At 66.9% G+C, this 56,370-nt stretch carries 49 protein-coding genes, 2 rRNA genes and 1 riboswitch (1 of these 52 cut by a window edge); of the genes, 23 read left to right on the top strand and 28 right to left on the bottom strand.

What is annotated here, in order from left to right:
- The 4 genes from FB547_RS04415 to FB547_RS04400 form a co-directional block, all read right to left on the bottom strand.
- Positions 1-363 carry the 5' end (the start) of an enoyl-CoA hydratase/isomerase family protein gene (locus FB547_RS04415; protein WP_145739945.1) on the bottom strand. Its footprint begins 426 nt before the window's first position, so the window shows 363 of its 789 coding nt (coding positions 1-363); its start codon is at positions 361-363; the stop codon falls past the left edge of the window.
- Positions 364-504: 141 nt separating this feature from the next.
- On the bottom strand, positions 505-2,127 hold the full coding sequence (locus tag FB547_RS04410; protein WP_145739944.1) for a carboxyl transferase domain-containing protein: 1,623 nt from the start codon (positions 2,125-2,127) through the stop codon (positions 505-507).
- Positions 2,124-3,806 (bottom strand): AMP-binding protein, encoded by a 1,683-nt coding sequence (locus FB547_RS04405; protein WP_145739942.1) that lies wholly within the window; start codon positions 3,804-3,806, stop codon positions 2,124-2,126. The genes FB547_RS04410 and FB547_RS04405 overlap by 4 nt, the downstream gene beginning before the upstream one ends.
- A gap of 144 nt (positions 3,807-3,950) precedes the next feature.
- Positions 3,951-5,123, bottom strand: coding sequence for an isovaleryl-CoA dehydrogenase (locus FB547_RS04400; RefSeq protein ID WP_145739941.1), 1,173 nt, complete (start codon positions 5,121-5,123; stop codon positions 3,951-3,953).
- 143 nt (positions 5,124-5,266) lie between these two features.
- On the opposite strand from FB547_RS04400, the gene FB547_RS04395 reads away from it, so the two are divergent.
- Entirely contained in the window at positions 5,267-6,295 is a 1,029-nt protein-coding gene (locus tag FB547_RS04395) for an AraC family transcriptional regulator (RefSeq protein WP_145739939.1), read from the top strand.
- A gap of 329 nt (positions 6,296-6,624) precedes the next feature.
- On the opposite strand, the gene FB547_RS04390 is transcribed toward FB547_RS04395, so the two are convergent.
- The 10 genes from FB547_RS04390 to FB547_RS04345 all read right to left on the bottom strand — a co-directional run bounded on the left by FB547_RS04390 (position 6,625) and on the right by FB547_RS04345 (position 17,221).
- Entirely contained in the window at positions 6,625-6,951 is a 327-nt protein-coding gene (locus FB547_RS04390; protein WP_027730156.1) for a thioredoxin family protein, read from the bottom strand.
- 84 nt (positions 6,952-7,035) lie between these two features.
- Positions 7,036-7,728, bottom strand: a complete 693-nt coding sequence (locus tag FB547_RS04385; protein WP_145739937.1) for an HAD family hydrolase — start codon at positions 7,726-7,728, stop codon at positions 7,036-7,038.
- Positions 7,729-7,783: 55 nt separating this feature from the next.
- Positions 7,784-9,670, bottom strand: a complete 1,887-nt coding sequence (thiC, locus tag FB547_RS04380; protein WP_145739935.1) for a phosphomethylpyrimidine synthase ThiC — start codon at positions 9,668-9,670, stop codon at positions 7,784-7,786.
- Positions 9,671-9,761: 91 nt separating this feature from the next.
- Positions 9,762-9,866, bottom strand: a riboswitch (TPP riboswitch).
- Positions 9,867-9,892: 26 nt separating this feature from the next.
- A complete protein-coding gene (locus FB547_RS04375) occupies positions 9,893-10,321 on the bottom strand; it encodes a YchJ family protein (RefSeq protein WP_145739932.1) in 429 nt (142 codons plus the stop codon).
- A gap of 86 nt (positions 10,322-10,407) precedes the next feature.
- Positions 10,408-11,538, bottom strand: coding sequence for an acyl-CoA dehydrogenase family protein (locus FB547_RS04370; protein WP_145739930.1), 1,131 nt, complete (start codon positions 11,536-11,538; stop codon positions 10,408-10,410).
- Positions 11,539-11,573: 35 nt separating this feature from the next.
- Positions 11,574-12,824, bottom strand: coding sequence for a glutamate carboxypeptidase (locus tag FB547_RS04365; RefSeq protein WP_145739928.1), 1,251 nt, complete (start codon positions 12,822-12,824; stop codon positions 11,574-11,576).
- An 86-nt stretch (positions 12,825-12,910) separates the two neighbouring features.
- Positions 12,911-14,095 (bottom strand): acetyl-CoA C-acyltransferase, encoded by a 1,185-nt coding sequence (locus FB547_RS04360; protein ID WP_145739926.1) that lies wholly within the window; start codon positions 14,093-14,095, stop codon positions 12,911-12,913.
- 57 nt (positions 14,096-14,152) lie between these two features.
- Entirely contained in the window at positions 14,153-15,973 is a 1,821-nt protein-coding gene (gene aceK, locus FB547_RS04355; protein ID WP_145739925.1) for a bifunctional isocitrate dehydrogenase kinase/phosphatase, read from the bottom strand.
- A gap of 31 nt (positions 15,974-16,004) precedes the next feature.
- Positions 16,005-16,784, bottom strand: a complete 780-nt coding sequence (can, locus tag FB547_RS04350) for a carbonate dehydratase (RefSeq protein ID WP_145739922.1) — start codon at positions 16,782-16,784, stop codon at positions 16,005-16,007.
- Positions 16,785-16,822: 38 nt separating this feature from the next.
- The gene (locus FB547_RS04345) at positions 16,823-17,221 is read right to left on the bottom strand and encodes a MerR family transcriptional regulator (RefSeq protein WP_145739920.1); all 399 of its coding nucleotides are present in this window, start codon (positions 17,219-17,221) and stop codon (positions 16,823-16,825) included.
- Between the two features lie 120 nt (positions 17,222-17,341).
- Between FB547_RS04345 and FB547_RS04340 the strand changes: the two genes are divergently transcribed.
- From FB547_RS04340 to FB547_RS04325, 4 genes are all read left to right on the top strand, one after another.
- Positions 17,342-18,421, top strand: coding sequence for an MBL fold metallo-hydrolase (locus FB547_RS04340; RefSeq protein ID WP_145739918.1), 1,080 nt, complete (start codon positions 17,342-17,344; stop codon positions 18,419-18,421).
- Between the two features lie 9 nt (positions 18,422-18,430).
- Positions 18,431-19,741 carry a leucine-rich repeat-containing protein kinase family protein gene (locus tag FB547_RS04335; protein WP_145739916.1) on the top strand — a complete coding sequence of 437 codons (1,311 nt, stop codon included), beginning with the start codon at positions 18,431-18,433 and terminating at the stop codon, positions 19,739-19,741.
- Positions 19,738-20,649, top strand: coding sequence for a pseudouridine synthase (locus tag FB547_RS04330; RefSeq protein WP_145739914.1), 912 nt, complete (start codon positions 19,738-19,740; stop codon positions 20,647-20,649). The genes FB547_RS04335 and FB547_RS04330 overlap by 4 nt, the downstream gene beginning before the upstream one ends.
- Positions 20,650-20,716: 67 nt before the next feature.
- Positions 20,717-21,487 (top strand): SDR family oxidoreductase, encoded by a 771-nt coding sequence (locus FB547_RS04325; protein WP_145739913.1) that lies wholly within the window; start codon positions 20,717-20,719, stop codon positions 21,485-21,487.
- Between the two features lie 607 nt (positions 21,488-22,094).
- On the opposite strand, the gene FB547_RS04315 is transcribed toward FB547_RS04325, so the two are convergent.
- From FB547_RS04315 to glyQ, 5 genes are read right to left on the bottom strand one after another with little or no spacing between them, the layout of a single operon-like run.
- Positions 22,095-23,072, bottom strand: coding sequence for a M48 family metallopeptidase (locus FB547_RS04315; RefSeq protein ID WP_370878931.1), 978 nt, complete (start codon positions 23,070-23,072; stop codon positions 22,095-22,097).
- A 20-nt stretch (positions 23,073-23,092) separates the two neighbouring features.
- Positions 23,093-23,869, bottom strand: a complete 777-nt coding sequence (locus FB547_RS04310; protein WP_145739911.1) for a lysophospholipid acyltransferase family protein — start codon at positions 23,867-23,869, stop codon at positions 23,093-23,095.
- Positions 23,869-24,462 (bottom strand): D-glycero-beta-D-manno-heptose 1,7-bisphosphate 7-phosphatase, encoded by a 594-nt coding sequence (gene gmhB, locus FB547_RS04305; protein WP_145739909.1) that lies wholly within the window; start codon positions 24,460-24,462, stop codon positions 23,869-23,871. The genes FB547_RS04310 and gmhB overlap by 1 nt, the downstream gene beginning before the upstream one ends.
- Before the next feature lie 19 nt (positions 24,463-24,481).
- The gene (glyS, locus tag FB547_RS04300; protein ID WP_145739907.1) at positions 24,482-26,620 is read right to left on the bottom strand and encodes a glycine--tRNA ligase subunit beta; all 2,139 of its coding nucleotides are present in this window, start codon (positions 26,618-26,620) and stop codon (positions 24,482-24,484) included.
- Positions 26,621-26,623: 3 nt separating this feature from the next.
- The gene (glyQ, locus tag FB547_RS04295) at positions 26,624-27,529 is read right to left on the bottom strand and encodes a glycine--tRNA ligase subunit alpha (protein ID WP_021012613.1); all 906 of its coding nucleotides are present in this window, start codon (positions 27,527-27,529) and stop codon (positions 26,624-26,626) included.
- Positions 27,530-27,781: 252 nt separating this feature from the next.
- Here glyQ and FB547_RS04290 point away from each other — a divergent pair, with 252 nt between their 5' ends.
- From FB547_RS04290 to FB547_RS04280, 3 genes are read left to right on the top strand one after another with little or no spacing between them, the layout of a single operon-like run.
- Positions 27,782-28,747, top strand: a complete 966-nt coding sequence (locus FB547_RS04290; protein ID WP_145739905.1) for a diacylglycerol/lipid kinase family protein — start codon at positions 27,782-27,784, stop codon at positions 28,745-28,747.
- Positions 28,744-29,568: a metallophosphoesterase family protein gene (locus FB547_RS04285; protein ID WP_145739904.1), complete on the top strand. Its 825-nt coding sequence runs from the start codon at positions 28,744-28,746 to the stop codon at positions 29,566-29,568. Before FB547_RS04290 ends, FB547_RS04285 begins: the two co-directional genes overlap by 4 nt.
- 10 nt (positions 29,569-29,578) lie before the next feature.
- Positions 29,579-30,400 (top strand): phosphatase PAP2 family protein, encoded by an 822-nt coding sequence (locus FB547_RS04280; protein ID WP_145739902.1) that lies wholly within the window; start codon positions 29,579-29,581, stop codon positions 30,398-30,400.
- Positions 30,401-30,611: 211 nt separating this feature from the next.
- On the opposite strand, the gene FB547_RS04275 is transcribed toward FB547_RS04280, so the two are convergent.
- Entirely contained in the window at positions 30,612-31,682 is a 1,071-nt protein-coding gene (locus tag FB547_RS04275) for an asparaginase (RefSeq protein WP_145739900.1), read from the bottom strand.
- 154 nt (positions 31,683-31,836) lie between these two features.
- Between FB547_RS04275 and FB547_RS04270 the strand changes: the two genes are divergently transcribed.
- On the top strand, positions 31,837-32,547 hold the full coding sequence (locus tag FB547_RS04270) for a TetR family transcriptional regulator C-terminal domain-containing protein (RefSeq protein ID WP_186454105.1): 711 nt from the start codon (positions 31,837-31,839) through the stop codon (positions 32,545-32,547).
- On the opposite strand, the gene FB547_RS04265 is transcribed toward FB547_RS04270, so the two are convergent.
- Entirely contained in the window at positions 32,534-33,253 is a 720-nt protein-coding gene (locus FB547_RS04265) for a carbonic anhydrase (RefSeq protein WP_145739898.1), read from the bottom strand. The two genes, FB547_RS04270 and FB547_RS04265, sit on opposite strands and share 14 nt — an antisense overlap.
- A 121-nt stretch (positions 33,254-33,374) precedes the next feature.
- Here FB547_RS04265 and FB547_RS04260 point away from each other — a divergent pair, with 121 nt between their 5' ends.
- The gene (locus tag FB547_RS04260) at positions 33,375-34,232 is read left to right on the top strand and encodes a hypothetical protein (protein WP_145739896.1); all 858 of its coding nucleotides are present in this window, start codon (positions 33,375-33,377) and stop codon (positions 34,230-34,232) included.
- Positions 34,233-34,251: 19 nt separating this feature from the next.
- Here the strand turns inward: FB547_RS04260 and FB547_RS04255 are convergent, their stop codons facing one another.
- Entirely contained in the window at positions 34,252-35,193 is a 942-nt protein-coding gene (locus FB547_RS04255; RefSeq protein WP_145739895.1) for a LysR family transcriptional regulator, read from the bottom strand.
- Positions 35,194-35,303: 110 nt separating this feature from the next.
- On the opposite strand from FB547_RS04255, the gene FB547_RS04250 reads away from it, so the two are divergent.
- The 8 genes from FB547_RS04250 to FB547_RS04215 all read left to right on the top strand — a co-directional run bounded on the left by FB547_RS04250 (position 35,304) and on the right by FB547_RS04215 (position 43,454).
- Positions 35,304-36,527, top strand: coding sequence for an MFS transporter (locus tag FB547_RS04250; protein WP_145739893.1), 1,224 nt, complete (start codon positions 35,304-35,306; stop codon positions 36,525-36,527).
- A 102-nt stretch (positions 36,528-36,629) separates the two neighbouring features.
- The gene (locus FB547_RS04245; protein ID WP_145739891.1) at positions 36,630-37,217 is read left to right on the top strand and encodes an NAD(P)H-dependent oxidoreductase; all 588 of its coding nucleotides are present in this window, start codon (positions 36,630-36,632) and stop codon (positions 37,215-37,217) included.
- Complete coding sequence (locus FB547_RS04240; RefSeq protein WP_145739886.1) at positions 37,214-38,488, top strand: amidohydrolase family protein; 1,275 nt, start codon at positions 37,214-37,216, stop codon at positions 38,486-38,488. Before FB547_RS04245 ends, FB547_RS04240 begins: the two co-directional genes overlap by 4 nt.
- A 15-nt stretch (positions 38,489-38,503) precedes the next feature.
- Complete coding sequence (locus FB547_RS04235) at positions 38,504-39,367, top strand: creatininase family protein (protein ID WP_145739884.1); 864 nt, start codon at positions 38,504-38,506, stop codon at positions 39,365-39,367.
- 73 nt (positions 39,368-39,440) lie between these two features.
- Positions 39,441-40,427, top strand: a complete 987-nt coding sequence (locus FB547_RS04230) for an ABC transporter substrate-binding protein (RefSeq protein ID WP_145739882.1) — start codon at positions 39,441-39,443, stop codon at positions 40,425-40,427.
- Positions 40,428-40,438: 11 nt separating this feature from the next.
- Positions 40,439-41,269 (top strand): ABC transporter ATP-binding protein, encoded by an 831-nt coding sequence (locus tag FB547_RS04225; RefSeq protein ID WP_145739880.1) that lies wholly within the window; start codon positions 40,439-40,441, stop codon positions 41,267-41,269.
- On the top strand, positions 41,266-42,069 hold the full coding sequence (locus FB547_RS04220) for an ABC transporter permease (RefSeq protein WP_145739878.1): 804 nt from the start codon (positions 41,266-41,268) through the stop codon (positions 42,067-42,069). The genes FB547_RS04225 and FB547_RS04220 overlap by 4 nt, the downstream gene beginning before the upstream one ends.
- An 11-nt stretch (positions 42,070-42,080) precedes the next feature.
- Positions 42,081-43,454, top strand: coding sequence for an FAD-binding oxidoreductase (locus tag FB547_RS04215; protein ID WP_145739876.1), 1,374 nt, complete (start codon positions 42,081-42,083; stop codon positions 43,452-43,454).
- Positions 43,455-43,475: 21 nt separating this feature from the next.
- Here FB547_RS04215 and lnt read toward each other — a convergent pair whose 3' ends face one another.
- The 4 genes from lnt to FB547_RS04195 form a co-directional block, all read right to left on the bottom strand.
- Complete coding sequence (gene lnt / locus FB547_RS04210) at positions 43,476-45,065, bottom strand: apolipoprotein N-acyltransferase (protein WP_145739874.1); 1,590 nt, start codon at positions 45,063-45,065, stop codon at positions 43,476-43,478.
- Positions 45,065-45,943 (bottom strand): HlyC/CorC family transporter, encoded by an 879-nt coding sequence (locus tag FB547_RS04205; protein WP_015867524.1) that lies wholly within the window; start codon positions 45,941-45,943, stop codon positions 45,065-45,067. The genes lnt and FB547_RS04205 overlap by 1 nt, the downstream gene beginning before the upstream one ends.
- An 89-nt stretch (positions 45,944-46,032) precedes the next feature.
- On the bottom strand, positions 46,033-46,761 hold the full coding sequence (locus tag FB547_RS04200; protein ID WP_145739872.1) for a GNAT family N-acetyltransferase: 729 nt from the start codon (positions 46,759-46,761) through the stop codon (positions 46,033-46,035).
- Positions 46,762-46,870: 109 nt separating this feature from the next.
- Positions 46,871-47,344, bottom strand: coding sequence for an Lrp/AsnC family transcriptional regulator (locus tag FB547_RS04195; protein WP_028254383.1), 474 nt, complete (start codon positions 47,342-47,344; stop codon positions 46,871-46,873).
- Positions 47,345-47,501: 157 nt separating this feature from the next.
- Here FB547_RS04195 and hppD point away from each other — a divergent pair, with 157 nt between their 5' ends.
- From hppD to FB547_RS04170, 5 genes are all read left to right on the top strand, one after another.
- The gene (gene hppD / locus FB547_RS04190) at positions 47,502-48,629 is read left to right on the top strand and encodes a 4-hydroxyphenylpyruvate dioxygenase (protein WP_145739870.1); all 1,128 of its coding nucleotides are present in this window, start codon (positions 47,502-47,504) and stop codon (positions 48,627-48,629) included.
- 28 nt (positions 48,630-48,657) lie between these two features.
- Positions 48,658-49,458 (top strand): transporter substrate-binding domain-containing protein, encoded by an 801-nt coding sequence (locus FB547_RS04185; RefSeq protein WP_145739868.1) that lies wholly within the window; start codon positions 48,658-48,660, stop codon positions 49,456-49,458.
- A 17-nt stretch (positions 49,459-49,475) separates the two neighbouring features.
- The gene (gene phhA / locus FB547_RS04180; RefSeq protein WP_145739866.1) at positions 49,476-50,354 is read left to right on the top strand and encodes a phenylalanine 4-monooxygenase; all 879 of its coding nucleotides are present in this window, start codon (positions 49,476-49,478) and stop codon (positions 50,352-50,354) included.
- 145 nt (positions 50,355-50,499) lie between these two features.
- A complete protein-coding gene (locus FB547_RS04175; RefSeq protein ID WP_145739864.1) occupies positions 50,500-52,191 on the top strand; it encodes an AMP-binding protein in 1,692 nt (563 codons plus the stop codon).
- On the top strand, positions 52,192-53,121 hold the full coding sequence (locus tag FB547_RS04170) for an MBL fold metallo-hydrolase (RefSeq protein ID WP_145739862.1): 930 nt from the start codon (positions 52,192-52,194) through the stop codon (positions 53,119-53,121).
- Between the two features lie 110 nt (positions 53,122-53,231).
- On the opposite strand, the gene rrf is transcribed toward FB547_RS04170, so the two are convergent.
- A 5S ribosomal RNA gene (gene rrf, locus FB547_RS04165) occupies positions 53,232-53,344 on the bottom strand.
- 128 nt (positions 53,345-53,472) lie between these two features.
- Positions 53,473-56,345: ribosomal RNA gene (locus tag FB547_RS04160) — 23S ribosomal RNA — on the bottom strand.
- Positions 56,346-56,370 lie beyond the last annotated feature (25 nt).

The following is a 56,370-nucleotide window of genomic DNA, read 5'->3' as shown; positions in this document are numbered from 1 at the left end:
GCAGGCCGCGACCAGCCCCATGCCGCCCGCATACACATCGCCCTGCACGCGCGCGATGGTGGGCTTGGGGCATTCGGCAATGGTGCGCAGCATGGCGGCCAGCTTGCCCGCGTCGGCGATGTTCTCGCTGCGCGTGTAGTCGGCCATGCGGCGCATCCAGTTGAGATTCGCGCCCGCGCAGAAGGCCGGGCCGCTGGCGCCGAGCACGATGGCCTTCACCTGCGGCGCGGCGCCGGCATCGGCGAAGGCCTGCGTGAGCTCGGCGATGACCACGTCGTCGAAGGCATTGCGCGCGTCGGGCTGGTCGAGCCAGATGCGCGCCACCGCGCCGTCGATGGCGAGGTTCAGCTTGGTGAAGGTCATGTCAGATCCACTTTGTATGAGGTGCTCTGTTGTCTTTTTCCAGGAACACCGCGGAACCGGCTTTGCCGGGCCGCTGGTGTTGCCCCCGGTAGGGGGTTGGCGAAGCGACACGAAGTGCGCGAAGACTGGGGGCGAGCCATATCACATGCGGAAGATGCCGAACTTCGGCTCTGGAATGGGCGCGTTGCGTGCAGCGGCAAGACCGAGCGCCAGCACCCGCCGCGTGTCCGCCGGATCGATGATCCCGTCATCCCACAGCCGCGCCGTCGCGTAGTACGGGTGGCCCTGGTCTTCGTACTGCTGGCGGATCGGCGCCTTGAAGGCCTCTTCCTCTTCCTTGCTCCAGCTGCCGCCCTTCAATTCGATGCCGTCGCGCTTCACCGTGGCCAGCACGCTCGCGGCCTGCTCGCCGCCCATCACGCTGATGCGCGCGTTGGGCCACATCCAGAGAAAGCGCGGGCTGTACGCGCGGCCGCACATGCCGTAGTTGCCGGCGCCGAAGCTGCCGCCGATGATGATCGTGAACTTGGGCACGTTGGCGGTGGCCACGGCCGTCACCATCTTGGCGCCATGGCGCGCGATGCCTTCGTTCTCGTACTTGCGGCCCACCATGAAGCCCGTGATGTTCTGCAGGAACACCAGCGGCGTCTTGCGATGGCAGCACAGCTCGATGAAGTGCGCACCCTTCTGCGCCGATTCGCTGAACAGGATGCCGTTGTTGGCGATGATGCCGACCGGCATGCCCTCGATCTCGGCAAAGCCGCAGACCAGGGTGGCGCCGAAGCGGGCCTTGAACTCGTGGAACTCGCTTCCGTCGACGATGCGCGCGATGATCTCGCGCACGTCGAAGGGCTTGCGCGTGTCGGTGGGAATCACGCCATAGAGCTCCTCGCGCGGGAACGCGGGCTCGCGCACCTCGGCCTTCGCCGGGGCATCGGCCGCCCTGGCGTTGAGGTTGGCCACCGCCGACCGTGCGAGCGCGAGCGCATGCAGGTCGTTCTGCGCCAGGTGGTCGACCACGCCCGAGAGCCGCGTGTGCACGTCGCCGCCGCCCAGGTCCTCGGCCGTGACGACCTCGCCCGTCGCGGCCTTCACGAGCGGCGGACCACCCAGGAAGATGGTGCCCTGGTTCTTCACGATGATCGACTCGTCGCTCATCGCCGGCACGTAGGCGCCGCCCGCCGTGCACGAGCCCATGACCACCGCGATCTGCGCAATACCCTGGGCGCTCATGTTGGCCTGGTTGTAGAAGATGCGGCCGAAATGGTCGCGGTCGGGGAACACCTCGTCCTGGTTCGGCAGGTTGGCGCCGCCCGAGTCGACCAGGTAGATGCAGGGCAGGCGGTTCTGCTCGGCGATCTCCTGCGCGCGCAGGTGCTTCTTGACCGTCATCGGGTAGTAGGTGCCGCCCTTCACGGTTGCGTCGTTGCACACGATCATGCAGTCGACGCCGTTCACGCGGCCGATGCCCGCGATGAGGCCCGCGCCGGGTGCGGACTCCGCACCCTTGGCATCGAGGTACATCGCATGCGCAGCGAGCGGCGCGATCTCGAGGAAGGGCGTGCCCGGGTCGAGCAGCTCGGCCACGCGGTCGCGCGGCAGCAGCTTGCCGCGCGCCGTGTGCTTGGCGCGCGCGGCCTCGCCGCCGCCCTGCTCCACTTTCGCGAACTGCTTGTGCAGGTCGTCGACCAGCGCGCGCATCGCTGCGGCATTGGCCTGGAAGTCTGCGGAACGCGCGTTGAGTTTGGTTTCGATCTTGCTCATGCTGTCTTTTCTTGTTCGAGGCCGAGCTGCTCGGCCATCGCTTCGCGGATCTTGAATTTCTGGATCTTGCCGGTCACCGTCATCGGGAACTCGGCGACGAAGCGGATGTACTTCGGCACCTTGTAGTGCGCAATCTGGCCCTTGCAGAAGTCGCGGATCTCGTCCTCGGTCGCGGCCTGGCCGGGCTTGACGATGATCCAGGCGCAGAGCTCCTCGCCGTACTTCCTGTCGGGCAGGCCGACCACCTGCACGTCCTGCACCTTGGGGTGGCGGTACAAGAATTCCTCGATCTCGCGCGGGTAGATGTTCTCGCCGCCGCGGATCACGAGGTCCTTGATGCGGCCGACGATGTTGACGTAGCCCTCGGCGTCCATGGTGGCCAGGTCGCCGGTGTGCATCCAGTGCTCGGCATCGATCGCCTCGCGGGTCTTCGGCTCGTCTTCCCAGTAGCCGTGCATCACCGAGTAGCCGCGCGTGCAGAACTCGCCGGAGCTGCCGCGCGGCACGATGGCGCCGGTCTCGGGGTCGATGATCTTGATCTCCAGGTGCGGCTGCACCGTGCCCACGGTGGACACGCGCTTGTCGAGCGGCGTGTCGGTGCTGCTCTGGCAGCTCACGGGGCTCGTCTCGGTCATGCCGTAGGCGATGGTGATTTCGCTGAGATGCATTTCATTCACCACGCGCTTCATCACCTCGGTCGGGCACGGCGAACCGGCCATGATGCCGGTGCGCAGCGTGGACAGGTCGAACTCCTTGAAGCGCGGATGGTCGAGCTCGGCGATGAACATCGTGGGCACGCCGTGCAGGCCCGTGCACTTCTCGGCCTGCACGGTCTCGAGCACCGTGAGCGGATCGAAGCCGTCGTTCGGATACACGATGGCCGAGCCGTGCGTGAGGCAGGCCAGGTTGCCGAGCACCATGCCGAAGCAGTGGTAGAGCGGCACCGGGATGCACAGCCTGTCGGCCGGCGTGAGCTTCATGCATTCGCCGATGAAGAAGCCGTTGTTGAGGATGTTGCGGTGCGTGAGCGTCGCGCCCTTCGGAAAGCCCGTGGTGCCGCTCGTGAACTGGATGTTGATCGGGTCGGTGGCCTTGAGCGTCTTCTGCACCTGTGCCACGCGCGGGTCGGCCGCGTCGCCGCTCGCGAGCAGCTCGCTGAAGCGCTGCATGCCGGGCTCCTGCACATCAGCCGCGGCCTTGCCGTCGATCCAGAAGGTGTGGCGCAGCTGCGGCAGGCGCTTCGGCCCGAGTTCGCGCAGCATGCCCAGGTAGTCGCTGGTCTTGAACTTCGCCATCGTCACCAGCGCCTTGCAGCCGACCTTGTTGAGCGCGTATTCGAGTTCGGAGGTGCGGTAGGCCGGGTTGATGTTGACGAGGATCAGCCCGGCCTTCGCGGTCGCTATCTGCATCAGCACCCAGGGCGCGTTGTTGTGCGACCAGATGCCCACGCGGTCGCCGGGTGCGAGCCCCAGCTTGAGCAATGCGCTGGCCAGCTTGTTGGACTCGGCCTGGAGCTCGCGGTAGGTGAAGCGCTTGCCTTCGTGGCGGCTGACGAGCGCCTCGCGGTCGGGCTGCTTCGCGGCCATGCCGTCGAAGAAATCGCCGATGGTTTGCTCGATGAGGGGGACGTTGGTGGCGCCCTTGCTGTAGCTTTCAGTCAACGAAGCAGTCATGTTCATGTTCCTTGTCTCCTTGTCTGGCTCCTTTCCCTTCCGGGGGAAGGTTGGGATGGGGGCGGACGGCGCTTGTTCGGCGACCTGCTTCATCGAACGCCGCTTGCCCCCACCCCTGCCCTCCCCCGGAAGGGGAGGGAGAAAAACAATCTAGGCCGTTTCCGAAAACAGCTCGCGCCCGATCAGCATGCGTCGGATCTCGCTGGTGCCGGCCCCGATCTCGTACAGCTTGGCATCGCGCCACAGCCGCTCGACCGGAAAGTCTTTCGTGTAGCCCACGCCGCCCAGCGCCTGGATCGCCTCGCCGGCCATCCACGTGGCCTTCTCGGCCGAATAGAGAATGGCGCCGGCCGCGTCCTTGCGGAAGGTGCGCGCATGGTCGTTGCGGTCGCAGGCCTTGCCCACGGCGTACACGTAAGCGCGCGTGGCTTGCCAGGTCGAGTACATGTCCGCGAGCTTGCCCTGCATCAGCTGGAACTCGCCGATGCTCTGGCCGAACTGCTTGCGCTCGTGGATGAAGGGCAGCACCGCGTCCATGCAGGCGGCCATGATGCCCAGCGGCCCGCCCGAGAGCACCGCGCGCTCATAGTCGAGGCCGCTCATCAGCACCTTGGCGCCCATGCCTTCACCGCCGAGCACGTTCTCTTCGGGCACTTCGCAGTTGTCGAAGAACAGCGGATAGGTGTTGGAGCCGCGCATGCCGAGCTTGTCGAGCTTGGTGCCGGCCGAGAAGCCCTTGAAGCCCTTTTCGACGATGAAGGCCGTCATGCCGCGCGCACCCATCTCGGGTTCGGTCTTGGCGTAGATCACGAGCGTGTCGGCGTCGCCGCCGTTGGTGATCCACATCTTGCCGCCGTTGAGCACGTAGTAGCCGTTCTTCTTCTCGGCCTTGAGCTTCATGCTCACGACGTCGGAGCCGGCGTTGGGCTCGCTCATGGCCAGCGCGCCCACATGCTCGCCGCTCACCAGCCTGGGCAGGTATTTCTTCTTCTGCGCGTCGCTGCCGTTGCGGTGGATCTGGTTCACGCACAGGTTGGAGTGCGCGCCGTACGAGAGGCCGACCGAGGCCGAGGCGCGCGACACCTCTTCCATGGCCACGATGTGCGCCAGGTAGCCCAGCTCGGTGCCGCCGAATTCTTCCTTCACCGTCATGCCGTGCAGGCCGAGCTCGCCGAGCTTGCGCCACAGGTCGTGCGGGAACAGGTTGTCGCGGTCGATGTCGGCGGCGCGCGGGGCGATCTCGTTCGCGGCAAAGTCCTGGATCGCGCTGCGCAGCGAGTCGATGGTGTCGCCCAGGTCGAAGTTCAGGCCGGGATCGTGCATGTGTGTTGTCTCCTCTGAAGGGTCGGCGCGCAGGCAGGCTGTCCCACGCGGATGGGCGCTTGGAAGAATGCAGCTTACGCCTCGCCGCGCCGCAATTGGCGCCACAATGGTTGCAAATTGCGCCACGCTGGAACCACCTGACCATGTCGTCCCCGTCCTTCCTCCGACCCGCCCGCGCCGTCACGCCGATGGCCTTCGTGAGAGCCATCGTGCAGGGCTACGAGCGCTATGGCATCGATCCGTCCGCGGCGCTGCAAGCGGCACAGATCACGCCGCGCGAGCTGGCCCGGCCGGGCGCGCGGGTGACGGCTGCGCAGTTCGAGGCGCTGTCGGGCCATGCGATGCAGGAGCTCGACGACGAGGCGCTCGGCTGGTTCTCGCGGCGGCTGCCTTGGGGCAGCTACGGCATGCTGTGCCGCGCCTCGCTGACCTCGCCCGACCTGGGCGTGGCCATCAAGCGCTGGTGCCGCCATCACCGCCTGCTGACCGAGGACATCACGCTGGCGCTGGAGGTGTCGGGCGGCGTGGCCACGCTGCGCATCGCCGAGCACCGCCCGCTGGACGAGGCGTTCCGCGAGTTCTGCCTGGTGACGAGCCTGCGCTTCTTGCACGGGTACGTCTGCTGGGCCATCGATTCGCGCATCTCGCTGCGGGACGCGACCTTTCCCTTTGCCGCGCCGCCGCACCGCGATGCCTATCCGCTGATGTTCACGCCCGAGGTGCGCTTCGATGCGCCCGAGGCGAGCATCAGCTTCGACGAGCGCTATCTCGCGCTGCCGCTGCAGCGCGACGAGCGTGCGCTGCGCACCATGCTCAAGCGGGCGCTGCCGCTCACGGTGCTGCAGTACCGGCGCGACCGCCTGCTGGGCCAGCGCGTGCGCGAGCTGCTGCGTTCGCGCGCCGCCGAGGCCACGACGGCGGAGGCGCTGGCCACGCTGCTCAATGTGTCAGGCCGCACGCTGCACCGGCAGCTGCACGAGGAAGGCACCTCGCTGCAGGCGCTGAAGAACGAAGTGCGCCACGAGATGGCGGTGGAGCAGCTGCGCCGCACCAACCGGCCGATCAAGCAGGTGGCACTGGCGGTGGGCTTTCGCAACGAGAAGAGCTTTTCGCGTGCGTTCCTGCAGTGGACCGGGCATGCGCCGCGGGACTTTCGGCTGCGGGGGTTGTAGCGGTTCGGGGCGCTGTTGTTCAGGGCGCGTGCACAGGCCACCGGGTACTCCCCTCCGCGAATGTCCCCCGGCCTGCGGCCTCCTCCTTGATTTCGCTGCGGGGAGCACCCGATGCCCTGTGCACCGGGCACGCCGCTGGTGAACCGCTGATCAACAGCCGCGCTGAACAACGATCACGCTGATGGGGTGCCTTGCGCAGCGAAATAAAGGGGGAGGCCGCAGGCCGGAGGACATTCGCGGAGCAAGGTACCCCGTCGGCGTGATCGCGCCCCGGACAGCAGCGCCCTGAACTGAACAGCGGCGCCCCGAACAAGGCACCAACGCGAGGCTCAGCCCGGCTGCGCAATCAACGCCAGCGCATCGGCGATCGACTGGCTGTCTTCGGGCCGCACCAGCTTCGCAACCTGCTGGCCGTCGCGCATGAACACCAGCGTGGGCCACAGCCGCACGTTGAACGAGCGGCCCAGCGGCCTCCCGCTGCCGTCCTCGACCTTGATGCGCGGGATGTCCGGGTACTTGGCAAAGGCTTCGGCGATGTTCGGTTGCGCGGCCTTGCAGATGCCGCACCAGTTGGTGCCGAACTCGACCACGGCCGGGCCCTTCAGGGCATCGATCTCGGCGCGGTCGGGCTGCTCGGTCTTGTATTCGGAAGTCATGGGATCCGGCTCCTTGTGGACTGGCTTGCTTGATGCCATTGCAGCAGAAACCCTGCGGGCTTGCTCGCGGCAGGGGCTTGGTCTTCAGGCCGGCTGCAGGCCGTGCGAAGCGAGCAGCGCAGGCAGTTCCTGCATGTCGCTGAACACCTGCAGCGCGCCGACGCTGCGCAGCGCCTCGGGCCCGCTGTGGCCCGATTCGCCGGTGCTGTAGCCGAACACGGTGGCACCCGCGGCCACGCCGGCCATTGCGCCCGTGACGGTGTCCTCGACCACCGCGCAGCGCTTCGGATCGACACCCAGCGCCTCGGCGGCGGCAAGGTATACGTCGGGATAGGGCTTGGAGCGCGGCATCTCGTGGCCGCTGAAGATGCGGCCCTCGAAGCACTCGAGCAGCCCGACCTTCGCCAGTTGCAGTTCGACCTTGTGGCGGTCGGCGCCCGAGGCGCAGGCGATGCGGCCCCGGAGCCGCGCATGGATCTCGCGGATGGCCGCAGGGGCGTGCGCGATGGCCACGAGGTCGCGCTCGAGGGCTTCGTTGCGGCGGGCCCTGAAGGCCTTGAGCCAGTCTTCGGTGATCCTGACGCCGGTCTTCGATTCGATGAGCGCGGCTTCGTCCTTCACGGCCTTGCCGGTGAAGGTGTTCATCGACTCTTCGGTGGTGAGGTGCCAGCCGAGTTCGCCGAGCATCTCGGCGAGCACGCGGTTGGTGATGGGTTCGGAATCGACGAGGACGCCGTCGCAGTCGAAGAGTACGGCGTCGAAGGGGAATGGGGTCATTGCGCTGCAGGGGTTCGGGGAATTCCCCCATGGTAGCAATGACCCCGGGCCGGGCTCAGGACGCGGGCTGGATCGGGATGTAGATCTCGCCGCCGCCCGCCATGAATTCCCTGGACTTCTGCGCCATTCCTTCGGCCATGGCTTCCGCCTCGGCCACGCCCTTCTTCGCCGCGTACTCGCGCACTTCCTGCGTGATCTTCATCGAGCAGAACTTCGGTCCGCACATCGAGCAGAAGTGCGCCACCTTGCTCGAATCCTTGGGCAGCGTCTCGTCATGGAATTCGCGCGCCGTGTCGGGGTCCAGGCCCAGGTTGAACTGGTCCTGCCAGCGGAACTCGAAGCGCGCCTTGCTGAGCGCATCGTCGCGCGAGCGCGCTCCGGGGTGCCCCTTGGCCACGTCGGCCGCGTGCGCGGCGATCTTGTAGGCAATGATCCCCTGCTTCACGTCGTCGCGGTCGGGCAGGCCCAGGTGCTCCTTGGGCGTCACGTAGCAGAGCATCGCGGTGCCGGCCCAGCCGATCATCGCGGCGCCGATGGCGCTGGAGATGTGGTCGTAGCCCGGCGCGATGTCGATGGTCAGCGGGCCGAGCGTGTAGAACGGCGCCTCGTGGCAGTGCTTGAGCTGCTCGTCCATGTTGGCCTGGATCATGTGCATCGGCACGTGGCCCGGCCCTTCGATCATGGTCTGCACGTCGTGCTTCCACGCGATCTGCGTGAGCTCGCCCAGGGTGCGCAGCTCGGCGAACTGGGCTTCGTCATTCGCGTCGGCACCCGAGCCCGGGCGCAGGCCGTCGCCGAGCGAGAAGCTCACGTCGTAGGCCTTCATGATGTCGCAGATGTCCTCGAAGCGCTCGTACAGGAAGCTCTCCTTGTGGTGCGCGATGCACCACTTGGCCATGATCGAGCCGCCGCGCGAGACGATGCCCGTCATGCGGTCGGCCGTCAGGTGGATGAACGGCAGGCGCACGCCGGCATGAATGGTGAAGTAGTCGATGCCCTGCTCGGCCTGCTCGATCAGCGTGTCGCGGAAGATCTCCCACGTGAGGTCCTCGGCCACGCCGCCCACCTTCTCGAGCGCCTGGTAGATCGGCACGGTGCCGATGGGCACCGGCGAGTTGCGCACGATCCAGTCGCGCGTGGTGTGGATGTTCTTGCCGGTGGAAAGATCCATCACGTTGTCGGCGCCCCAGCGGATCGCCCACACGAGCTTTTCCACTTCCTCCTCGATGCTCGAGGTGACGGCCGAGTTGCCGATGTTGGCGTTGATCTTGACCTTGAAGTTGCGGCCGATGGCCATCGGCTCGACTTCGGGGTGGTTGATGTTGGCCGGAATGATGGCGCGGCCGCGCGCCACTTCGTCGCGCACGAACTCGGGCGTGATGATGCGCGGAATGCTGGCGCCCATCGGGTTGCCGGCCACGCGTTTCGCGCGCTCCTCGTTGGCGAGGTATTCGGCCATCCACTCGCGCTTGCCGTTCTCGCGCAGCGCCACGTATTCCATCTCGGGCGTGACGATGCCGCGGCGCGCGTAGTGCATCTGCGTGACGTTGGCGCCGGCCTTCGCGCGGCGCGGCGTGCGCTGCAGCGCCGAGGCGCCGGCGCGCAGTTCGGCCAGGCGCTGGGCATCGTGGTCGTGCGCGTGCTTCAGGCCCTCGTCGAGCGCCTGGTGCGAGCGGCCTTCGTAGCTTTCGGTGTCGTTGCGCTCGGCGATCCAGGCACCGCGCACGCCCGGCAGGCCGCGGCGCACGTCGATCTCGACCTTGGCATCGGTGTAGGGGCCCGAGGTGTCGTAGAGCGACACGGTCTCGCCGTTGGTCAGCAGCACGTCGCGCACCGGCACGTTGAGGTCGGGCCGGCTGCCCGGGATCAGGCACTTGTGCGAGGCGGGAAAGGGCTCGCGCGTGAGCGAGAGCAGGGAGGTGAACTTGTCGGGGGCATTCATGCGGGGCACTCCTTGTTGAGGGAAAGGGTGCTCCGCAATCGCTCTGAGGACTTTGGGCCGCCACCTTGGATGGATGGATGGCGGGACCGGAGTCGGGGAGTGCAGCTCTTCTTACGCCGGTATGACCCGGATCAAGTTCGCGGGTCGGCACTTTGCCATCTCAGCACGCCACATGCGTGCACCCCGGAGCGGGGACTATTGTGCGGGCCGCAGCCCGGTGCGTCAACCGGGGGTCTGCAGATCGCCTTCGAGGTAGAACCAGCGCTCCCCCTCGCGCACGAAGCGGCTGCGCTCGTGCAGGCGCGTGGCGGCGCCGGTGCTGCTGCGCTGGCGGGCGACGAATTCGACCTCGGCATGGTCGGCGTCGAGCACCGAGCGCGAGCGGATGTCGAGCCCGAGCCATTTCACGCCGGGTTCGAACTCGATCGACGCCGGACGCGTCGACGCGTGCCAGGTGGCCAGCAGGTAGGGGCCGCGTTCCAGCACGAAGGCGGTATAGCGCGAGCGCATCAGCGATTCGGCGTCGGGCGCGGGCGTGCCCTCGAAATCCTCGAGGTAGCGGCCGCAGCACAGGGCATAGCCGATGGGCTTGTCTCGGCGGTCCGTGCGGCCGCAGGGGCAAGGTCCGGTGGTGGGATCGGTGGCACTCATGAAGAACGCTATTGGAACATCCTCCGGGGCCCTTCGCCGATGGGGCAAGCCCGGGGCCCGGCCGGCGGCCGTGCGAAACGCCCGGTTCAGGCCAGCGCGCGCTGGATCAGCAGCTTCTGGATGTCCGAGGTGCCTTCGTAGATCTGGCACACCCGCACGTCGCGGTAAATGCGTTCGAGCGGAAAGTCGTTCACATAGCCATAGCCGCCCAGCGTCTGGATAGCCGCACTGCACACGCGCTCGGCCATTTCGCTCGCGAACAGCTTGGCCATGGCGGCTTCCTTGAGGCAGGGCCGGCCGGCATCGCGCAGGCTCGCGGCGTGCCAGATCAGCTGGCGGGCGGCTTCGAGTTGCGTGGCGCATTCGGCCAACCTGAAACCGACGGCCTGCTGCTCGAAGATCGCCCCGCCGAAGGCCTGGCGCTCCTTGGCATAGGCCAGCGCCACGTCGAAGGCGCTGCGCGCCATGCCCACGCTCTGCGCCGCAATGCCGATGCGGCCGCCCTCGAGCGCGCCCAGCGCGATCTTGTAGCCCTCGCCCTCGGCGCCGATGAGGTTTTCAGCCGGAATGCGGCAGCCGTCGAAGTTGATCTGCGCGGTGTCGCTGCTGTGCTGGCCCAGCTTGTCCTCGAGCCGCGCCACGCTGTAGCCGGGCGCGTCGGTGGGCACGATGAAGGCGCTCATGCCGCGCTTGCCGGCGCCCTTGTCGGTCACCGCGATGACGATGGCGACCTGGCCGTTCTTGCCGCTGGTGATGAACTGCTTCACGCCGTCGATCACCCAGCCGTCGCCGTCCTTGCGCGCCGTGGTGCGCAGGCTCGAGGCGTCGCTGCCGGCCTGCGGCTCGGTGAGGCAGAAGGCGCCGAGCATCCGGCCCTGCGCCAGCGGCTCGAGCCACTGCTTCTTCTGCTGCGCGTTGCCGTAGCGCATGAGGATGGCGTTGACCGGGCAGTTGGTCACGCTGATGGCGGTGCTGGTGCCGCCGTCGCCGGCCGCGATCTCCTCGAGCACAAGCGCGAGCGTGAGGTAGTCGAGGCCCGCGCCGCCGTGTTCCTCGGGCACGCAGATGCCGTAGGCGCCGAGCGCCGCGAGGCCCTGGTGCGCCTCCTTCGGGAAGCTGTGCTCGCGGTCCCACTGGGGGGCATTGGGCCAGAGTTCGGCCTGTGAAAAATCGCGCACCGCGTCGCGGATGGCTTCCTGGTCGGCACTGAGCAGCATGGCGTTGTCTCCTGTCTTTTTTCTTGCGGGCCTGCTTACTTGCCGGCGCCCAGGTCCATGATGAGCCGTGCCGCCATGTACAGGCGCCGTGGAATGGCGCTGATGTCGACGTACTCGGCCTTGTCGCTGTGGTAGCCGAAGCCCGGCAGGCCCAGGCTCTCGATCACGGGCTTGCCCGAGAGCGCTGCGTAGGCCGCGTCGGTGCCTCCGCCGGTGCGCTCTTCCACGCCCAGCGTGCCGCCGGCCTCCTTGTAGTAGGCCACGGCCTTGTCGACCAGCTTCCTGCCGCCTTCGCCCGCATTGAAGGCCGGACGGCCGCGCGTGACCACCACCTTGACATCGGATTCGGGCAGCTTCTTCTGCTGCGCCCTTTCTTCGAGCGTCTTCATGGCGGCTTCGAAGTCCTCGTTCTGCGCGTAGCGCACGTCGGCGTTCAGCGTGGCACTGGCCGGAATGATGTTCGACACGTTGCCGGCCTTGGCCATGGTCCAGTTGAAGCGCAGGTGCCTGGCCTTGTCGTCGATGCTCATGGTGCGCAGCACGAGGTCGGACGCCTCGACCAGCGCATTCACGCCCAGGTCGGGCGCGGCGCCCGCATGCGAGGCCTTGCCGGTGATGTTGACCTGCACGTAGGCAATGCCCGAAGTGCCGAGCGAAAGCTTCTCGTCGCCCGCGCTCGTGGGTTCGAACGAGAGCACGTAGTCGGCCTGCCTGGCTTCTTCCTGGATCAGGTCGCGCGAGCCGAAGGAGCCTTTTTCCTCGTCGGTGTTGAACAGCACGGTGATGGTGCCGTAGTCGCGCACGCCGTAGTCCTTGAGCAGCTTCAGCGTGTGCAGGATGACGGCGTTGCCGCCCTTGTCGTCGGCAATGCCGGGGCCGTAGGCCTTGTTGCCTTCGATGCGGAACGGCGCCTTGGCGAGCGTGCCCTTGAGGTACACGGTGTCCATGTGGGACATCAGCAGCAGGTTCTTGCCGCCCCGGCCCTTGAGCTTGCCGACGATGTTGTCGCCCACCACGAGCCCGGCGGACTTGCTGCGCGTGACGGTGAAACCGAGATTCTTGAGTTCGCCCTCGAGGTAGTTGCCGGCGGCTGCAATGCCCTCGGCATCGCCCGTGCCGGTTTCGATGTTGACCAGCTGCTCCAGCGTCTTGAGCACCGCGGGCTGCGCGTCGGTGGCGGCCTGGAACAGCACGTTGTCGCGCTTCTGCGCCCAGCCGGCGGCTGGTGCCAGCAAGGCGGCGGCCAGCAGGGCTGCGAGCAGGGTGCGTTGAGGGAATGGGCGCATGAAGAATCTCCTGGCGTCTGCAGTATTCGTAGAGAGAAAAACCACGAAGCGCCCCGGCAAGGGGCGCTTGTGGCGGTTGTTTTTTGTTAAAGCAACTCGAGTGCCACGGCGGTGCCTTCACCCCCGCCGATGCACAGCGTGGCCACGCCGCGCTTCTTGCCGCGCGCCTTCAGCGCATGGATCAGCGTGACCATGATGCGCGCGCCGCTGGCGCCGATCGGGTGGCCCAGCGCGCAGGCGCCGCCGTTCACATTGACGATCTCGTGCGACACGTCGAGCTCGTGCATCAGCGCCATCGGCACCACGGCGAAGGCTTCGTTCACCTCCCACAGGTCCACGTCCTTGACGGTCCAGCCGGTCTTCTTGAACAGCTTGGCCACGGCGCCCACGGGGGCCGTGGAGAACCACTCGGGCTGCTGCGCATGCGTGGCATGGCCGACGATGCGTGCGATCGGCCTGGCGCCGATCTTCTTCGCGTGCGACTCGGTCATCATCACCAGCGCGGCGGCGCCGTCGTTGATCGACGAGCTCGACGCGGCGGTGATGGTGCCGTTCTCCTTCTTGAACGCGGGCTTGAGCGTGGCGATCTTGTCGAGCTTGACCTTGCCCGGGCCTTCGTCGATGGAGATGACGGTGTCGCCTCCGCGGCCCTTGATGGTGACGGGCGTGATCTCGTCCTTGAACGCGCCGGATTCGGTGGCGGCCTTGGCGCGCTGCACGCTCGCAATGGCGAAGGCGTCCTGCTGCTCGCGCGTGAACTTGTACTTGGCGGCGCAGTCTTCGCCGAAGGTGCCCATGGAGCGGCCCGGCTGGTAGGCGTCTTCGAGGCCGTCGAGCATCATGTGGTCGAAGATGCGGTCGTGGCCCATGCGGTAGCCGCCGCGGCCCTTGAGCATGAGGTAGGGCGCGTTGGTCATGCTTTCCATGCCGCCCGCCACCATCACCTCGTGCGTGCCGGCCAAGAGCAGGTCGTGCGCGAGCATTGCGGCCTTCATGGCCGAGCCGCACATCTTGCTGAGCGTGACCGCGCCCGCGCTGTCGGGCAGGCCGCCCTTGTAGGCCGCCTGGCGCGCCGGCGCCTGGCCCTGGCCGGCCATCAGGCAGTTGCCGAACAGCACCTCGCCCACGCTGTCGGGCGCAATGCCGGCGCGCTCCACGGCGGCCTTGATGGCGGCGCCGCCGAGGTCGTGCGCCGAGAGGGAAGAGAAGTCGCCCTGGAAGCTCCCCATGGGGGTGCGGGCGGCGCCGACGATGACGATGGATTCAGGCATGGTGGTCTCCTTCGGAAAGTTGGAAGAAAAAGCGGTCGCCGCGGACCGCGGGCTCAATCAGAAATGGGTCGCATGGCCTTCGTGCGGAAAGCGCTGCGACTCTTCGTACGGGAACACATCCAGCATCTGGCCGGCCCGGATGCGTTCCTTGTGGTGCTGCCAGAAGGCGGCGTCGAGCAGGTCGGCATGGTGCGCCATGAAGGCTTCGCGCACCGCGTCGTTGCCGAGCAGGAAAGGCCCGAAGGTCTCGGGGAACACGTCCTTCGGGCCCACCGAATACCAGACTTCGCCGCTCATCTCGTCTTCCTCGTTGCGCGGCGCGGGCACCTTGCGGAACTGGCAGTCGGTGATGTATTCGATCTCGTCGTAGTCGTAGAAGACCACCTTGCCGCCGCGCGTGACGCCGAAGTTCTTCCACAGCATGTCGCCCGGAAAGATGTTGGCCGCCACCATGTCCTTGATGGCGTTGCCGTACTCGACCACCGCGTGCTCGAGCTGCTCTTTCGCGCGCCTGGCATGCGCCGGGCTCTCCGGATTGGCCAGCGTGTCGAAGGCCTCCTGCAGGAAGATGTTGAGCGGGATCATGCGGCGCTCGATGTAGACGTGCTTGAGCACGAGCTCCATCTCCCCGTTGCCGTCGCGGTCGCCGATCTCGAGCTGGCTGGGGGCGAACTTGCGGATTTCCTCGATCAGCTCGGGCTCGAACCGGTCGAGCGGAAAACCCACGTCGCTGTACTCCAGCGTGTCGGCCATGCGGCCCACGCGGTCGTGCTGCTTCACGAGCATGTACTTGCCCTTGATCTGCTCGCGCGTGGTGTCCTTCTGCGGCGGATAGAAGTCCTTGATGACCTTGAACACGAACGGGAACGACGGCAGGTCGAACACCAGCATGACCATGCCCTTGATGCCGGGCGCAATGCGGAAGCGGTCGCTCGAGTAGTTCAGGTGCGAGAGGAAGTCGCGGTAGAACAGCGTCTTGCCCTGCTTGGCGAGGCCCAGCGCGTTGTAGATTTCGGCGCGCGGCTTGCGCGGCATGAGCGAGCGCAGGAACTGCACGCAGGCCGAGGGCACCTCCATGTCGACCATGAAGTAGGCGCGCGCAAAGCTGAAGAGCATCTGCAGGTCGTCCTCGCCGAAGAGCGCCGCGTCCACGTAGAACTTGCCCTGGCTGTCGTGCAGGATCGGCAGCGAGAACGGGAGCTCGACGAAGCCGTTCATGATCTTGCCCACCACATAGGCGCCCTTGTTGCGGTAGAACAGCCCCGAGAGCACCTGCAGCTGGAAGTTGGCGCGCAGCTTCACCTGGTGGAAGCGCCCCATGATGGCGTGCGCCACGCGCTCGGCGTCGCGCCGCTTGTTGGCAAAGCTGCCCTGCAGGCCGTAGTCGTCCAGCATCTGCTCGATGGTGTCGGCCAGCGTGGCATGCGAAGGGTAGTAGGGCCGGTACGTGGGCGCACCGCGCGGCTCGATGTATTCGGTGCTGATGGCCGGGCGAACGAAGATGAAGTCGTTCTGGAAATAGGCCCGGTGCAGGATCTTCGTGGTCACCGAATTGAAGAAGCTCTCGGCCAGCTCGGGCTGGTGGTGGTCCACCAGCAGGCCGATGTAGTGCAGCTTGACCTGGTGCCACACCTCCATCGGCTGGTCGCCGGCCTTGAATTCCTTCTCGAGCCGGGCCACGGCCTCGTTCACGCGCAAGTCGTAGAACTCGATGCGCTCGCGCTGCGCGCGCTGCTGGCCGTGCCAGTCGGCCGTTTCGAAGCGGTGCTTGGCGCGCGCCGACTCGGCACGGAACAGGGTGTAGTGGCGATTGAACCCGTCGATCATCGCCTTGGCGATGTCGTAGGCCAGCGGTGAATCGAGACGCTGCGGGAACATGGCAGTGCGAGTGCGGATGCTGAACGGCCGGTCAGGCCGCGGCAGGGTCGGCCGCGCCGTCGGCCTCGGGCTGCGGGGACATGGCCTGCGCCTCCTGCACCGACTGGTTCACCTGCGCGCCCTGCAGCGTCAGCGACTGGATCACCTCGCCCGGCTTGCTCCATTTGTAGCGGATGCGCTGCACCGCGGCCTTGTAGACCGCATCGAGCGGCTTCGCGCCGTCGACGTTCAGGCCCAGGTCCTGCAGCAGGCCGTCGTGCACGCCGAAGGTCCAGCCGTGGATCTGCACCTTCTGGCCGCGGCCCCAGGCATCGACCATCACGGTGCTGACGGCCACGTTGACCACCTGCTCGGCCACGTTGAGCTCGCACAGCGCATCGACGCGCACTTCTTCGGGCAGGCTCTCGAGCATCACGCTGTGGCGGTCGCGCACGTCCTGGATGTGGCGGATCCAGTTGTCGGCCAGGCCGATGCGCGCGCCGCTGAGCGCCGCCTTCACGCCGGCGCAGCCGTAGTGGCCCACCACCATGATGTGCTCGACCTTCAGGTGCTCGACCGCGAACTGGATCGCCGAGAGCGCGTTGAGGTCGGAGTGCACCACGATGTTCGCGACGTTGCGGTGCACGAACACCTCGCCCGGCTCCAGGCCGGTGATCTGGTTGGCGGGCACGCGGCTGTCGGAGCAGCCGATCCACATGTAGCGCGGCGTCTGCTGCTTCACCAGGCTGGTGAAGAAGCCGGGCCGGTCGCGTTCCATCTGTGCGGACCAGGCACGGTTGTGGGCAAACAGGTCATCAAGATTGTCGGACATGGGTGTGATTGTCGATGAGTCGTGGTTCGGTCGGGATCTCAGGCCGTCCTGGCCGCTTTCTGCGCCCTGGCCAGGGCCGCGCGGCCCTTTTTCTCGTGCTCGCGCACTTCCGCCAGGTTGGCCTGCAGCTCGGCCAGCTGCGATTCGAGCTGCGCGCGGTGCGCGCCCAGCACGCCAAGGAACTTCTGCAGCTGCGGCACGGTGTCGCGCGGGCTGTCGTACATGTCGAGAATGTCCTTGGCCTCGGTCAGGCTCAGGCCCAGGCGCTTGGCACGCAGCGTGAGCGTGAGCCGGGCCCGGTCGCGCGCGCTGTAGACGCGCTGCAGGCCGGCGCGCTCGGGCGTCAGCAGCCCCATGTCTTCATAGAAGCGGATGGCGCGCGTCGTGAGGTCGAATTCCTTCGCGAGCTGGCTGATGGTGAAGGTTTGCGCGGACATTGGACGGGGATCTGTCGAAAAGCCGTCTGGAGGGGCGTTGCGGTGGCGACAGCAGGATGGCCCCGCTCTGCCTACAATGATGCCCTCAACCCATGACGTTTACGTAAACGTCAATCTTACATGAACCTCCTCGAACGCGAACTCCACTACCCCCTGGGCGACACCCTGCCCGCTCCCGGCGAAGCACTGGAAGTCGCGCCCGGCGTGCGATGGATCCGCATGCGGCTGCCGTTCGCGCTCGACCACATCAACCTCTGGCTGCTGCGCGACAGCCTCGACGGCGTCGAGGGCTGGACCGTGGTCGACTGCTGCATCGCGCACGACGAAGCCCGCGCGCAGTGGGAGCAGGTGTTCGAAACGCAGCTGCAGGGCCTGCCGATCCTGCGCGTGATCGTCACCCACATGCACCCCGACCACATCGGCCTGGCTGAGTGGCTGTGCACGCGCTGGAACGCGCCGCTGTGGATCAGCTCGACCGACTACCACGTGGCGCGCGTGCTGAGCACCGCCGGCGACACGCTGGCGGGCGGCGACGCGGCGGCGCGCTTCTTTGCCTCGCACGGCCTGACCGACCCCGGGGCGATCGCCAAGATCCGCGCGCGCACCAGCTACTACGCCAACATGGTGCCCTCGGTGCCCGACCGCTTCACGCGCATGATGGATGGCGACACCGTGGCCATCAACGGCCATGCCTGGCGCTGCATCAGCGGCTACGGCCATGCGCCCGAGCACATCGCGCTGTACTGCGACGAACTGAAGCTGCTGCTGGGCGGCGACATGATGCTGCCGCGCATCTCGACCAACGTGAGCGTGCATGCGGGCGAGCCCGAAGCCAATTCGCTGCGGCTCTTCCTGGACAGCATCGACAAGTTCAAGGCGCTGCCGGCCGACACGCTGGGCCTGCCCTCGCACGGCAAGCCGTTCACGGGCATTCACCGCCGCGTCGACCAGCTGCAGGCGCACCACCGCGACCGCCTGGCCGAACTGCTCGAAGCCTGCACCGCGCGCCCGCTGACCGCGGCCGAGGGCCTGCCGATCCTGTTCAAGCGCGAACTCGACCTGCACCAGATGACCTTCGCGATGGGCGAGACCGTGGCCCACCTGCACCTGCTGTGGTTCGAGGGCCAGGTCCGGCGCGAGCTGGGCGAGGACGGCGTCTACCGCTTCGGACCCCGCAGCGCCACGGCCCGGGCACTTTAGACTCGGCGGATGGACACGCTGGCTGAGCTGCGCGCGGGCCGGCTGGCAGGCGCCACCAGGCTCGACCTCTCGTGCGGACTCACCGAGTTCCCGCGCGAAATATTCGACTTGGCCGATTCGCTCGAGACCCTGAACCTCTCCGGCAATGCGCTCGACGCGCTGCCCGCAGACCTCGGCCGGCTGCATCGCCTGCGCGTGCTGTTCTGCTCCGACAACCGCTTCACGCAGCTGCCCGAATCCATCGGCCAGTGCCGGGCGCTGGAGATGGTCGGGTTCAAGGCCAACCGCATCCGCACCGTGCCTGCCGCCGCGTTGCAGCTGCCGGCGCTGCGCTGGCTGATCCTGACCGACAACCAGATCGAGACAATGCCCGAGGCGCTGGGCCAGTGCACCGCCATGCAGAAGCTCATGCTCGCCGGCAATCAACTGCGTGCGCTGCCGGAATCGCTGGCGGCCTGCGGCCGGCTCGAACTGCTGCGCATTTCAGCCAACCGCTTCGGGGCGCTGCCCGCATGGCTGCTCGCGCTGCCGCGCCTGGCGTGGCTCGCGGGCGCCGGCAATCCGTTCGACATGCAGGCCGAGGAAGCGGCCATCGCCGCGCAGTCGGTGCCGCACGTCGACTGGCGCGAACTGGCGCTGGGACAGAAGCTCGGCGAAGGTGCATCGGGAGTCATCCACCAGGCGGTGCTGGGTCCTGCGTCGCAGCCGGTGGCCGTCAAGCTGTTCAAGGGCGCCGTCACCAGCGACGGCTGGCCGCACAGCGAGATGGCCGCCAGCATCGCGGCCGGCGCGCATCCGACGCTGATTGCTGCGCAAGGCCGGATCGACGGACATCCGGACGGCACCCAGGGCCTGGTCATGGCGCTGGTGGATCCGTCCTTCCGCACGCTCGCCGGCCCGCCAAGCCTCGCATCCTGCACGCGCGACGTCTATGCGGACGATGCGCAGTGGACCTCCGGCGTGGCGTTGCGCATCGCCCGCGACATCGCGTCCGCCATGCAGCACCTGCATGCGCGCGGCATCCTGCACGGCGACCTCTATGCGCACAACATCCTCTGGAATGCGCAGGGCGGCGGACTGCTCGGCGACTTCGGCGCGGCCTGGATGACGGGCGCGCTCGACGCGGCGCAGGCCCGGGCGCTGCAGCGGCTGGAGATGCGCGCCTTCGGCTGCCTGCTGGAAGAATTGCTCGAGCGCTGCAGCGATGCACCGCCGCAGGCGATGGTTGCGCTGAAGGACCGCTGCATGCAGGCCGATGTGTACGCGCGGCCCTCGTTCGCCGAGGCCGCGGCGCTGCTCGAGCGCGAGCTCTCGCCATGACGGGCCAGCGCCTGCCCCTGCCCACGCGCGACGGCGTCGGCCCGAGTTGCGTCGGCCTTCCGCAAGGCGCATGGCCCACCATCGCCGAGTTCCTGATCGAACGCTTCCCCGCGATCACGCGCGAAGCCTGGATGGCCCGCATGGAGGCCCGCGACGTGGTCGACGAGCACGGCGTGCCCGTGACCGCGCAGCGCCGCTACCAGGCACCCCTGCGCGTGTACTACTACCGCACGCTCGATGCCGAGGTGCGCATTCCCTTCGACGAGCAGGTGCTGTTCCAGGACGACCAGCTCGTGGTGGCGGACAAGCCCCCGTTCCTGCCCGTGACCCCCACCGGCAAGTACCTGCAGGAGAGCCTGCTGGTGCGGCTCAAGCGCAAGCTGAAGCTCGACGACCTGGTGCCGCTGCACCGCATCGACCGCAGCACGGCGGGGCTGGTGCTGTTCTCGGTACGCCCCGAAACGCGCGGCGCCTACCAGGCCATGTTCCCCGAGCGCCGCATCGACAAGCACTACGAGGCCGTGGTGCCGTGGCAGCCGGGCGTGTCGTCGGTGCCCGGCACCTACCGCAGCCGGCTGGTGGACGACGACCACTTCATGCGCGTGAAGGAAGAGGCCGGCGAACCCAATTCCGAAACGCACATCGCCGTGGAACAGACGGCGGGCGGCCACGCCTTGCTCAGGCTCTCGCCGGTGACCGGCCGCAAGCACCAGCTGCGGGTGCACTGCATGGCACTGGGCATGCCGATCGTCAACGATCCGTTCTACCCCACGCTGCTGCCGCCCGACAGCGACGATTTCGACAAGCCTTTGCAGCTGCTGGCCAAGTCGGTGGCGTTCCAGGACCCGGTGAGCGGCGAACTGCGCAGCTTCACGAGCCCGCGCAGCCTGGCACTGCCGCCAAGGTGACGCCCCGCGGGCACGCCGCGCACTAAGCTCGTTTCCTGAGAACTTTCATTCAGGAGACACCTGCACCATGGACACCACCCAACTCTTCTCGCTGAAGGGCCGCAGCGCCTTGATCACCGGCGGCTCGCGCGGCATCGGCCGCATGATTGCCGAGGGCTTCCTGGCCCAGGGCGCGCGCGTGTACATCTCGGCGCGCAAGGCCGCGGCCTGCGACCAGACCGCCAAGGAGCTTTCGGCCTTCGGCCATTGCGTGTCGCTGCCGGCCGACGTGTCCACGCTGGAAGGCGCGCAGGCGCTGGTCGATGCCTATGCAAAGCATGAAGACGCGCTCGACATCCTGGTCAACAACGCCGGCGCAGCCTGGGGCGCACCGTACGACGAGTTTCCCGAGAGCGGCTGGGACAAGGTGGTGGACCTGAACCTGAAGACGCCGTTCTTCTTGACGAAGGCACTGACGCCGATGCTCAAGAAGGCGGCGACCGACCACCTCGCGAAGGTGATCAACATTGCTTCGATCGACGGCATCTCGGTGAATCCGCAGGAGACGTACTCCTACGCGGCGAGCAAGGCCGGCCTGATCCAGCTCACGCGGCGCATGGCGCTGCGGCTCGCGCAGGACCGGATCGTGGTGAGCGCGATTGCACCCGGGGCGTTTGCCTCGGACATGAACAAGCTGGCGCGCGACCATGGCGACGAGGTGAAGGAGCGGATTCCCGCGGGGCGCATCGGAGTGCCGGAGGACATGGCGGGGGCGGCCATTTATCTTGCCTCCCGGGCGGGGGACTATGTGATGGGGTCTACGTTGGTGGTGGATGGGGGGGTTACGCACGCGCGGTGAGTTTTTGGTTTTTTTGAGGTCGGGGGCCGGGTCTCGCCCCGGCGGGCGAGCTACTTTCTTTTGCTTCGCCAAAAGAAAGTAGCCAAAGAAAAGGCGACCCTACTGTCTGCGTCCCTTCGCTTCGCTGCGGGCAACCTGCGGTGCTCGATTACGGCGGGGGTCCGCAGAACTCGCTTCGCTCAAACAGCTGCGGCCCTGATCCCGCCTCCATCTGCGCTCCTCGGCGCAGCCAGAAGGGGTGGGGAGAAGACAGGCCATCGCTTCGCTCGGCCGAGTCCGATCCCAACAGCCAATACCAACCACCGCAGGCGCTGCGCGCCGCGGTGGCTTGGTGGCCGAGCGAAGCAAAGGCCCGTCGGTTTGCCCTCCCCTCTGGCTGCGCCGAGGAGCGCAGCGTTTCGCGGATCAGGGCTCGCCCTTGTTTGAGCGAAGCGAGTTTGGGCGAGACCCCGCGAAACGCGAGCACCGCAGGTTGCCCGTAGCGAAGCGAAGGGTCGCAGACAGTGGGGTCGCCTTTTCTTTGCTTACTTTCTTTTGGCGAAGCAAAAGAAAGTGAGTCGCCCGCCGGGGCGAGACCCGGCCCCCGAAAACACAAGAAACAACAACCTCAAGACCACCGAGGCACAGCCTCATCCTTGAGCTGCCGCCGCAGCAGGTCATAGTCCGGCACCACGCTCTCCACCGTATCCCAGAACCGCTGCGAATGATCCATCACCCGCAGATGCGCCAGTTCGTGCGCCACCACATAGTCGATCACCGGCAGGCGAAAGTGGATCAAGCGCCAGTTCAGCCGGATCGACCCATCCGCGCTCGCGCTCCCCCAGCGCGTTGCGGCATTCGAAAGCGACAGCTTCTGCCACCGCACCCCGAGCCGAGGCGCGAAGTGGTCGAGCCGTTCGATGAAGAGCCGGCGCGCCTGCCGCATGAGCCAGGCCTGGGCGGCATCGCGGATCTGCGAGGCCTCGGCGTTCTGCGCCACGGCCAGGCGCAAAGTGCGCGGCCCGGCGCCGTCATCGCTCGCATCGAGCGTGCCGCCCACGCTTGCAAAGCCGTGCTTCGGATCGAGGCGGATCACGACCGTCTCGCCCATGAACGGAAACTCCGCGCCATCCTTCCAGTCGATGCGCGTGGCCTCGACGCGTGCGTGGCGCTGCTGCGTCTCCAGCAGCTTGCGCAGGATCCAGCCGGCCTTCTCCTGGATGGCGGCGTCGACGTCGCGCAGCGTGACCCAGCGCGGCGCGCGCACCGACAGGCCTTCGGCGCCCACCACGAAGCCGATGGTCTTGCGCTTGCCGCGCTTGAACTCGTAGGCCACGCGCGCCGATCCCAGCACCGCTTCGCGCGTGGCCTGCGGGTGCACGAAGCTCGCGAGCGCAAGCGTGTCGCGCAGCGGAACGGCGGGCTGCGCGGGACCGGCATCCCCGGCCCAGCCTTGCCGCGCATCGGCCACCGGGAGTTGGGGCACGGCCGGCGGCGCCGCTTTTTTCCTGACCTTCTTGCCGCGCGGCTCGCTCGGCTTGGCCGGCGCAAACTCGTTGCCCAGCCCTTCGAACAGGTCCATCGTGAACTGAAGCAGTCCCCGCATCTCGGGCTCTTTCTTTTTTTCTACTTCAACGCCTCTTGCGGCGCCTGCGGCAGCGGCAGGCTGTCGCGGTAGGCCTCGGGGTCGAGCCGGCGCATCTCGGATTCGATCCAGGCCTCGACCTCGCGCATCAGCTCGTCGGGCTTGCGGCCCACGCTGGAAATGGCCGGGCCGATCGACACGTCGACCACACCGGGGCGCTTGATGAACGCCTTGCGCGGCCAGACCTTGGCCGAGGTGACGGCAATGGGAATCACCGGCACGCCGGTCTCGCATGCGAGCCGCGTGCCGCCGCTCTTGTAGGTGCCCTTCTGGCCGCGCGGAATGCGGGTGCCTTCGGGAAACATGATGATCCAGATGCCCTGCGCGAGCAGCTTGCGGCCCTGGTTCACGACCTTGTTGAAGGCTTGCGCGCGCTGGCTGCGGTCGATGTGGATCATGTCGAGCCGCGCCATCGCCCAGCCGAAAAAGGGCACGTAGATCAGTTCCTTCTTGAACACGAAGGCCAGCGGATGCGGCATCAGCGTGGGCATCAGGAAGGTCTCGAAGGTCGACTGGTGCTTCACCAGCAGGACCGCGCCGGCCAGCTTGTCGGCGGGCAGGTTTTCCATGCCGGTCACGCGCGTCTGGATGCCCAGCAGCACGCGCGCGCCGCCGATGGCCCAGTTGAGCCACTGCACGGCCATCCAGTAGAGCGGGATGCCGCGCTTCCAGAGCGAACTGACGCACATGATGATGCCCCAGGGCACCACGGTGACGAGCATCCACAGGGCATGGACAACGGAACGGATCAATGCCATCAGACAGCCACCTGCAGTGCGGCCTGCGCTTCGCGCGCAAGCAGGAAGTCGACAAAGGCGGCGAGGTTCTCGTGAACCACGGTGTTCGCCGGATATTCGGGGGGCAGCGGATCGACGCCGCGGCAGGCCGCGCCCATGCCGGTGAGCAGCAGGTGCGGCTCGCAGCCGGCGGCCGCGCCGGCCTGCAGGTCGCGCAGGCTGTCGCCCGCGGTGGGCACGTCCTTCAGGTCGATGCCGTAGCGGTCGCCGATCTGGCGGAACAGGCCCGGCGCGGGCTTGCGGCAATCGCAACCCTCGTCGGGGCTGTGCGGGCAATAGAAGACCGCATCGACCCGCCCGCCCACGGCCGCAAGCATCTTGTGCATCTTGGCGTGCATGGCGTTGAGCGAGGCCATGTCGAACAGGCCCCGGCCCAGGCCCGACTGGTTGGACGCGATCACCACATGCCAGCCCGCATGGTTGAGCCGGGCCACGGCCTCGAGCGCACCGGGCAGCGGCGTCCACTCGATGTCGCTCTTGACGAAGTCTTCGCGGTGCACGTTGATCGTGCCGTTGCGGTCGAGGATGACGAGTTTCATGGAAGTGCCGCCCATGGTGAGGTCGCCGGGGGGATCAGGCAGCCAGCCGCTCGAGCTGCGCCACGCGGTTCATCGCGGCGTGCAGCGACATCAGCAGTCCGAGCCGGTTGAGGCGCAGGTCGGCCTGTTCGGCATTGACCATCACGCCGTCGAAGAAGGCATCGACCGGTTCGCGCAGCGCGGCCAGGGTCTGCAGCGAAGCGGTGTAGTCGCCGGCGTCGAACTGGGCATTGGCGGCTGGCACGACCTCGGCCATGGCGGCATGCAGCGCCTTCTCGGCAGGCTCCTTCAGCAACAGCTCGCTGACGTGCGCGTCGGCTTCGGGCGCCTTCTTGAGGATGTTGCCGATGCGCTTGTTGGCGGCGGCCAGCGCGGCGGCGGCGGGCAGCGCGGCAAAGGCGCGCACCGCCGCCAGCAGCTTGGGCACTTCGCCCAGGCGCTGTGGCCGCGGCGCCAGCACGGCGTCGACTTCCTGGGCGCTGGCGCCCTGCTCGCGCAGGCTGCCGGCCAGGCGGTCGAGGATGAAGTCCTGCAGCTCGGCCGTGGCCTTGCCGGTGTCGAAGCCCTCGATGTCCTTGAACTGCGCGGCGGCGTCCTGCAGCAGCGCGTCGAGCTTCAGCGGCAGGTCTTTCTCGATCAGCATGCGGATCACGCCAAGCGCATGGCGGCGCAGCGCGAAGGGGTCGCGGTCGCCGGTGGGCAGGTTGCCGATGCCGAACATGCCGACCAGCGTCTCGAGCTTGTCGGCCAGCGCGACCACCTGCCCCACGCTGTTGCGCGGCAGCTCGTCGCCGGCAAAGCGCGGCTTGTAGTGGTCTTCGATCGCGTCGGCCACTTCGGCAGAGAGGCCGTCGTGCAGCGCGTAGTAGCGGCCCATGGTGCCCTGCAGCTCCGGGAACTCGCCGACCATGTCGGTCACGAGGTCGGCCTTGGCCAGTTGCGCGGCCTGCACGGCATGCGCGACGAGCGCGGCGCCGCCGAGCTTTTCAGCAATGCCGCGCGCAATGCGCATCACGCGTTCGACGCGCTCGCCCTGGGTGCCGAGCTTGTTGTGGTAGACCACCTTGCCCAGCGATTCGACGCGCGAGGCCAGCGACTTCTTGCGGTCCTGGTCGAAGAAGAACTTGGCGTCGGCCAGGCGCGGGCGCACCACGCGCTCGTTGCCGCCGACCACCGCGCTCGCGTCTTCGGGGCTGATGTTGCTGACCACCAGGAACTTGTTGGTGAGCCGGTTCGAGGCGTCGAGCAGCGGAAAGTACTTCTGGTTGGCCTTCATCGTGAGGATCAGGCACTCCTGCGGCACTTCGAGGAATTCGCGCTCGAAGCTGCAGACCAGCACGTTGGGCCGCTCGACCAGCGCGGTCACTTCGTCGAGCAGCGCGTCGTCGTGGATCGGCACCACGGCGCCGCCGACTTGCACGGCCGCGGCCGCGAGCTGGCGCGCGATCTCGGTGCGGCGCGCTTCGAAGCTCGCGATGACCGCGCCCTCGTCCTGCATCTGCAGCGCATAGCTGTTGGCGTCGCGCAGCACGACCGGATCGACGGCCGCCTCGAAGCGGTGGCCGTGGGTTTCGCGGCCGGCCTTCAGGCCGAGCGCCTCGACCGGCACCACGGCGTCGCCATGCAGCGCCACCAGGCCATGCGCGGGGCGCACGAAGCTCACGCTGCTCCAGCCGGGCAGCTCGCAGCCGCTTTCGAGCTGGTAGCTCATCACCTTGGGAATCGGCAGCTTGGCAATGGCTTCGGCCAACGCCTTCTGCAGGCCTTCGGCCAGCGTTGCGCCCTTGGCGGTGCTTTCGTAGAACAGCGCTTCGGCCTTGCCGTCCATCGCGCGCTTGAGGCCGGGCACGGCCGAGGCGTCTGCGCCCAGCGCGGCCAGGCGCTTGAGCAGCGCGGGCGTGGGCTGGCCCGAGGCGTCGAGCCCCACGGCCACGGGCATGAGCTTTTGCGACACGGCCTTGTCGGCGGCGCGCTCGGCCACGTGCGTGAGGTGCGCAGCCAGGCGGCGCGGCGACGCATAGGCTGTGAGCACCGAGGCGGGCTCGGCAAGCCCCTGGGCCACGAGCTGGTCGCGCAGCACGCCGGCGAAGGCGTCGCCGAGTTTCTTCAGCGCCTTGGGCGGCAGCTCTTCGACGAAGAGTTCGACCAACAGGTTCTTTTGCACGCTCGTCATCGCTCAGGCCGCCTTCTTCGTGATTTGTGCAACCCACTCGCGAGGCGCCATCGGAAAACCGAGCCGCTCGCGGCTCTCGTAATAACTCTGCGCCACGCTGCGCGCGAGGTTGCGGATGCGGCCGATGTAGGCCGCGCGCTCGGTCACGCTGATGGCGCCGCGCGCGTCGAGCAGGTTGAAGCTGTGCGCGGCCTTGAGCACCTGCTCGTAGGCCGGCAGCGCGAGCTGCTCGGTCATGAGGTGCCTGGCCTGCTTCTCGTGCGCCGCGAAGGCGGTGAACAGGAACTCGGCGTCGCTGTGCTCGAAGTTGTAGGTCGACTGCTCGACCTCGTTCTGCTTGTAGACGTCGCCGTAGCTCAGGCCCTCGGTCCAGGTCAGGTTGTAGACGTTGTCCACGCCCTGCAGGTACATGGCCAACCGCTCCAGGCCGTAGGTGATCTCGCCGGTGATCGGCTTGCAGTCGATGCCGCCGACCTGCTGGAAGTAAGTGAACTGCGTCACCTCCATGCCGTTGAGCCAGACTTCCCAGCCCAGTCCCCAGGCGCCGAGCGTCGGGTTCTCCCAGTCGTCTTCCACGAAGCGGATGTCGTTCTTCTTGAGGTCGAAGCCCAGCGCTTCGAGGCTGCCGAGGTAGAGCTCCAGGATGTTGCTGGGCGCCGGCTTGAGCACCACCTGGTACTGGTAATAGTGCTGCAGGCGGTTGGGGTTCTCGCCGTAGCGGCCGTCCTTGGGACGGCGGCTGGGCTGCACGTAAGCGGCCTTCCAGGGCTCGGGACCGAGCGCGCGCAGGAAGGTGGCGGTGTGCGAAGTGCCCGCCCCCACTTCCATGTCGTAGGGTTGCAGCAGCGCACAGCCCTTGTCGGCCCAGTACGACTGCAGTTTGAGAATGATTTGCTGGAAGGTCAACATGAAGCAGGCCGGCGTGACCGGGCGTTGGACGGTAGCGCGATGAAGCACCGCGAAAGCAGACGATTTTACGGGCGGAGGGCCGCTCTCCCACAGCAAGCCGGGATGCCGGCCGCCTGCGCGGGCCGGCCGGCCGTGCGACAACCGCAGGGCGGGGGCGCGCACCGCGCTTTACCCAGCCGTTCCCACCCTCCCGCGCCCGAACTTTCGCAGCCCGCCGGGCTCTTCCCCTCCTTTTTTCCGGTTTCCATCGACATGCAGCCGTCTCCCCTCGGTCCGAGCTCCCCCTTGTTCGTCGTTCTCAACGCCGGCTCCGGCAGCGCGGACGCCGCCGAAACCCGCGAAATCATCGAGCAGGGCTGCGCCGCGGCGGGCCGCAGGCTGCGCATCTTCCTGGTCGACGAACGCACGACGGTGCAGGCGCTGGCGCGCGAGGCGGTGGAGCGCGCCCGCGCCGTGGACGGCGTGGTGGTGGCCGCGGGCGGCGACGGCACCATCAACACGGTGGCGCGGGCCACGCTCGGCAGCGGGCTGGCCTTCGGCGTGCTGCCGCAGGGCACCTTCAACTATTTCAGCCGCGCCCACGGCATTCCGCGCGATACGGCGCAGGCGCTGCAGGTGCTTTTGGCCGAGCAGCCGCGGCCGGTGCAGGTGGGGCTGGTCAATGACCGCATCTTCCTGGTGAATGCCAGCATGGGCCTGTATGCCGAACTGCTGGAAGAACGCGAGAGCTACAAGGTGCGCTATGGCCGCAGCCGTTGGGTCGCGTTCTTCGCCGGCCTGCTCACCGTGATGCGCGGCCACCGGCACTGGAACCTGCGCATCGCCTCGCACGGGGTGGAGCGCGACATCCGCACGACGACCCTTTTCGTGGGCAACAACCCACTGCAGCTGCTGCAGGTGGGCATCGAGCACGCCGATGCACCCGAGAACGGCCAGCTGGCCGCCGTGGCGCTGAAACCGGTGGGCGTGCTGGCCATGCCCGGCCTGCTGGTGCGCGGCGCGCTCGGCCGGCTGGGCAGCGCCGACGAGGTGCTGAGCTTCCCCTTCGAGTCGATGACGGTGAAGGCCGGCCGCCTGCATCCGCCGCGCCGCGTGAAGGTGGCCATTGACGGCGAGATCGCCTGGGCCGAGATGCCGCTGCTGTTCCGGGTTTCGCCCGAGCCGCTGTGGCTGGTGCGGCCCGACGTCGCGCCCGAGCTGGAGGCCGCGAAGCAATGAGCTGCCTGCTGCAGATCTCCGACACGCATTTCGGTACCGAGCAGCCCGAGGTGATGGCCGCGCTCGAGCGGCTCGCGCGGGCCCTGGCGCCGCAGGTGGTGGTGCTCTCGGGCGACATCACGCAGCGCGCCACGCGCAAGCAGTTCGCGGCGGCGCGCGCCTTCGTCGACCGACTGGCCGCGCCGGCCGTGCTGGCCATTCCGGGCAACCACGACATTCCGCTGTTCCAGCTGGGGGCGCGCCTGTTCTCGCCTTATGCGCGCTACGCCCAAGCCTTCGGCACCGACCTGGAGCCGGTGTTCGAATCCGCCGACTGGCTGGTGGTGGCGGTCAACACCACGCGCTGGTGGCGGCATGCGGACGGCGAAGTCTCGCCGGCCCAGATCGAGCGGGTGGCGGCGCGGCTGGCGGGCGCCTCGCCTTCGCAATTGCGCGTGGTGGTCACGCACCAGCCGGTGATGGTGACGCGGCAGGAAGACATGCCGAACCGGCTGCACGGGCGCGAAGCCGCCGTCGCGCGCTGGTGCGCGGCCGGCGCCGACCTGATCCTGGGCGGCCACATCCACCTGCCGTTCGTGCGTTCGCTGCACGGCGCGTACGCCGGCTGCCCGCGCACCGCATGGGCGGTGCAGGCCGGCACGGCCGTGTCGTCGCGCGTGCGCGCGGGCCACCCCAACTCGGTGAACGTGCTGCGCCTGGGCGCGCCGGAAGATGGCCGCGCGTGCCAGGCCGAGCGCTGGGACCATTCGGCCGCCGACAAGTCCTTCGTGTGCGCCAAGGTTTTGCAGCTTCCCCTTGCCAGCGCCGGGGCGCCCGCTTAGGGTGCGCCGCATGCCGATGGAAGCCCCCGATCTCGTTCTTCTCGCCCGCCAGCTGGGCGAGCATTCACTGGCCTGGTTCGCAGGCGCCTTCGCCGTCTCGGTGCTCGGCGCCGGCACGGCCTGCCGGGTGCTGCAGCGGCGGCGCATCAGAAGGTCGTCGAGCGAAGAGCCCGACGAACCGCGGCTGGCCGCCGGGCTGGCCATCGGCTTCCTGTCGATCCTCGGGGCGGCCAGCCTGGTGGCATATCTCGCATCGAAGCTCGGCGACGGGCGCCTGCTGGGCCTGGCCGACCAGGCGCTGGCCGATGCCATCGGCGAGCACCTGCCGTGGGCGGCGCTGGTGGCTTTCAGCTGGCTCACGCACCTGGGCGATGCCGAACTGCTGGCGCCGGTGTGCCTGGTGGTGGCCCTGCTGCTGTGGCGCAGGGCCCACCATGGCCTGGCACTGGGCTGGGTCATGGCGCTCGGCGGCATCGTGCTGCTGAACCCGGCGCTCAAGCGCATCTTCGCGCGCGCACGGCCGCTGCACGACCACGGCCTGGCGCTGGAGACGAGCTACAGCTTCCCGAGCGGCCACAGCGCGGGCGCGATCGTGAGCTACGGCATGCTGTTGTATTTGGCCCTGCGCCTGCTGCCGGCGCGCTGGCACGTGCCGGCGGCGATGGCGGCCGCGGCGGCCATCGTCACCATCGCGTGCAGCCGCATCTTCCTGCAGGTGCATTTCGCCAGCGACGTGGCGGCCGGCCTGCTGACCGGCCTCGCCTGGCTGCTCGTGTGCGTGAGCAGCCTCGAATACGCGCGGCACCGAAAGCGCCGGCGCGTCCGCCCCTGAGAAGCATCGATCGAGGAAGTCTTCGCCAGGAACACCGTGGAACCGGCTTTGCCGGGCCGCCGGTGTTGCCCCCTCGAGGGGGAAGCGGCTACACGAAGTGAGCCGCATCGGGGGTGGGTCAAGAACACCGTGGAACCGGCTTTGCCGGGCCGCCGGTGTTGCCCCCTCGAGGGGGAGGCGGCTACACGAAGTGAGCCGCATCGGGGGTGCGTCAATACTCCCAGAAGATGCGCTGGAGTTCCTTGGTGTCGGAGGTCTTGGTCAAGGCCACCATCGCCAGGATGCGCGCCTTCTGCGGACGCAGGTCGTGCGCCACCACCCAGTCGTACTTGTCGTCGGGCTGCTCGGCATTGCGGATCACGAAGCCGTCGGGCACGCGCGAGCTGCGGATGATGATTGCGCCGTCGGTGCGCGCCTTCTGCAGGTTGGGCACGATCCGGTTGGCCACCGAGCCGTTGCCCGTGCCGCCATGGATGATCGCCTTCACGCCGCTCTTGGCCAGTGCGTCGATGGCGATGGACGAAACGCCCTCGTAGCCCATCGCAATCTCCACCGGCGGCAGCGCATTGATGCTGTCGATGTCGAACTCCGAGTTCATGGTGTGGCGCTTGACCGGCGCGCGGAACCAGTAGTTCTTGCCCTCGACCACCATGCCGAGCGGGCCCCACTGGCTCGAGAAGGCACTGGTCTTGATGTTGACGTTCTTGCTCACGTCGCGGCCGCTGTCGATGTTGTCGTTCATCGTCACGAGCACGCCCTTGCCCGCCGCGTCCTTGCTGCCGGCCACGCTCACGGCGTCGTACAGGTTGAGCGCGCCGTCGGCCGACAGGGCCGTGCCCGGGCGCATCGAGCCGACCACGACGATCGGCTTGCTGGTGTGCACGGTGAGCGTCAGGAAGTAGGCGGTTTCTTCCAGCGTGTCGGTGCCGTGGGTGATGACGATGCCGTCGACGTCCGCCTGCTTCGACAGCGCCGAGACGCGCTTGGCGAGCGTCAGCAGGTTGTCGTTGGTGAGGCTTTCGGAAGCGACCTGGAACACCTGCTCGCCGCGCACGTTGGCGATCTTGGAGAGCTCGGGCAGGCCGGCGATCAGCTTTTCGACGCCGACCTTGGCCGCCGCGTAGGTGGCGCTGTTGACGGCCGAGGCACCGGCACCCGCAATGGTGCCGCCGGTGGCCAGGATCACCACATTGGGCAGCGCCTGCTGGGCTTGCGCCAGGGCGCTGGCTGCGAGCAGCGCGGCGCCGGCCGCGAAGGCGCGGAAACGGGGGGAAAGGTACATGAAGGAACTCCTTTGTTGGAACGCGAATTTCTGGAAGCGGCGAGAAGATACATGAACCGTGCCCGCATGCCCTGCGCTTCCATGCCGGCATGGCATGCGGCCATGCGCCAAGGATTACCATCGCCGGGCGCACCGCCGCAAAACCCGCCATCCCATGAACGCCGATCCCGCCGCCCTGTCCCCAAGCACCGCCCAGGAAATGCCCGCCCCCGACGGCCCGCTGTCGCGCGCGCGGCCGGGGCGCGAGCGCATCATGGCGGCGATCCGCACCGCGGCCGTGGCCGAGTTCAGCCTGCATGGCCTGAAGGGCACCTCCACCCAGGCCATCGCCGCGCGCGCCGGCCTCACCAAGCCCCAGCTGCACTACTACATCGCCGGCAAGGAAGAGCTCTACGAGGAGCTGCTGATGCAGGTGCTGCATGCCTGGAAGGTGGTGTTCTCGTTCGAGGACGCCAGCGACCCGGCCACCGTGCTGGGCGACTACATCCGCAAGAAGCTCGACCACGCCTTCGACAATCCCGAGATCTCGCGCATCTTCACGCGCGAAGTGCTCGACGGCGGCCGCAACCTCGACCGCTACTGGCCCAACGCGCAGGCCTGGACGCAGAAAAAGGTCGACATCATCAACGGCTGGATCGCGCGCGGGCAGATGCGCCCGCTCGATGCGCGCCTGCTGCTGATGCACATCTGGGCCATGACCCAGAGCTACGCCGACTACGCGATCCAGACGCGCGTGATGCTCGGCCTGCCGCCCGATGCGCCGATCGACCGCGAGCCGATTGCGCGCGAGCTCGTGGCCTTCGTGCTGGCCGGCTGCGGCATCGGCAGCCCGGCCTCGCCGCAGGCCTTCATCAGATCATGCTGACCCGGCCGGTCGCCAGGTCGTAGATTCCGCCGACGATCTTGACCGCGCCGCTGGAGGCCATGCCCCCGAGGACGGGCGCCGACGTGGCCAGGCGCGCCACGCTCTGGCGCACGTTCTGCTCGGTGGCCGCTTGCAGCAGCGAGGCGGGCTCGCGGCGCGACGCGGCCTCCACGGCGGGCCGGATCGACGCCACCAGCCCGGGCAGGTGCCCCGGCAGCACGGCGTTTTCCTGCAGCACCTTGATGGTGGCCGAGATGGCGCCGCAGTTGCTGTGGCCGAGCACCATGATGAGCGGCACGTCGAGGAACTTGGCCGCGTATTCCATGCTGGCGATGGCATCGTCGTTGACGAAGTTGCCGGCCAGCCGCACCACGAAGAGATCGCCCGGGCCCTGGTCGAAGGCCAGTTCCGGCGCCACGCGCGAATCCGCGCAGGCGAGGATCGCGGCGAACGGCTTCTGGCCCGAGGTGCGCGCCACGCGGCCGACACTGAAATCGCGCTGCGTCTGCCGGCCCTGCGCATAGCGCAGATTGCCCTGCACCAACCGCTGGAGCGCGGCATCGCCGCCGATGCGGTTGTCGGGCAGCGGCGTGTCGGCCGCGAATGCATCGGCGCCGGACGCCAGGGCGGCGAAAGCGGCCGCGCCGCCCAGCAGCCGGCGGCGCGAGGTTGCCGGCACCGCGGCGGAAGGTAGGCAATCACACATGGGGAACTCCGTTCTTGGTGGGTGTTGAGCTCGCCGGTCGCCCGGCAGGAAGGCCGGGGCTTTCGCACAGGCGCACGAATTGTTACGCTCTGTATCGAGAACAACAAAGTCCAAACATTGCATGGATTTCCTGCCGCCGCCCGAGCTGGCGATTCCGATCTCCTACGAGGCCCGCGCCAACGCCGTGGCGCTCTATTGCGATGCGATCGTGCGCATGCACTGGGGCGAACGGCTCATCAACAAGATCTTCGGCCGCGCCATGCAGTCGCACGCCGCGGGCCGCATCGTGGTGCAGCACTACCGCTGGAAGGAAGAAGGCGCCGAGCGCCCCACGCTGGCGCTGCTGCAGCGCCACGCGAGCCGCGGCACGCGCACGCTGGCCAGCTTTGTCGCCGTGCTGCGGCTCACGGGCATGGTGACGGCCGAGGCCGATCCCGCCGACCGCCGCGTGCGCTACCTGGTGCCGCAGGAGCGGCTGGTTGCCGGCCTGCGCGCCTGGATCGCGCACCACCTGCGCTGCTGCGAGGCGCTCGGCCTGCTGGGCGCCGGCCATGCCGGCAGGCTCATGGACGACGACGCCTTTTTCTCGGCCTTCGTGAGCCGCGCCGGCACCATCCTGGACCAGGTGGCGCTGCACCGCGGCCGCTTCGGCGGCTGGAGCTGGTTCGACGAGCGCGACGGGGGCGGCCGGGTCGCGATGCTGCTGCTGCGCGACCATTTCAAGGCCAACCCGGTGGCAGGCTCGCCCCCGGCGGCCTTCCCGCTGCGCGCCCGCGAACTCGCCGAGGGACTGGGCTTGTCGCACTCGCACGTGCGCGGCCTGCTGAAGGAGGCGACGGAGGCGGGCCACCTGGCGCATGACGCGGGGCGCGCGCAGGTGCGGCTCACGCCGCGCTTCCTGGACGAAGCGACGAGCTGGCTGCTGCACTTCCTGTCGTGGTTCGCCGATGCCGCGCATGCGGCGCGGCGGGCCGGCTGAGGCCGCACCCGGCCCTTTTTCAGGCCGCGCCCGCTTCCCAGGCGCGGCCCGCCGGGTCGGCCAGCGCGAGCCGCATGCTCTCGATGAAGCGGCGCAGCCGCGCAGGCTGGAAGCGCGACGGCGGATAGATCAGGTACACCGGCAGCGGCGCCACATGCCATTGCGGCACGAGCTGCACCAGCCGGCCGGCGGCAATGTCCTCGTTCAGGAGCCAGGCCGAGCCCGCGCAGGCGCCCAGGCCCATGCGGGCCGCGCTTTGCAGCGCATAGAGGCTGTCGGTGCTCATGCGCGGGCGGATCGGCACCCGCGCGATCTCGCCGCTCGGCCGGTGCGTGAGCAGCACCTCGTTGCGATAGAAGGTGCGCAGTGCGAGCCACGGCAGTTCGGCCAGCTCCGACGCATGCGCGGGCGGCGCCCGTCCGGCCAGCACCGAGGGCGCGGCGACCACCACGCGCGGCACTTCGGACAGCTTGATGGCCACCGCCATGGTGTCGGTCACTTCGCCGACCTGGATGGCGCAGTCGACGCCTTCGGCAATGAAGTCGGGCCGGCGGTCGTTCAGCAGCCATTCGACGGCCACCCGCGGATAGGCGCGAAGGTAGTCGGCCAGCGGCCCGACCAGCATCAGCTGGCCCATTGCATGCGGCACCACCACGCGCAGCGTGCCCTCGGGCTCGTCGCCCACGCCGCGCAGGTCGGCCTCGAAGGCGTGCCAGTCGGCGAGCAGCTCCCGGGCGCGCTCGTAGCAGCGCTCGCCGTCCTCGGTGAGCTTCATGGCGTGCGTGGACCGGCGCAGCAGCCGCACGCCCAGCGAGCGCTCCAGTGCCTGAAGGCGGCGGCTCACGGTGGGCTGCGTCGCACCCATCTGGAGCGCGGCGGCCGAGAGGCTGCCGGCCTCGACGATGTGGACGAAGGTCTGCATCAGCTCGATGCGGTCGGCGGCGGGGGAGGGAGTCGGCATGGCCTTCTTTATGCGTGTAGCGTATGTACATTGTGCGATCCGCGGAGCTACCAAGCCAAGCTTCTCAGATGCACATTTCAACCCTCGCTCGATATTCAAGGGTTAACACCATGTCTTCCATTCAGATCACGCATGCAGCGACGGGCGCTGCGCCCGAGGGACGCGGCCTGCCGGCCTCGCTGGTCCTGCTGCTGGCCATGGGCGCGGGCCTGTCGGCGGCTTCGCTCTACTACGCCCAGCCGATGCTCGGCGTGCTGGGCGCCGACATCGGCGCCTCCCCCCGCTCGGTGGGACTCGTTCCCACGCTCACGCAGCTGGGCTACGCGCTCGGCATCCTGCTGCTGGCGCCGCTGGGCGACCGCTTCGACCGGCGCCGCATCGTGCTGGCCAAGGCGGCCGCGCTGTGCGCCGCGCTGCTGGTGGCCGGCGCCGCGCCGTCGATCGGCGTGCTGCTCGCGGCCAGCCTGGCCATCGGCCTGGCGGCCACGATGGCGCAGGACATCGTGCCCGCGGCCGCCACGCTGGCGCCCGAGGCCACGCGCGGCAAGACGGTCGGCACGGTGATGACGGGGCTGCTGCTGGGCATTCTGCTGTCGCGCGTGGTGAGCGGCTTCGTGGCCGAGCACTTCGGCTGGCGCGCGATGTTCATCGCGGCCGCGGCCAGCATCGCGCTCATCGGCGCGGCCGCCTGGCGCGGGCTGCCGCGCTTCCGGCCGACCACGCACCTGGCCTATGCCGCGCTGCTGGGCTCGCTGGGCACGCTGTGGTCGCGCCACAGCGCACTGCGCCGCGCCGCGCTGGCCCAGGCGCTGCTGGCGGTGGGATTCAGCGCCTTCTGGTCGACGCTGGCCGTGATGCTGCACGGCGCGCCTTTCCATCTGGGCAGCGCGGCCGCGGGCGCCTTCGGCCTGGCCGGCGCGGCCGGCGCGCTGGCGGCGCCGCTGGCCGGCCGGCTGGCCGACCGCCGCGGGCCGGAGCTGGTGACGCGCCTGGGTGCCGGGCTGGTGGTGGTGTCGTTCGCGGCCATGGGCCTGGCGCCGCTGATGGCGCCGCATGCGCAGCTCTGGCTGCTGGCGCTGGCCGCGGTCGGCTTCGACCTGGGCATGCAGGCGGCGCTGATCGCGCACCAGACCATCGTCTACGGCATCGAGCCCGGTGCGCGCAGCCGCCTCAATGCGGTGCTGTTCACCAGCATGTTCACCGGCATGGCGGCCGGCTCGGCGCTGGGTGCGCTGGCGCTCGCGCAGTGGGGCTGGGCCGGAGTGACAGGGCTCGCGACTGGCACGGCTGCCGCCGCGCTCGCGGTGCGGCTCTGGCCGCGCAAGGCCGCGTAGCCGCCACTGCCGCGGGCAGCGCCCGCTCCCCAGTCCGGTGCATCCGGACTGGCACGTCGCTTGCATAACCTGACCACTTGCTCTGATTAAGCGGTCAAATTCATGCGCGTGCTCGTCGTCTACTGCCATCCGGTCGAAACCAGCTTTCACGCCGCCCTGCACCAGGAGGTGCTGAAGAACCTGCGCGCGGCCGGGCACGAGGTGGACGACTGCGATCTGTATGCCGAGGGCTTCGATCCGGTGCTCTCGCGCGAGGAGCGGCTCGGCTATCACGAGGTGCCGGCCAACCAGCTGCCGCTCAAGCCCTACGTGGAGCGGCTGCAGTGGGCCGAGGGCCTCGTGTTCTGCTTTCCGACCTGGTGTTTCGGCCTGCCCGCGATGCTCAAGGGCTACTTCGACCGGCTCTTCATGCCGGGGGTGGCCTTCGACATCAGCGACCCGGCCCACGTGAAGCCGATGCTCACGCACATCCGGCGCATCAGCGCCGTGGTCACCTACGGGCGGCCGCGCTGGATGGCCTGGTACATGGGCGATCCGCCGCGCAAGATCGTCACGCGCTACATGCTGCGGCTCACGGGCCGGCGCGCCAAGGTGGACTACCACGCCCACTACCACATGAACGTGGCGACCGAGCCCCAGCTCAAGCGTTTCATGGCACGGGTCGGCGCTGCAATGGCGCGTTTCGCATGAAGACGCCCGCCCTGCTCGACAACGCGTGCCTGCCGCGCTGGCTGCTGCCGGCCGGCTGGCCCGAGCGCGACGGCGTGCCGGTGCTGGCGCGCATTGCGCTCGAGGCCGGGCGCGTGCAGTCGCTGCGGCCTGCTTCCGGCCAGGACGGGTCCTCCCCCGAAGCGTGGGACCTGGCCGGCACGCTCGTGCTGCCGGGCTTCGTCGACGCCCACACGCACCTGGACAAGGCCTTCACGCTGCCGCGCATGAAAAAGGTGCAGCCCGGCCTGCTCGGCGCCATCGATGCGATGCTGGCCGACCGCGTGCACTGGACGTCCGCCGATGTGCACGAGCGCGCCGCACGCGGCCTGCAGTGGGCCTGGGAATGCGGCACCACGCAGCTGCGCACGCATGTCGACTGGTGGGAGCCCGATGCGGTGCCGCTGGCCTGGCCCGTGATGGCCGAGCTCGCGCAGGAATGGGCCGGCAGGGTGCGGCTGGAGCAGGTCAGCCTGATCAAGCTGCCGCTGTTCGAGGACGCGGCGCAGGCTCTGCGGCTCGCCAGGCAGGTGAAGGCCACGGGGCCGCATGCGCTGCTCGGCGGTTTCGTGCACTCCACCAACTGGAGCGAGAACGCGCTGCGCAACCTGCTGGTGGCGGCGCAGGCCTGCGATCTGGACGTCGACCTGCACGTCGATGAAGAACTGAATTCCGCGGCGGTCGGCCTGCAAACCACCGCCCGCATCCTGCGCGAGATCGGCTTCGAGGGCCGCGTGGTCTGCGGCCACGTCTGCGCGCTGGCCGCCCAGCCCGAGGCCGAGGCCCTTGCCACGCTCGATGCCGTCGCAAGCGCGCCGATCACCATCGTCTCGCTGCCCGCCACCAACCTGCTGCTGCAGGACGCGGTGACGGGCCGCACGCCGCGCCTGCGCGGCCTCACGCTGGTGAAGGAAGCGCGCAAGCGCGGCATCCCGCTGCTGTTCGCAAGCGACAACGTGCAAGACCCGTTCTGCCGCCTTGGCAGCTTCGACCCGGTCGAGGCGCTGGGCACCGCCGCGCTCGCCGCGCAGTTGGCCGATCCCTTCGACGACTGGTCGCAGGCGCTGTGCCGCGGCGACTGGCTGCAGCGCGCCCCCGCCACGGCGGCGCCCGCGCTGGCCGGTGCCAAGGCCGACCTCGTGCTGTTCACCCAGGCCGACCGCCATGGCTGGCCGTCGCGCAGCGCCACCCGCGTGGTGCTGCGCGACGGCCGCGTCACACATGGCGATGCGGCGCCCTTCCTTCCCCGCTGACAAACAAGGACCCCCATGCTCCACGGCTACATCCCGCCCCACCGCTTCCTGCCCTACCTGAGCTGGACCGAAATCGCCGCGCTGCCCGACCGCGAGAACACGGTCATCGTGCTGCCCTGCGGCGCCATCGAGCAGCACGGCCCGCACCTGCCCTGCTCGGTCGACAGCGTGATCGCCTCGGGCGTGATGGGCAAGGCGCTCGAGAAGCTGCCCGCCGAGGTGCGTGCCTTCGCGCTGCCCACCATCACCTATGGCAAGTCGGAAGAGCACCTGCACTTTCCGGGCACCATGACGCTGACCGGCACCACGCTCCTGTCGACCGTGACCGAGATCGGCGAGTCGGTCTACCGCGCGGGCTTTCGCAAGCTGCTGTTCGCCAACGGCCATGGCGGCCAGCCGCAGGTGCTGGAGATGGCGGCGCGCGAACTGCGGCTGCGGCATGGCGACTTCGTGGTGGTGCCGCATGGCGTGTCGCGCCTGCCGAGCGCGGCCAGCAAGCAGGTGAGCGAGCAGGAGAAGAAGCTCGCGATGCATGCCGGCCATTCCGAGACCGCACTGATGCTCGCGCTCGCGCCCGAGACGGTGCACATGGAACGCGCCGTCGCCAACTTTCCGCCGCCGTTTCCGATCAAGCTGCTGTCGGCCGATGGCCGCCCGGCCTGCGCCTGGACCGCGCGCGACTTCGGCCCGAGCGGTGTGATCGGCGACCCGACCACGGCCACGCGCGAACAGGGCGAAGAGATCCTGGACACGCTCGCAGGCAGCTGGGCACAGGCGCTGACCGAGCTGCATGCGCTGCGCTGGGTCGTGCGCGAGGAAGCCACCTGGGAGCGCGGCCACCAGCAGGGCTTCATCCAGCAGTCGTTCGAGGCCGCCTGAGGCGCGCTACTTGCATCCGCTTCATCGCCGTTCTTCCACCCCTTCCTTCACCAGCCTTCGAGAGGTTCACACCATGCGCTCCTTCGCTCTTTCCATGGCCGGCGCCGCCGCGCTCGCACTGTTCGCCGCTGCCGCACCGGCCCAGGCACAAGACAAGTTCACCTACATGACCAACTGGTACGCGCAGGCCGAGCACGGCGGCTTCTACCAGGCGGTGGCGCTGGGCATCTACAAGAAGCACGGCCTCGACGTGACCATCAAGATGGGCGGCCCGCAGGTCAACATCACGCAGATGATGGCCGCGGGCCAGGCCGACTGCATCATGGGTTCGAGCGACATCCAGATGATGCAGGTGCGCGAAGGCGGCGTGCCGGTGGTCAACGTGGCGGCCTTCTTCCAGAAGGACCCGCAGGTGCTGATCGCGCACGACGACGTCAAGAAGTTCGAGGACCTCAAGGGCAAGACGCTGCTGATCGGCGCGCAGGCCAACCGCGGCTACTGGCCCTGGCTCAAGGCCAAGTTCGGCTTCACCGACGAACAGACGCGCCCCTACACCTTCAACATCCAGCCCTTCGTGGCCGACAAGAACACCGCGCAGCAGGGCTACCTGACCTCGGAGCCCTACGCGATCCAGAAGGCCGGCGTGAAGAGCACGGTGCTGATGTTCAGCGACCACGGCTTCCCGGCTTACGCCACCACGGTGTCGTGCATGGAAAAGACCGTCAAGGACCGCAGCAAGCAGGTGGAAGCCTTCGTGAAGGCATCGGCCGAGGGCTGGAAGAGCTACCTCGCCGACCCGGCGCCCGCCAATGCGCTGATCAAGAAGGACAACCCCAACATGACCGACGACCAGCTGGCCTACAGCGTGGCCAAGCTCAAGGAAATGGGCATGGTCACCGGCGGCGATGCGGCCAAGCTCGGCATCGGCGTGATCACCGATGCACGTTCCAAGGCGAGCTACGACTTCCTCGTCGCCGCCAAGCTGCTCGACCCGGCGAAGGTGGAGCTGGCCAAGACCTACACCACCGAGTTCGTGAAGGACGCCAAGGTTTTGCCCTGAGCCATCCATCCATGAACCGCATCGAACCCCACACCCTCGCGCCGCCCGCGGTGCCTGCCGTGCCCGCGGTGGAAGTGCTCTCGGCCGAGAAGACCTATCCCAACGGCACGCAGGCGCTGCTGCCGGTGGACCTGTCGATCGCCGAAGGCGAGTTCGTCACGCTGCTCGGGCCTTCGGGCTGCGGCAAGAGCACGCTGCTCAAGATGGTGGCGGGCATGCTCGAGCCGAGCGACGGGCGGCTGCTCGTGTGGCGCAAGCCTGTGGCGGAGATCCACAGCTGCCCGCACAAGCTGTCTTTCGTCTTTCAGTCGGCCACGCTGATGCCGTGGGCCAGCGTGCGTACCAACGTGCGGCTGCCGCTCGACCTGGCCGGCGTGCCGCGCAAGGAGGCCGATGCGCGGGTGATGGAATCGCTCGCGCTGGTGGGGCTCGAGAAGTTTGCCGATGCATTGCCGCGCGCGCTCTCGGGCGGCATGCAGATGCGCGTGTCGATCGCGCGCGGCCTCGTCACGCAGCCCGACCTGCTGCTGATGGACGAGCCCTTCGGCGCGCTCGACGAGATCACGCGCCACAAGCTCGACGCCGACCTGCTCGACCTCTGGCGCAAGAAGAAGCTCACGGTGATCTTCGTGACGCACTCGATCCACGAGGCGGTGTTCCTGTCGACCCGCGTGGTGATGATGGCCGCGCGGCCGGGCCGCGTGGTGGAACAGTTCCACATCGACGAGCCCTACCCGCGCACGCCCGACTTCATGGTGACGCCGGAATTCGCGCGCCACGCCCGGCGCCTGCAGGACAGCCTGCTGCGCGCCAGCCAGGCCGACGAGGAGCACGCACGATGAAGAGCCCGCCCCTCCTGAGCCAGCCGCGCGTGCAGCGCGTGCTCTACCCCGTGCTCATCGGCGTGGTGCTGGTTGCGCTGTGGCAGTGGATGGTGGTGGCCTTGGAGCTGCCGCCCTACCTGGTGCCCTCGCCCTTCCTCATGGTGCAGACGCTCGTCAGCGACTGGGCGCCACTCGGCAACGCATTGCTGGTCACGCTCAAGATCACGCTGCTGTCCTTCCTGCTGGCCACCGTGGCCGGGGTGCTGATCTCGTTCCTGTTCGTGCAGAGCAAGCGCATCGAGACCGCGCTCTTTCCGTATGCGGTGCTGCTGCAGGTGACGCCCATCGTGGCGGTGGCGCCGCTCATCATCATCTGGGTGAAGAACCCGGTGGCGGCGATGACAGTGTGCGCCGCGCTGGTGGCGCTGTTCCCGATCATCAGCAACACCACGCTCGGCCTGCGCAGCATCGACCCCGACCTGCAGAGCTACTTCAAGCTCAACCGCGCGACGCGCTGGCAGCAGCTGGTGCGGCTGCGCATTCCGAGCGCGCTGCCGTACTTCTTTGGCGGACTTCGAATCTCGAGCGGCCTGGCGCTGATCGGCGCGGTGGTGGCCGAGTTCGTGGCCGGCACCGGCGGCTCCGGCGCGGGGCTGGCCTACCAGATCCTCCAGGCCGGCTTCCAGCTCAACATTCCGCGCATGTTCGCGGCCTTGCTCTTGATCTCGCTGACCGGCGTCGCGCTCTTCGTGCTGATGGCCTGGCTCACCAGGCTGGCCCTGGGCTCGTGGCACGCGAGCGAACTTTCCCAGGATTGAAAACCTTGACCATGAATGCTTCCATTTCCGCCATCGAACAGCTGCTGCTCGAACTGCCCGAGCTCGACTGGATCACCGACGAGGGCCGCGTCACGCGCCTGTCGCAGGACTTCTCGTGGTTCAGCCCCGTGCTGAACCGCCAGCTGAAGGACAAGCGCGCCGACGTGGCCGTGCGTCCGCGCACCGAGGACGAGATCCGCGCGGTGGTCGGCGCCTGCGCGCGCCGCGGCGTGCCGATCACCCTGCGCGGCAGCGGCACCGGCAACTACGGCCAGACCACGCCGCTCGCGGGCGGCGTGGTGCTCGACATGACGGGCTACAACGCCTTCCTGTGGGTGAAGCCCGGCGTGGCCCGTGCGCAGGCCGGCATCCGCCTGGGCGAACTCGAGAAGCAGACCAGGCCCTCGGGCCAGGAGATGCGCAGCATGCCCTCCACCTACCGCAGCGCCACGCTCGGCGGCCTGTTCGGCGGCGGCTTCGGCGGCGTGGGTTCCATCAACTACGGGCCGCTGGGTGCGCCCGGCAACGTGCTCGGCATCCGCGCGATGACCATCGAGCCCGAGCCGCAGATGGTCGAGCTGCGCGGCGCCGAGGCCATGCGCATGCACCACCTCTGGGGCACCAACGGCCTGGTGCTGGAGCTGGAGATCGCACTCGCGCCCGCGCATCCCTGGCTCGAGACGCTGGTGAGCTTCGACAATTTTGCGGACGCGCTGCACTTCGCCGACAAGCTCGCGAATGCGCCGGGCATCGTGAAGCGGGAGATCGCCTTCTTCGCCGCGCCGATTCCGGACCACCTGGCACAGCTTGCGGCACACCTGCCCAAAGGCTGCCACACGGTGCTGTCGCTGGTGGCCGAATCCTGCGAGCCGGCGATGCTGCAGCTGGCCGAGGCGCACGGCGGCACGGCGAGCTACCGCAGGACCGCGGCCGAGGTGCAGAAGAGCAACCGCACGCTGATGGAATTCACCTGGAACCACACCACGCTGCATGCGCTGAAGGTCGACCCGACGCTCACCTACCTGCAGAGCGGCTTCGTGCCGGGCCGGCACGTCGAGCAGATCATCGAAATGGAGCAATTGTTCGGCGGCGAGGTGCTGATGCACACCGAGTTCATCCGCAACGTGGCCGGGCTCATGACCTGCAGCGGGCTCCAGCTGGTGCGCTTCAGCACCGAGGAGCGGCTCGCGGAGATCATCGACATTCACCGCGCACACGGCGTGCACATCAACAATCCGCACGTGAACATCGTGGAAGACGGCAAGGCGGGGGGACCGCTGCCGCCCGAGGTCATCGAGATGAAGAAGCGCTTCGACCCGCTGGGCCTGCTGAACCCGGGCAAGCTGCGCGACTGGCCCGTGAAGGCCGTGCCGGCGACAGCCTGACGATCAAGTGGCGCCGCCGGGTCAGCCCCGGCGGCGGCGCAGCACGAAGGCGATGGCCACCACGGCAATCGCCGCGATCCAGATCGGCCACAGCCCGAAGGGCGCCACCCAGCGCGCATAGGGCGTGAGCCCCGTGCGGCCTTCGACCGAGGCCTCGAGCACGCCGCGCGTAAGGCGCGGCAGCTGGTGCGTGACGCGGCCTTCTGCATCGATCACCACCGTGGCGCCGGTGTTGGTGGCCCGCACCATCGGCCGCGCGAATTCGAGCGAGCGCATGCGCGAGATGGCCAGGTGCTGGTCGATGGCCACCGAGTTGCCGAACCACGCGATGTTGCTCACGTTGAGCAGGATGGTCGGCGCCGTGGCCTGGTCCTTGAAGTTGGCGCCGATCTCGTCGCCGAACAGGTCTTCGTAGCAGATGTTCGGCGCAATGCGCTGGCCCTGCCAGGCAAAGGGCGCCTGCGCCAGGCCGCCGCGCGCAAAGTCGCCGAGCGGGATGTTCATCATGCGGATGAACCAGCGAAAACCCGGCGGAATGAATTCGCCGAACGGAACGAGGTGGTGCTTGCTGTAGCGGTAGGGCTGCGCCGCGCCGGGCTGGAAGCCAAGCACCGCGTTGCTGTAGGTGCCCTGGCCGCCCAGCGGCAGGCCGACGATCGCGGCCTGCGAGCCTTGGCTGTAGCGCGACTGGATGGCCTCCAGGTAGCCCGCGGGCAGTTGCTGCGGCAGCAGCGGCAATGCGGTCTCGGGCGTCACCACGAGCGAGGCCTTGGCATCGCGCAGCTGTTCGCCATACCAGCGCAGCGCCAGGTCGATGCCGCCGCCGGGAATGAATTTTTCGTCTTGCGGGATGTTGCCCTGCAGCAGTGCGAGCTGCAGCTTGCCGCTCGACCCCTTGGCGCCCTGCACATCTCCGGAAAGCGGTGCCACGAGATGCGGCGTGGCGAATCCGGCAGCGACAAGCACCAGGGCCTGCGCGAACACGATGCTGCGCGCGGGCCGGGTCAGGGCGACAAGCGCCGCCACGAGCGCGGCAACGGCGCCAATGCCGTACACGCCGATCCACGGCGCCCAGGCCGCCAGCGGCCCCTCGACATGCGCATAGCCACCCGCGCCCCAGGGAAAGCCGGTGAACCAGCTGCCGCGCACGAGCTCGGCCAGCGTCCACAGCGCGGCGAACACCACCGCGCCGGCCACCGGCCCGCGCGGCCCGCGAACCACGAACCAGGCGCAGGCCGCTGCGTAATACAGCCCGAGCGCGGCCGCCAGCAGCAGCACCGCAATGGCCGCGAGCGGCGCCGCCAGCCCGCCGTAGGTGTGCATCGAGATGAAGAGCCACCAGAAGCTGCCCGTGAGCCAGGCGGTCGAGAAGAGCCAACCATGCAGCCCGGCGCGGCGCCAGCCCGCACCTTCGGCGCGCAGCCAGTCCAGCAGGCCGACGAGCACGGCCAGCGAAAAGAGCTGCAGCCACCACAGCGGCCGGCCGTTCGCGGGCCAGGCAATGGCCGCGGCCTGCGCGAGGCCCGCGAAGGCAAAGCCCAGCAGGCGCAGCAGGCCCACGGCGGAAAAGGCGGGTGAGGTGCGCAGCGTGGCCGCTGCCGGCAGCGGCATCAGTCGGCCGCGTCGCTGCCGCGGGCCGGGGACACCTTGAACCAGCGCACGGCCCCGCCCTTGGTGTGCAGCACCACGAAGTCGAAGCCGCCGATCGCGTGGTGCTCGCCGCGCTTGGGCACGTGGCCCATCTCGTGCGCGATGAGCCCGCCGATGGTGTCGAAGTCTTCGCTCAGCTGTTCTTCGTCGAAGACGATGCCGAAGGCCTCGGCCACGCGCTCGATCGGCGTGTCGCCCGAGACGCGGTAGGTGTGGTCGGCCAGGCCGAAGATGTCGCCCTCGTCCTCGGCAATGTCGAACTCGTCCTCGATCTCGCCGACGATCTGCTCGAGCACGTCCTCGATGGTGATGAGGCCGGCCACGCGGCCGAACTCGTCGATCACGATGGCCAGGTGGTTGCGGTTGCCGCGGAACTCGCGCAGCAGGTCGTTCAGGCCCTTGCTCTCGGGGATGAAGGTCGCGGGCCGCAGCAGCGCGCGGATGTTGAGCCCCGGCGCGCGCTGCAGCTTGAGCAGGTCCTTCGCGAGCAGGATGCCGATGATGTTTTCCTTCTCGCCCTCGTACACCGGGAAGCGCGAGTGCGCGGTGTCGATGACCAGGTGCAGCAGCGCGTCGAAGGGCGCGTCGATGTTCACCAGGTCCATGCGCGGGGCCGCGACCATCACGTCGCCGGCCGTCATGTCGGCCATGCGCAGCACGCCCTCGAGCATGACGCGCGACTCGGCGCCGATCACCTCGTTGTCCTCGGCATCCGCGAGGGTTTCGATCAGCTCGTCGCGCGAGTCGGGACCGGGATGGATGAATTCGGCCAGCTTCTGGAGAAAGCCGCGCTTGTCTTCCCGTTCGACGGGTGCGCGTTCAGGGTGAGGGTCGGCCACTGCGGGAGGCGTAGTTGAAGAGATACAAGGATACCGGATTGCGCATGACAGGCTCTACCGCACGGCCGTCACAAGCCGTTTCCGGGTACTCAGGGCGCGGATTTGCTGCGCGCGTCCCGCATGCCGCTGCGCACTTCCTGCAGGCTGGCCAGGAAGGCCCAGAACTGCTTGGCGCGGGTCTTGAGGTGGTAGTCGACCGCCGCGTACTGCTCGAGCGCGATTTCGCTCATGCGGCTGTCGAAGGTGGCGCTCGGCAGCTGCAGGTGCGCCTCCGATTCCGAGCCGCTGCGCACCACGGTGGCACCGGCGTTGCGGGCGATCTTCAGCATGGCGGCGTTTTCGCTCAGCGCATGGATGAACAGCATGCCCACGCCTTCGTTGCGCGCCACGACCACGGCGCGCTCGAACAGGCGGGCCCCGTAGCCGCGGCCGCGCGCGTGCGCGGCCACCGACACGCCGAATTCGGCGCAGTCGCTGTGCTGCTCGTCCGGCGCGAACGCCAGGTGGGCCAGGGCGATCAGGTCGAGCCGGCGGTTGTAGATGCCGAAGAGCTCGTCGCGCTCGAAATCGAGCCCGTCGACGTAGCGCTGCACCTGCTCGTCGCCCGCGGCATAGCCGAAGCGCAGGTAGCGGTCGTGCGGCGTGAGTGCCAGCAGGTGCTGCGCGATGCGGTCGCGCTCGCGCGGGCCGATCGAGCGGATCGGCACCATGACGGGTGGCGGCGAGGAGGCCGCGCGTGGTTGCGCCTCAACCATCGGCGCCTTCAGGAAAGAGCCGAGGCCGAGAGACGCCTTCAGGAGGGTCTTGGCGGTAAGCATGGCTCAAATATAAGGGTTTTCCCTTAAACACCAAGATTGCAGGGGTACTTTCTGGCGACATTTGTGAACCAGTACCAGAGAGCGTGTCGTTCACGCAACCATTGGGTGGCTAAACCGGCACGGCTGTTGTGGCCTTGACACGGTCCAGCACGAAACTGGTCTTGCAATCTTCCACGCTGGGGTGCTTGAGCAGGGTGTCCATGATGAAGCGGCTGTAGTGCCCCATGTCGGCGACCACCACGCGCAGCAGGTAGTCCATGTCGCCGGTGAGGGCGGCGCACTCGACCACTTCGGGCCAGGTCTGCACGCTGGCGCGGAACAGGTCCATCGGGTTGCGCTTGTGGGTTTCGGTGTGCTTTTCGAGGCGCACATTGAGATAGGCCGTCAGGCCCAGGCCGATGACTTCAGGGCGCACGAGCGCGACGTAGCGGTCGATGACCCCGCTCTCCTCCAGCCGCTTGACGCGCCGAAGCACGGCGCTGGGAGAAAGGCTGACCTGCTCGGCGATCTGGTCGTAGGTGGCGCGCCCGTCTGCTTGCAGCGTGCGCAAAATTAGCCTATCAATCTTGTCGAGTGCTTCCATTTCTCCATTTTCGCAGTTTTATTGCGCCACGTCTCTTCTCGGCGCCCAATAATGCAGAAAACGTGAGTGGCATCCGCTCTACAGTGCAGCACTGGCCGTTTTCGCCCATTCGTTCGCTCTCTCATTCATTCGAACCCCACTTCTGGAGACCTCACACATGAGCCACACCGACGCCCCCGCCTTCACGCCTTGGGAGAACCCCATGGGAACCGACGGCTTCGAATTCATCGAGTACGCGGCACCGGATCCGGTCGCGATGGGCAAGGTGTTCGAGCGCATGGGCTTCAAGGCCGTGGCACGGCACCGCCACAAGAACGTGCTGCTGTACCGCCAGGGCACGATCAATTTCATCGTCAACGCCGAGCCCGATTCGTTCGCGCAGCGCTTTGCGCGCGAACACGGCCCGAGCGTCTGCGCCATCGCCTTCCGCGTGCAGGACGCCAAGCAGGCCTACGAGCGCGCGATCTCGCTCGGCGCCTGGGGCTTTGCCGACAAGGCGGGTCCGGGCGAACTGAACATTCCCGCTATCAAGGGCATCGGCGACAGCCTGATCTACCTGGTCGACCGCTGGCCCGGCAAGAACGGCGCGAAGCCGGGCGACATCGGCAACATCGGCTTCTACGACGTCGACTTCGAGCCGCTGCCGGGCGTGGCCTCGCAGGATGCGCTGGCGCCCAAGGGCAACGGCCTGACCTACATCGACCACCTCACGCACAACGTGTACCGCGGCCGCATGAACGTGTGGGCCGGCTTCTACGAGAAGCTCTTCAACTTCCGCGAGATCAAGTACTTCGACATCGAAGGCCAGGTGACCGGCGTGAAGAGCAAGGCCATGACCAGCCCCTGCGGCAAGATCCGCATCCCCATCAATGAGGAGGGCAAGGAGCAGGCCGGCCAGATCCAGGAGTACCTGGACATGTACCACGGCGAAGGCATCCAGCACATCGCGATGGGCTCGGACAACCTGTACGAGACGGTCGACGCGCTGCGCGCCAACGGCGTCAAGCTGCTCGACACCATCGACACCTACTATGAGCTGGTCGACAAGCGCATTCCCGGCCACGGCGAAAGCGTGGCCGAGCTGCAGAAGCGCAAGATCCTGATCGATGGCAAGAAGGACGCGCTGCTGCTGCAGATCTTCAGCGAGAACCAGCTCGGCCCGATCTTCTTCGAGTTCATCCAGCGCAAGGGCGACGACGGCTTCGGCAACGGCAACTTCAAGGCGCTGTTCGAAAGCATCGAGCTCGACCAGATGCGCCGCGGCGTGCTGTCGGCCGCAAAATAAGCGCCTTTTTCACTGGCCAGGAGCCTCCATGCGCAGCACGTTCTCGATCGGCTTGACCCTCACCGCGGCAGCCGCCGTTGTTCTTCTTTCGGGCTGCGCCATGGCGCCGGCCACCCCCGCGGCAGGCTCGCACCTCGACACGGTGCAGAAGGCGGCGGCGCTGCGCATCTGCACGCCGGGCGACTACAAGCCCTTCAGCTTCCAGAAGGCCGACGGCACGTTCGAGGGCATCGACGTCGATCTCATGACGGGCTTCAGCGCCAGCCTCGGCGCGAAGCCCGAGTGGGTCAAGACCACCTGGGCCAACCTGCTGCCCGACCTCAGCGCCGGCAAGTGCGACATCGCCGTGGGCGGCGTTTCCGTGACCACCGACCGGCAAAAGCGCGCCTTCTTCAGCGCGCCCTACATGGTGAACGGCAAGGCGCCCATTGCGCGCTGCGCCGACGTCGCCAAATACCAGAGCGTGGCCGACATCGACAAGCCTTCCACGCGGGTGATCTTCAATCCGGGCGGCAGCAACGAGCGCTTTGCGCGCGCCAACTTCAAGCAGGCCAGGCTCACGCTGCACGGCGAGAACGTGACGATCTTCGACGAGATCCTGTCCAACCGCGCCGACGTGTTCGTGACCGAATCCGCCGAGGCCATCACGCAGCAGAAGCTCAAGCCGGGCCTGTGCGCGATCAATCCCGACAAGCCGCTGCAATACGGCGAAATGGCCTGGATGCTGCCGCGCGACGATGTGGCCTTCAAGGCGTACGTCGACCAATGGCTGCACCTGCAGAAAGCCGGCGGCGACTTCCAGCGGGTGATGGACCGCTGGCTCAAGTAATCAGAGAGAGCATTCTTATGGACACCCCTGCAGCAGCCGCTGTCGCCACGCCCGCCGTCTACGGCGCCTCGGACCGTCCGCCGCGCGGCGACTACTCGCGCGGCGGGGCGGTGCTTGCCGACTACACCTGCCCGCAGGACTGGGCCAGCTACACGCCGGCCGACCACGAGACCTACAAGCGGCTCTACGAGCGGCAGGCTGCGCAGCTGCCGGGCCTGGCCTGCGATGCATTCATCAAGGCGCTGCCCTTGCTGGGCGTGAAGGACCGCATCCCGCGCTTCGAGGAAATCAACGAGCGGCTGCACCGCGCCACCGGCTGGGAGATCGTCGCGGTGCCGGGGCTGATTCCCGAGCTGCCGTTCTTCAGCTTGCTTGCGAACCGCAAGTTTCCGGTGACCGACTGGATCCGCAAGCCGGAGGAGTTCAACTACATCGTCGAGCCCGACGTGTTTCACGACCTGTTCGGCCATGTGCCGATGCTGTTCGACCCGGTCTTTGCCGACTACGTGCAGCGCTATGGCCAGGGGGGCATCAAGGCGCACGAGCTCGGCGCGGGCGAAAAGCTCGCGCGGCTGTACTGGTACACGGTCGAGTTCGGCCTGATCCGGCAGCCGGACGGCCTGCGCGCATACGGCGCCGGCATCCTGAGCTCCGTCGGCGAACTGCAGCATGCCGTGCGCAGCGGCGAGCCGCACCGGCTGCCGCTCGACTTGCTGCGCACCATGCGCACGCGCTACAAGATCGACACCTACCAGAGCAACTACTTCGTGATCGAGAGCTTCGCGCAGCTCTTCGACCTCACGGCACCCGACTTCACGCCGCTCTACCAGGCGCTCGACGCATTGCCCGACATTCCGGCCGGAGTGCTGTTGCCGGGCGAGTCCGGCCAGGCCTGAAGTCGTTCCCCAAAACCTGACTGCCGCGGCAAGCATGCGCTGCCGCGCGCTATCGCATGCGCGACAGCGCATGCACCGCTCCTAGGACAAGCCCGCTGGCGGCCAGATGTGTCTGGCTCCCACAATCCGCGCAAAAGGAGCTTGCATGCAGACATCCGCGCGACAGAACTACCCGGCCGGCGTGCCGCACGAGATCGACCCCGGGCAGTACCGGTCCCTGCCCCACATGTTCGACGAGGCCTTCGCCCGCTATGCCGATCGGCCGTTCTCGGTCTGCATGGAACGCTGGATGTCCTATCGCGAGCTCGACGCCCTGTCGACGGCCCTGGGCGCATGGCTGCAGTCGCTGGGCCTCGAGCCCGGCGCACGGGTCGCCATCATGCTGCCCAATGTGCCCCAGTTCGCTGTCACGATGTGCGGCGTGCTCCGCGCCGGCTATATCTGCGTCAACGTCAATCCGCTCTACACGGCGCGCGAACTCGAGCACCAGCTCAAAGATTCGGGCGCCACGGCCATCGTCATCCTCGAGAACTTCGCCGCAACGCTGGAACAGGTGATCGAGCGCACGCCCGTCAAGCACGTGGTCGTCACTTCGATGGGCGACCTGCTCGGCGGGCTCTATGGCGCCTGGATCACGGTGGCGGTCCGCCACCTGGCGAAGATGGTGCCGCCGTACAAGCTGCCCCTGGGCAACGGCCGCAGCGTCACGCCTTTCTCCAAGGTCATCGAGGAGGGACGCGGACGCGCCCTGGCGCCGGACCAGAGCACGCTCGATTCGATCGCCTTCCTGCAGTACACCGGCGGCACGACGGGCCTGTCCAAGGGCGCGGTGCTGACCCACCGCAACATCGTCGCGGCCACGCTGCAGGCGGAGGCCTGGTTCACGCCGGCGCTGTCGCGGGCGGGCGACCTGGCCAAGGTCAACAGCATCGCGGCGCTGCCGCTGTATCACATCTTCGCGCTCACGCTCTGCCTCCTGGTCATCCGCCAGGGCTCGCACATGACACTGATCCCCAATCCGCGCGATTTCGACAAGTTCATCGCAGTACTCAAGAAGCGCCCCTTCCACATGCTGCCCGCAGTGAACACGCTCTTCAATGCGCTGTTGATGCATCCCGAGTTCAAGTCGATCGACTTCTCCACGCTGTTCGTCTCGCAGGCGGGCGGTATGGCCGCCTCCGAAGGCACAGCGCGGCGCTGGTTCGAGGCCACCGGCTGCCCGATGATCGAAGGCTGGGGCATGAGCGAGACCTGCGCGATCGGCACCAACAATCCGGTGTCGAACACCAGCTTCACAGGCACCATCGGCTTGCCGCTGCCGAGCATCGAGATCGCCATCAAGGACGACGAAGGCAACTCCCTGCCCATCGGTACGCCGGGCGAGCTTTGCATCAGGGGGCCCAACGTCATGACCGGCTACTACAACCAGCCCGCCGAAACCGCGGCCGCCTTCACCGCCGATGGTTTCATGCGCACGGGCGACATTGCCGTCATGCAGGAGGACGGCTACAGCCGCATCGTCGACCGCAAGAAGGACATGATCCTGGTGAGCGGCTTCAACGTCTTTCCGAACGAACTGGAGAACGTGATTTCGCTCTGTCCTGGCGTCGTCGAATGCGCGGCCGTCGGTGTGCCGGACGAAAAGCAGGGCGAGGCGATCAAGGTCTTCGTCGTGCGCAAGGACGCGGCGCTCACCGAAGAGGCCGTGCTGCAATACTGCAATGGACAACTCACCGGCTACAAGCGGCCCAAGCACATCGAATTCCGCGACTCGCTGCCGAAGACCAATGTCGGGAAGATCCTGCGGCGCGAGTTGCGCACCAGCGCGGGCGCCTGAATGAAGGAGCTCGCCGCGGCCGGGCTGCCGGCGAATCTCCTGGTCTTCGAGCGCGGCTGGCTGTCGTCGAACAACATCCTGTTCATTGGGGCCGGCGAGACCGCGCTGGTCGACACCGGGTACAGCACGCATGCCGATCAGACACTTGCACTGGTCGAATCCGCGCTGGGCGGCAGGCCGCTCGACCGCATCGTGAATACGCATCTGCACAGCGACCATTGCGGCGGCAACGCGGCGCTGCAGCAGCGCTACCCCGCGATCCGGACGGACATTCCACCCGGCGAGGCGGCATTGGTGGAGCGGTGGGATGAGCGCGGGCTGAGTTTTCTAGCGACGGGACAGATCTGCCCGCGGTTCCGGTTCACGGGGCTCTTGCAGCCTGGGACCGAATGCATGCTCGGCGACAGTCCGTGGCAGGTGCATGGCGCGCCTGGCCACGATCCCCACTCGATCATCCTCTTCGATCCCGCTTCACGGATGCTGATCTCGGCGGATGCCCTGTGGGAGAACGGCTTTGGCGTTGCCTTTCCTGAGCTTGCGGGCGAACCGGCGTTCGGCGATATGGCTGCGACGCTGGATCGGATCGAGGCGCTGGGGCCGCTGCAGGTAATCCCCGGCCACGGCCCGGTCTTCAGTGATGTCGACAAAGCCCTGGCCACGGCGCGCCGCCGACTCGAGGGTCTTCAGCGCGATCCCGTGAAGCACGCGCGGCACGCCATCAAGGTGCTGATGAAGTTCAAGCTGCTGGAGGTGCAGTCCATTGCCCTTGAGAACTGGGAAGCCTGGGTTCGCAGCACGCCGTATCTGGATATCGTTCGTTCGCGCTTCTTTGCCGATGCGGAATTGGCGCAGTTGGCCGGAGACGTCTTGCACGAGCTGATCGGCGCAGGGGCGGCGGAGATGGACTCCTCAGGCATCCGCAATATCTGATCTTTGTCCGCTGGAATAAAAAAAGCGCGTCACCGAAAGATGACGCGCTTTTTTAAGGCTGCAAAGAAAAAAGCCCAACACACCGTGTTGGGCTTTTCCTGGCTGTAAGAGCCTGACGATGACCTACTTTCACACGGGAACCCGCACTATCATCGGCGCTGACGCGTTTCACTGTCCTGTTCGGGATGGGAAGGAGTGGTACCACGTCGCTATGGTCATCAGGCATAACTTGTTGTCTGTCTGATCACATGATCAGGCAAACGAATTCATAGAGTTTGGAATCAGCTTTTGGCGAATTATTTTGAATGCGTCAACTTGGCATAACACCTTGATCTGATTGATCAAAGTTATAGGGTCAAGCCGCACGAGCAATTAGTATCAGTTAGCTTAACGCATTACTGCGCTTCCACACCTGACCTATCAACGTCCTGGTCTTGAACGACTCTTTAGGGGGCTCAAGGCCCCGGCAGATCTCATCTTGAAACGAGTTTCCCGCTTAGATGCTTTCAGCGGTTATCTCTTCCACACTTAGCACCTCGGCAATGCCACTGGCGTGACAACCGATACACCAGAGGTGTGTCCACTCCGGTCCTCTCGTACTAGGAGCAGGCTTCCTCAAATCTGCAGCGCCCACGGAAGATAGGGACCAAACTGTCTCACGACGTTTTAAACCCAGCTCACGTACCTCTTTAAATGGCGAACAGCCATACCCTTGGGACCGGCTACAGCCCCAGGATGAGATGAGCCGACATCGAGGTGCCAAACACCGCCGTCGATATGAACTCTTGGGCGGTATCAGCCTGTTATCCCCAGAGTACCTTTTATCCGTTGAGCGATGGCCCTTCCATACAGAACCACCGGATCACTATGTCCTGCTTTCGCATCTGCTCGACTTGTCAGTCTCGCAGTTAAGCACGCTTATGCCATTGCACTATCGTCACGATGTCCGACCGTAACTAGCGTACCTTCGAACTCCTCCGTTACGCTTTGGGAGGAGACCGCCCCAGTCAAACTGCCTACCATGCACTGTCCCCGATCCAGATAATGGACCTAGGTTAGAACCTCAAACACACCAGGGTGGTATTTCAACGTTGGCTCCACAAGATCTAGCGACCCTGCTTCAAAGCCTCCCACCTATCCTACACAGATCTGTTCAAAGTCCAATACAAAGCTACAGTAAAGGTTCATGGGGTCTTTCCGTCTTTCCGCGGGGAGATTGCATCATCACAAACATTTCAACTTCGCTGAGTCTCAGGAGGAGACAGTGTGGCCATCGTTACGCCATTCGTGCAGGTCGGAACTTACCCGACAAGGAATTTCGCTACCTTAGGACCGTTATAGTTACGGCCGCCGTTTACTGGGACTTCAATCAAGAGCTTGCACCCCATCATTTAATCTTCCAGCACCGGGCAGGCGTCACACCCTATACGTCCACTTTCGTGTTTGCAGAGTGCTGTGTTTTTAATAAACAGTCGCAGCCACCGATTTTTTGCAACCCATTCATGCTTCGTTGTTCACTACACACTAATAGGGCACACCTTCTTCCGAAGTTACGGTGTCAATTTGCCGAGTTCCTTCTCCTGAGTTCTCTCAAGCGCCTTAGAATACTCATCTCGCGCACCAGTGTCGGTTTGCGGTACGGTCGTATATAGCTGAAGCTTAGTGGCTTTTCCTGGAACCTCGTTCAGTCACTTCGCGAGCAAGCTCGCTCGATCGTTGGCCTCGGTATATGTGCACCGGATTTGCCTAATGCACGCCTACATCCAACTAAACCGGGATATCCAACACCCGGATGACCTATTAAGATCCGTCCCCACATCGCACTATATATCGGTACAGGAATATTGACCTGTTTCCCATCAGCTACGCATCTCTGCCTCGCCTTAGGGGCCGACTCACTCTACGCCGATGAACGTTGCGTAGAAAACCTTGCGCTTACGGCGAGGGGGCTTTTCACCCCCTTTAACGCTACTCATGTCAGCATTCGCACTTCTGATACCTCCAGCACGCTTTACAACGCACCTTCACAGGCTTACAGAACGCTCTCCTACCACTTGCAATAAATTGCAAATCCGCAGCTTCGGTAACTGGCTTAGCCCCGTTACATCTTCCGCGCAGGACGACTCGATCAGTGAGCTATTACGCTTTCTTTAAATGATGGCTGCTTCTAAGCCAACATCCTGACTGTTTTAGCCTTCCCACTTCGTTTCCCACTTAGCCAATTTTAGGGACCTTAGCTGGCGGTCTGGGTTGTTTCCCTCTTGAGTCCGGACGTTAGCACCCGGTGCTCTGTCTCCCAAGCTGTACTCTTCGGTATTCGGAGTTTGCCTTGGTTTGGTAAGTCGCCATGACCCCCTAGCCAAAACAGTGCTCTACCCCCGAAGGTAATACTTGAGGCACTACCTAAATAGTTTTCGGAGAGAACCAGCTATTTCCAAGTTTGTTTAGCCTTTCACCCCTATCCACAGCTCATCCGCTAGTTTTGCAACACTAGTCGGTTCGGACCTCCAGTACCTGTTACGGCACCTTCATCCTGGCCATGGATAGATCACTTGGTTTCGGGTCTACACCCAGCGACTGATCGCCCTATTCGGACTCGATTTCTCTACGGCTTCCCTATTCGGTTAACCTTGCCACTGAATGTAAGTCGCTGACCCATTATACAAAAGGTACGCAGTCACCCCTTACGAGGCTCCTACTTTTTGTAAGCACGCGGTTTCAGGATCTATTTCACTCCCCTCCCGGGGTTCTTTTCGCCTTTCCCTCACGGTACTAGTTCACTATCGGTCGATGATGAGTATTTAGCCTTGGAGGATGGTCCCCCCATATTCAGACAGGATTTCTCGTGTCCCGCCCTACTTGTCGTTAGCTCAGTACCACACAGGTCATTTCACGTACGGGGCTATCACCCGCTATGGCCAGCCTTTCCAAGCTGTTCCGTTATGTCTTGTGCTATCACTAACAGGCTTCTCCGATTTCGCTCGCCACTACTTTCGGAATCTCGGTTGATGTCTTTTCCTCGAGCTACTGAGATGTTTCAGTTCACCCGGTTCGCCTCGCATGACTATGTATTCATCATGCGATACCTTTCGGTGGGTTTCCCCATTCGGAAATCTCCGGATCAAAGCTAATTTGCCAGCTCCCCGAAGCTTATCGCAGGCTATCACGTCCTTCGTCGCCTATCATCGCCAAGGCATCCACCACGTGCTCTTATTCACTTGACCCTATAACTTTGACGTTTCTTGCGAA

It is taken from the genome of Variovorax beijingensis (genome assembly GCF_007828835.1).
Classification (GTDB): domain Bacteria; phylum Pseudomonadota; class Gammaproteobacteria; order Burkholderiales; family Burkholderiaceae_C; genus Variovorax; species Variovorax beijingensis_A.
The sequence above is the reverse complement of the archived record's forward strand: the minus strand, read 5'-3'. Positions and strand labels throughout refer to the sequence as shown.

Coding starts and splice junctions, on each gene's coding strand:
- FB547_RS04410 (WP_145739944.1), bottom strand. CDS start 2,127: ATGAGCAAGATCGAAACCAAACTCAACGCGCGTTCCGCAGACTTCCAG.
- FB547_RS04405 (WP_145739942.1), bottom strand. CDS start 3,806: ATGAACATGACTGCTTCGTTGACTGAAAGCTACAGCAAGGGCGCCACC.
- FB547_RS04400 (WP_145739941.1), bottom strand. CDS start 5,123: ATGCACGATCCCGGCCTGAACTTCGACCTGGGCGACACCATCGACTCG.
- FB547_RS04395 (WP_145739939.1), top strand. CDS start 5,267: ATGTCGTCCCCGTCCTTCCTCCGACCCGCCCGCGCCGTCACGCCGATG.
- FB547_RS04390 (WP_027730156.1), bottom strand. CDS start 6,951: ATGACTTCCGAATACAAGACCGAGCAGCCCGACCGCGCCGAGATCGAT.
- FB547_RS04385 (WP_145739937.1), bottom strand. CDS start 7,728: ATGACCCCATTCCCCTTCGACGCCGTACTCTTCGACTGCGACGGCGTC.
- thiC (WP_145739935.1), bottom strand. CDS start 9,670: ATGAATGCCCCCGACAAGTTCACCTCCCTGCTCTCGCTCACGCGCGAG.
- FB547_RS04375 (WP_145739932.1), bottom strand. CDS start 10,321: ATGAGTGCCACCGATCCCACCACCGGACCTTGCCCCTGCGGCCGCACG.
- FB547_RS04370 (WP_145739930.1), bottom strand. CDS start 11,538: ATGCTGCTCAGTGCCGACCAGGAAGCCATCCGCGACGCGGTGCGCGAT.
- FB547_RS04365 (WP_145739928.1), bottom strand. CDS start 12,824: ATGCGCCCATTCCCTCAACGCACCCTGCTCGCAGCCCTGCTGGCCGCC.
- FB547_RS04360 (WP_145739926.1), bottom strand. CDS start 14,095: ATGCCTGAATCCATCGTCATCGTCGGCGCCGCCCGCACCCCCATGGGG.
- aceK (WP_145739925.1), bottom strand. CDS start 15,973: ATGTTCCCGCAGCGTCTCGATTCACCGCTGGCCTACGACATCGCCAAG.
- can (WP_145739922.1), bottom strand. CDS start 16,784: ATGTCCGACAATCTTGATGACCTGTTTGCCCACAACCGTGCCTGGTCC.
- FB547_RS04345 (WP_145739920.1), bottom strand. CDS start 17,221: ATGTCCGCGCAAACCTTCACCATCAGCCAGCTCGCGAAGGAATTCGAC.
- FB547_RS04340 (WP_145739918.1), top strand. CDS start 17,342: ATGAACCTCCTCGAACGCGAACTCCACTACCCCCTGGGCGACACCCTG.
- FB547_RS04335 (WP_145739916.1), top strand. CDS start 18,431: ATGGACACGCTGGCTGAGCTGCGCGCGGGCCGGCTGGCAGGCGCCACC.
- FB547_RS04330 (WP_145739914.1), top strand. CDS start 19,738: ATGACGGGCCAGCGCCTGCCCCTGCCCACGCGCGACGGCGTCGGCCCG.
- FB547_RS04325 (WP_145739913.1), top strand. CDS start 20,717: ATGGACACCACCCAACTCTTCTCGCTGAAGGGCCGCAGCGCCTTGATC.
- FB547_RS04315 (WP_370878931.1), bottom strand. CDS start 23,072: ATGCGGGGACTGCTTCAGTTCACGATGGACCTGTTCGAAGGGCTGGGC.
- FB547_RS04310 (WP_145739911.1), bottom strand. CDS start 23,869: ATGGCATTGATCCGTTCCGTTGTCCATGCCCTGTGGATGCTCGTCACC.
- gmhB (WP_145739909.1), bottom strand. CDS start 24,462: ATGGGCGGCACTTCCATGAAACTCGTCATCCTCGACCGCAACGGCACG.
- glyS (WP_145739907.1), bottom strand. CDS start 26,620: ATGACGAGCGTGCAAAAGAACCTGTTGGTCGAACTCTTCGTCGAAGAG.
- glyQ (WP_021012613.1), bottom strand. CDS start 27,529: ATGTTGACCTTCCAGCAAATCATTCTCAAACTGCAGTCGTACTGGGCC.
- FB547_RS04290 (WP_145739905.1), top strand. CDS start 27,782: ATGCAGCCGTCTCCCCTCGGTCCGAGCTCCCCCTTGTTCGTCGTTCTC.
- FB547_RS04285 (WP_145739904.1), top strand. CDS start 28,744: ATGAGCTGCCTGCTGCAGATCTCCGACACGCATTTCGGTACCGAGCAG.
- FB547_RS04280 (WP_145739902.1), top strand. CDS start 29,579: ATGCCGATGGAAGCCCCCGATCTCGTTCTTCTCGCCCGCCAGCTGGGC.
- FB547_RS04275 (WP_145739900.1), bottom strand. CDS start 31,682: ATGTACCTTTCCCCCCGTTTCCGCGCCTTCGCGGCCGGCGCCGCGCTG.
- FB547_RS04270 (WP_186454105.1), top strand. CDS start 31,837: ATGAACGCCGATCCCGCCGCCCTGTCCCCAAGCACCGCCCAGGAAATG.
- FB547_RS04265 (WP_145739898.1), bottom strand. CDS start 33,253: ATGTGTGATTGCCTACCTTCCGCCGCGGTGCCGGCAACCTCGCGCCGC.
- FB547_RS04260 (WP_145739896.1), top strand. CDS start 33,375: ATGGATTTCCTGCCGCCGCCCGAGCTGGCGATTCCGATCTCCTACGAG.
- FB547_RS04255 (WP_145739895.1), bottom strand. CDS start 35,193: ATGCCGACTCCCTCCCCCGCCGCCGACCGCATCGAGCTGATGCAGACC.
- FB547_RS04250 (WP_145739893.1), top strand. CDS start 35,304: ATGTCTTCCATTCAGATCACGCATGCAGCGACGGGCGCTGCGCCCGAG.
- FB547_RS04245 (WP_145739891.1), top strand. CDS start 36,630: ATGCGCGTGCTCGTCGTCTACTGCCATCCGGTCGAAACCAGCTTTCAC.
- FB547_RS04240 (WP_145739886.1), top strand. CDS start 37,214: ATGAAGACGCCCGCCCTGCTCGACAACGCGTGCCTGCCGCGCTGGCTG.
- FB547_RS04235 (WP_145739884.1), top strand. CDS start 38,504: ATGCTCCACGGCTACATCCCGCCCCACCGCTTCCTGCCCTACCTGAGC.
- FB547_RS04230 (WP_145739882.1), top strand. CDS start 39,441: ATGCGCTCCTTCGCTCTTTCCATGGCCGGCGCCGCCGCGCTCGCACTG.
- FB547_RS04225 (WP_145739880.1), top strand. CDS start 40,439: ATGAACCGCATCGAACCCCACACCCTCGCGCCGCCCGCGGTGCCTGCC.
- FB547_RS04220 (WP_145739878.1), top strand. CDS start 41,266: ATGAAGAGCCCGCCCCTCCTGAGCCAGCCGCGCGTGCAGCGCGTGCTC.
- FB547_RS04215 (WP_145739876.1), top strand. CDS start 42,081: ATGAATGCTTCCATTTCCGCCATCGAACAGCTGCTGCTCGAACTGCCC.
- lnt (WP_145739874.1), bottom strand. CDS start 45,065: ATGCCGCTGCCGGCAGCGGCCACGCTGCGCACCTCACCCGCCTTTTCC.
- FB547_RS04200 (WP_145739872.1), bottom strand. CDS start 46,761: ATGCTTACCGCCAAGACCCTCCTGAAGGCGTCTCTCGGCCTCGGCTCT.
- FB547_RS04195 (WP_028254383.1), bottom strand. CDS start 47,344: ATGGAAGCACTCGACAAGATTGATAGGCTAATTTTGCGCACGCTGCAA.
- hppD (WP_145739870.1), top strand. CDS start 47,502: ATGAGCCACACCGACGCCCCCGCCTTCACGCCTTGGGAGAACCCCATG.
- FB547_RS04185 (WP_145739868.1), top strand. CDS start 48,658: ATGCGCAGCACGTTCTCGATCGGCTTGACCCTCACCGCGGCAGCCGCC.
- phhA (WP_145739866.1), top strand. CDS start 49,476: ATGGACACCCCTGCAGCAGCCGCTGTCGCCACGCCCGCCGTCTACGGC.
- FB547_RS04175 (WP_145739864.1), top strand. CDS start 50,500: ATGCAGACATCCGCGCGACAGAACTACCCGGCCGGCGTGCCGCACGAG.
- FB547_RS04170 (WP_145739862.1), top strand. CDS start 52,192: ATGAAGGAGCTCGCCGCGGCCGGGCTGCCGGCGAATCTCCTGGTCTTC.